Genomic DNA, 55912 nt, shown 5'->3' on the forward strand with positions numbered 1-55912 from the left:
TGTGGTCGGATTGGGGCCGCGAGGATTTCATCAAGGCGCTCCAACAACAGATGCGCGACGGCTTCCTCGCTCTGGCGCCCGCAAGCGCGCCTCAGAACGGCGCTTCCACGTCACCCATGCGTACAAAAACCGATTTCAACTGCGAGAAATGGTTGATCGCCGCCTTGGAATTTTCGCGCCCGACGCCGGACATCTTCATGCCGCCAAAGGGCAGTTCCACCGGCGCGTCATTGTACGAGTTGATAAAGCACGACCCAGCGTCCAAGGCCCCGATCACCCGGTGCGCCCGCGCCAGATCCCGGGTAAACACCCCGGCGGACAGGCCCATGGTGGTGTCATTGGCCCGTGCGATCACCTCGTCCTCGGTTTCGAAATCCAGCACCGACATCACCGGGCCAAAGATCTCTTCGCGGCAGATTGTCATGTCGTCGGTCACATCGGCAAAGACCGTCGGTGCGATGTAGAACCCGGGTCGCTCCAGCGCCGCGCCGCCACAGACCAGACGTGCGCCTTCGGCAATGCCTTTCTCGATATAGCCCAGCACGATCTCGCGCTGCCGCTGGCTGACCATTGGGCCAAAGGTCGTGGCCTCGTCCATCGGGTCACCGATCACCGCGCCTTGCAAGCGCGCCGCCATACGGTCGAGGAAGGCCTCCTTGATCCCTTTCTGCACAAAAACCCGCGTGCCGTTGGAACAGACCTGCCCCGAGGAATAGAAATTCCCTAGGATCGCCCCGCCCACGGCGTTTTCCAGATCCGCATCGCCAAAGATCACCAGCGGGGATTTCCCGCCCAACTCCATCGTCACATGTTTCATGCCATCGGCGGCGGCCGCATAGACCTTGCGCCCTGTCGGCACCGATCCGGTGAGCGAGACCTTGTCGACGCGCGGATCCCCCACCAGCGCCGCACCCACGGCGCCCATGCCCTGCACAACGTTGTACAGTCCGGCAGGCGCGCCCGCCTCCATCAGGATCTCAGCCACCTTGAGCGCACACAGCGGGGTCACTTCCGACGGCTTGAAGATCATCGCATTGCCGCAGGCCAGCGCAGGCGCGCCTTTCCAGCAGCTGATCTGCGTCGGGTAGTTCCACGCCCCGATCCCCACGCAAAGCCCCAGCGGTTCGCGCACGGTATAGCCCCAGTTGCCATCGGGCAGCTGCACATGTTCGCCGGTCAGGCTGCCTGCCAGACCGCCGAAATATTCCAGCGCATCCGCCGCGCTGGTCGCATCGACATAGAGCGTTTCGGACAGCGGTTTGCCGGTATCATAGCTTTCCAGCTCGGAAAGCTCCCGGTTGCGTTCGCGCATGATGTCGGCGGCGCGGCGCAGCACCCGTCCGCGCTCGGTGCCGCTCAGCTTGCCCCATTCGGCTTGCGCGCGACGGCCGCTTTCGATCGCGCGCTCGATCACGGCGGGCGTGGCGGCATGGACCTTGGCGATGACGTCGCCCGTGGCCGGATAGACCACCTCGATCACCTCGCCTGCACTGTCCTCAAGATATTGCCCGTCGACGAAATGCGACGCCTTGGGTTGCGTGTCGTAGCTCATCTCTTTGCTCCTCGGCCGGGTCAGCCCGGCGATGTCTGGTGCCGACCCGCCGGTTTTCCGGACGGGGGTGGGCGGGTGGGCCGTCCGGAAAACCGGCGGCCCGCTGTCATTCTCCGCGCGGAAAGCGTTGGTTTTCCTCGACCACGTTCAGGTCCATGTGATTGCGCATGTAGCGTTCGCTGGCCTTTTGCAGCGGTTGGAAATCCCATGGGAAATAGCCGCCCTGCCGCAGGGCCTCGTAAACCACCCAGCGCCGCGCCTGACTTTGCCGCACCTCGGCGTCGAACCGTTCAAGATCCCAGCGCGCCGCCGCCTTGATGCGAAACCGTTCCAATACCTCGGCGTGGCCCGGATCCTCGGCAAGGTTGGTCAGCTCATGCGGATCCGCCTCCAGATCGAAAAGCTGTTCCGGGTCCAGCGCGCAATTGGTGTATTTCCACCGGCCCTCGCGCAGGCAGACCAGCGGCGCATATGACGCCTCGGCCGCGTATTCCATTGCCACCGGCGCCACGCGTGGCCCGCCCCGCATTACGGGCGCCAGGCTTTCGCCCTCTGTCCAGGGCATGACCTCGGACATGTCCACGCCCGCCAGATCGCACAGCGTCGGGCACAGGTCGATGGTCGACACGGGCGCGTTGACCCGCCCACCGTCTTGCCCGGGGACAGAGATCATCAGCGGCACCCGCGCCGAGCCTTCGTAGAAGTTCATTTTGAACCACAGGCCACGTTCGCCCAGCATGTCGCCGTGATCGCTGACAAAAACCACCACGGCCTCTTGCCGGGTGTCGTCCAGCACCTTCAGCAACTGGCCGATCTTTTCGTCGAGATATGAGATATTGGCGAAATAGGCCCGGCGAGAACGGCGAATATCCTCTTCGGTGATATCGAATTTCCGCCAGTCGTTCGCATCGAAAATCCGCTGCGCGTGCGGGTCGTGATCCTCATAGGCCATGGCCGGGACTTCGGGCAGCAGATGCTCGCAATCCTCGTAAAGATCCCAGAACCGCTTGCGCGCCACGTAAGGATCATGCGGATGGGTGAAGCTGACGGTCAGGCACCATGGCCGGTCGTCATGGCCCCGGGCAAGGTCATATAGCTTGCGCTCGGCGTGATAGGCGACCTCGTCATCGTATTCCATCTGGTTGGAGATCTCGGCCACGCCCGCGCCGGTGACAGAGCCCATGTTGTGATACCACCAGTCGATGCGCTCGCCGGGCTTGCGGTAATCCGGGGTCCAACCGAAGTCGGCAGGGTAGATATCCGTGGTCAGCCGTTCCTCGAACCCATGCATCTGGTCGGGGCCGACAAAATGCATCTTTCCGCTGAGGCAGGTCTGGTAGCCCGCGCGGCGCAGGTGATGCGCATAGGTGGGAATGTCGCTCGCGAATTCGGCGGCATTGTCATAGACGCGCGTCATGCTGGGCAGTTGGCCGGACATGAAACTGGCCCGCCCCGGCGCGCAAAGCGGCGAGGCAGTATAGCTGTTGGCAAAGCGTGTCGACCGTTCGGCCAGTGCCCGCAGGTTGGGCACATGCAGCCAGTCCACAGGGCCATCCGGGAACAGCGTGCCGTTCAACTGGTCCACCATCAGGATCAGGATATTGGGCTGGGTCATGGCGTCCTCATCAGGGCATGGGCGGCTTGGGTGACCTGCGCAGCGGCGCCTGCGACACCGCCGCCGGACAGGGCTGCGCGCAGGTAAACCCCGTCGATCAGCGCGGCGATGGTTGTGGCCACCGCCTGCGGATCCTCGGCCCTGCCCCGCAGCGCGTGGACAAGGTTCGACTGCAACCGCCGCTGATAGATGTGCAACAGCCGCGCCGCCTCCGGTTCACGCCGCGCAAGAACATAGAAATTCAGCCACGCGGACACGGTTTCGGGTTGGAAACAGCTGTCGGCGAAATTTGCGGCGATCACCGCCTCCAACCGCCGATCGTTCGGTGCCTCGGCCAGCGCAGCGCGCACTTCGGCCCCGTATTCGCTGAGGATGTGGCGCATGGCGGCAAGAAAGATCTGCGACTTGCCGCCGTAGTAATGATGCGCCAGCGCGCTGGACATGCCGGCACGTTTGGCGATGCGCGACACGGTTACGTCGAGGCTCCCGACCTCGCCGATTTCGGCCACCGTAGCCTCCATGAGCGCCGCACGCCTGATGGGTTCCTGTCCGATCTTGGGCATGATCGCAGGATGGTTTTTATTGACTGGCGAGTCAATCAAGAAAAACACGCCAGTCCAGAACAGTCTGCCAAGGGCCTCGCCTTGGCGCAGGGTCAGTCTATGCGGCGATAGGTCAGGAAATTGCCGCGTCCGGGATTGATCAATTCCAGCCGGTCAGCGGTGATCTCGCCCAAATGCACGCAAAAGCTGTCCTGCGTTTCCAGTTCAGTCCGGGTCAGTCCGATGCCCTCGAACGGGGCGTCGGGACAGGTCTCGCCCAGTGTCATCCATTGGTGTCCGATGAACTCTCCGTCATAGTAATCATAGACATCGGCCCCCTGGATCGTCATCCGCGAGGCAGGATCGTCGACAGATTGCCAACTGCCCTGCAACAGCTGCCGTTCTTCGGAAAAGAAATCGCCGTCAAAGACTTCGGTCACGCGCGACAGGACCACCTCGACGGTGATGTCGCCGTAGTTCACCATGTCGCCTTCGATCTCGACGGCCAGCGGCATCGGCCAGTATTGCAGATCATCCAGCAAGGTATCGTCGCCACCGCCGCCGTAATATGCGTGATAGCGCCAGCCCTCGATCTCGAAACTGCAATAGTCCAGCCCGTCGATCAGTTCGCAGCCGGTAAAAATCCCCTGTTGGGTGAAGGGTTCGCCCAGACTGCCGCGTGCAAAAGGATAGGAAATCTCCAGCGGTCCGGCCTCGTCTCCATGGTCCGGATCGATTGGATCGGGCGCGCCGCCATCGGCCACCAAGGTCAGGGTGAAATCGGCGGCATTCCCGGTGTCCACCTTGCGAAACCGCGTGCTGTCATAGCCGCGCTCAGCGCAATCCGCATCGCCTTGAATTGTAAAGGCGTCCCCTGTGCTGCAAAATGAGAAAGGCCCATCAAAAGAGCCACCCTTCACCGTGGCGCGGTAGTAAAAATATCTCCGACCAAGCTCGCGCCCCATGACGATTTTGCATTCGCCCGGGTCCAGCCCCCACCAGCCTTCAGAGGTCCAGATCCCTCCGGGGGCCTCATAACCGATGGCCACGCTTTGGCGCAGATCCGTGTCGTTACAAACGCTCAGGCCCGCCACCGCGGCCACTGGCAGCATGCCCAGCGCAAGGCTCGCTGCTGCAGTCATCAATCCTGTCATGCCGATCCTCCCTTTGTCGGGGAACATCAGACACATCGGCCCGACGCGCTGTCGAGCCTTTTTGGCAAATTGTCAGACCTCGATCGTGCCAAGCACCGTATTCTGAGGCAAGCGCGCCACTTCGACGCCACGATCCGTCCGCCGCAGGTTGTATCCATAGCCGCGCATACGGAACCGCCATTCCGCCTCGGACAGGACCTTGCTGCGCTCACTCAACAAGAAGTCCTGAATCTCATCCATATTCTCGGTCAATTTTCCCTCCGCAAACATCCTTTCACTCCTCAAATGCTGCCGACGATAGCTTGCAGCATCGTTAAAAAATGGGGCGCAATCGCGCCCACGGCAGGGAAACTCTAAGAATTGTGAACAATCAGGAGGGCAGTCAGCCCTTTGTTTCCGGCACCAAGGGGGTAATGCGCCGCTTCAACACCGCCTCACGCCAGGTGATAAAGACGACCGCCGCCAGAATCAGTGACCCGCCTCCGACAACCCAGGGATCGACCGGTTCGCCAAAGGCCAGTGCGCCCAGCGACACGGCCCAGACCAGTTGCAGGAAGGTAACCGGCTGCGTCACGGTGACGGGGGCCGCGGCAAAGGCCAGCGTCATCGTATAATGACCCGCCGTGGCAAACAGTGCGACCCCCATCAGGATCGCCAGTTCGCCCCATGTCGGCCAGACCCAGACGGCAATGGCCAGCGGTGCCAGCCCGATGGTCACCCCCACCGACAACAGCGCCACGACCAGCGCCGCGCTGACCTCGCCCGACAGGATCTTGGCCAGCAGGTAGGACCCCGCAAACAACAGCGCAGTCGCCAGCATGGCGAAATGCCCGGGATCAAGCTCGCGGAACCCGGGTCGCAGGATCATGAAAGCGCCTACCAGCGCCGCGACGATGGCCATGACCCGGCGAAAGGCCAGTCTCTCGCCAAGGAAAAACACCGCCAGAACGGTGACGTAAACCGGGTTGAGGTAATTCATCGCCGTCACCTCGGCGAGCGGGATGCGCGTCATGGCAAAGAACCACAGCGCCACACCCACCGTGTGGAACACCGCACGCAACGAAAACAGCCCCCAAAGCCGCGGCGTCAGGCGCATCCGGACCAGTTTGGGAACCAGCGGAACAAAGAAGATGAGGCCAAGCACATAGCGGAGGAAGGCGGACTCGGCAGCGGGGATACGCGGCCCCAACATCTTGACCAAAGCTGTCACAGCGACAAAGCTAAGGCCTGTCACCACCATCCAGAATACGCCCCGCGCGGGGCTTTGCGCATGTTCCGCCATGGCACCGGCTTATCGGATTGACCGGCGGGCACAAGGCCCCGCCTACATCCAGATAAGCTTGGCCGCGATGGCCCACATGGTCAGGCCGACAAACAGATCCAGCACCTGCCATGCCCGGGGCCGCGCAAAAAGCGGAGCAAGTGCGCGCGCGCCGTAACCCAGCGAGAAGAAAAAGACGAAGGACGCAGTCATGGCGCCAACGGCAAAGGCCACACGGGCATCATATTGCGCCGAGATCGCCCCCAGCAGAACAACCGTATCAAGGTAGACATGCGGGTTGAGCCACGTCAGCGCAAGGCAAGTCAGCAGCGCCGCCCGCAGGTCCTGCGCCTCGGCCCCGGCTTGCAGCGCTTCGCCGCCTTTCCATGCCGAATACAAGGTCTTGGCCCCGTACCACAGAAGGAAAGCAGCGCCAAAGATGCGCATCCCCCATTCGAGCCCGGGGATTGCCGTCGCCAAGACCCCGAACCCGGCCACGCCGGCGGCGATCAACGCCGCGTCGGACAGCGCGCAGACCAGAACAACGGGCAGCACGTGCATTCGGCGCAACCCCTGACGCAAGACAAAGGCGTTCTGAGCCCCAATCGCAAGGATCAGGCTGAACCCAAGCGCAAACCCCGCCACCAAGGCTTCGAACATCTCCCTTACCTCCGACCGGAAAACCACCCGCAGCAACTGGCAAAGCTCTGCAACAGAGGCAAGGCAAAACCGATCAGGAGACATTGACCCGGAAGCGGAAATCCCGCCACTGTGGCCACAAGGAGCAAGTGCATGTGCTGGAATGAAACCGTCACCTATTCCATGGCCGGTCTGGGCGCCGCCGCAACCTTTGTGGCATGGCGGCGTGGCGAGCCAGCCGGAATCTGGGGCACAATCGGCTATTTCACCGCGATGGAAGGGTTGCAAGCCTGGGGTTACAACGTGGTGGACCAATGCGGTTCGCCCGGCAATCAGGCGGTAACGCTGCTGTCCTACTTGCACATCACGCTGCAACCCATCGTGGTGAACCTCTTTTGCATGGCGCTGGTCGGTTCTGCCATCACCCCGCGCATCAGGCGGCGGGTTCTCGCCATTTCGGCGCTGGCCTCGGCCATGTTGATGGCGCGCCTGATCCCCCTGCCCCAGTTCGGCATCTGCCCACCCGGAACACCGCTATGCGGCATCGGCCTGTGCACGATTTCCGGCAATTGGCACATCGGCTGGACAATCCCATTGAATGACCTTTTCAGCCTTGCACGGTGGGTCGGTCCCATCGGCCAGTTCCCCGATTACATGCTGGCCTGTCTGATCCTGCCCTGCTTTTACGGGGCGTGGCGCTTTGCCCTGCTCAATGCCTGCGCCGGGCCCATGCTGGCTTCGGTCCTGACCAAGAACCCCAGCGAAATGCCCGCCGTCTGGTGCCTGTTGTCGGTGGCGCTGGTTCTGATCGGCCTCAGCCCGTTCTTCCGGCGTCAGGTCTTTCCCCCCGGCGCACCGGCTTAGCGCGGGGTTCGTCCCGGCGGATGAAACAGGTATTCCGCCAACAGGCCAAGCTTGAACGGCAAGCGTCCCTTGCGCTCGACCAGTTGTTTCAACGTCATGCGCCGCCGCCGAACGATCTGGCGGGCGATGCGAAATTCCGTCCGACGTTTCCACTCCAGAAAACGCTCGGGCAGGAAACGGCGAATGAACTTCCACAGCCAGGCCAGTTGAAGAAAGGCCACCGCCTTGAAAACCATCTTTTCCAGGCTCTTCGAGGTCATCTTGATCGTCGCGCTGAGCGCCGCCACCAGCCACAACGGCAATTGCACCGAAAACAAAACCAGCCACAGGCCAAGCGATGTGACCGACAGTGCCAGTGTCGCAAAGAGGATCACCAACCAGGCCACCGCGCGTTCCATCCGGCTTAGCCCGTTGAACCATGCCATCAGCCGCGCATAGTGCCGCTGGATGATCGCCAGATACCCTTTCACCAACAACTGGATGCGGCGCAGGATGGCCTTTCCCAACATGATCGGCACCACCGTGGTGGTGATCCATTTCTTGATGATCTCGACGCGAAAGAACATCGCGCCCTGCGTCTTGAGCCACAGCAACACCGCGCCCAGTTCCACGCCGGCCAGCTTTTTCAACAGAATCTTGGCCTGCGTCAGGATCAGCCCCAGCGCGATCAGCACTTCGTGGCCAAAGTACCATGTCGCCGCGCCGGACAGCGCCACGAAAACCAACAGCAAGATAAGCGCCCGGATCAGCATGTACCCGGCTTAGGCGGTTTTGCAGGCATCCCGCAAGACTGGCCCGTCGTCCGCGATCCGGCGCAGGCTCGACAAGACCGGGGGCGCCTGTCACACTCTGCCTTGTCCCCGCGCGCTGTGGCGGGGGCCGACAGGATGGTACGGACCGATGGCAAACCTGCTTTGGATCGTCCTCCTTTGCCTGTCGCTGGGCTCTGCCTCTGCCGTCATGGCCGACGCCGAGATCCATGTTATCGCGGTCGGCAAAGGCCATGAAACGGACGACTATTACGCCCTGCCCGAAGCCCGTGTTCTTGTGGACCGGCCCGGACAGGAGGTCAGCCTTGTGCTGCTGGACGGCGGCGACCTGCGATGGAAGGTCGAGGCAACCCAAGGTACGTTCATCACGCAGATCCTGCTGGGTGGCCCCCGACCACAGGACAGCAAGGTCATGCTGTTCGGCACTCCGATGATGGGGGCTCAGACCGCCGGTCTGCCGCTTGTCTACCACCCGCATGGTCAAGAATTTCGCGCCTTGGTCAAGGACCTGACCGACCGGCTGTCCGCGCCGCGCCTGCACAGTTTTCAGGCCACCCACAAGGCCCGCGATGTGCCGCTGCGGATTGATGCCGTGGACACCATCACCCCACAACTTGCCCGCAATTATCTGTCGGACCTGCTACATGATTCTGGCGATCTGCCTTCCGCATTGCGGCGATGGATCAGCACCGGGGGCGCGTTTCAGACCCATTCCGTGCTGTTCGACGAAAGCGGTTTTACCCTGATCGGCCCAAACGAACGGCGGCATTTCCCCCGCCCGCCCGAAATGCCTGCGATCCTCTTGCCAGTGGGCGGGCTCTATTCCCCCGACCACCAGGAACTCTATGGCCTGAGTTATGGCGCCGAAGGCTATGTTTATGCGGTCGATACAGCAAGCGGGGCATGGCGCGTCATCACCAGCCTGCATGGCTATGACGCGGCGGCGATGCACTTTGATGCGGACAGCCGACAGGTGATCCTGACCGGCGCGTTTTCCCGTCCGGGGGATGTCAGGATCATCGGGCTGGACGGTTCGATCCATGCGTCCTTTGTCCCGGCCACCGGATTTCCCGGGCTTTCCGACCTTTCCGATTTTGGCAATGAACATGGGCCGCCGCTGGTCCCGCGGGCTTATTCCGAAGGATGGCTGTTGTTATCAGCCGAAGGTCAGGGCAATGCCCACCGGCTTTATGCGTTGAAACCGAAGACCGGCGAGGTCCGGCTGCTGCGCTATCACGACGACTGAGCCGGAACCGTCTGGCAAAGAAAAACCCCCGCCGAGGCGGGGGCGATCCTTGTCAAAGCGCATTGCGGGTCAGGCGTTTTCCAGCTGCGCCATGACCTCGTCGGAGGCTTCGAAATTGGTGGTGACGCGCTGTACATCGTCGTCATCCTCCAGCGCCTCGACCAGACGCATCAGCGACTGCATTCCGTCAAGGTCCAGTTCGGTCGTGGTGGTCGGCTTCCACACCAGCTTGGTCGATTCCGACTCGCCCAGTTCGGCCTCCAGCGCGGTCGACACCTCGTTCAGGTCAGTATCGGCGCAATAGATGATGTGACCGTCTTCCGAGCTTTCCACGTCTTCGGCCCCCGCCTCGATCGCGGCCATCATGACGTCATCCGCATCGCCCACCGACGCGCCGTAAACGATTTCGCCCTTACGTTCGAACATGAACCCGACAGAGCCGGTTTCACCAAGGTTGCCGCCGTTCTTGGTAAAGGTCGACCGCACGGTCGAGGCCGTCCGGTTGCGGTTGTCGGTCATCGCCTCGACGATCACAGCGACACCATTGGGGCCATAGCCCTCATAGCGGATTTCTTCGTAATCCTCGGCGTCGCCGCCAACCGCTTTCTTGATGGCGCGTTCGATATTGTCCTTGGGCATTGACTGGCCCTTGGCTTCCTTCACCGCCAAGCGCAGGCGCGGGTTCTTGTCAGGGTCGGGATCGCCCATCTTGGCGGCGATGGTGATTTCCTTCGACAGCTTGGAAAAGATCTTGGCCCGGATCTTGTCCTGACGGCCCTTGCGGTGCTGGATGTTTGCCCATTTGGAATGGCCGGCCATGGTCGGTGTGCCTCTTTATCGGGTGTCCTTGATATCCGCGCCTCTATATTCCAGCGCCGCCCCTCTTGCCAAGTCCGCGCGCGTGTCGCGTTGCGCGGCGGCTTTCCTTGCGCTAGCGCTGAAACATGAGCCGATTCCTCCTGCTTCAATTGCGCCCGGAAACCGAGGCCAGCGATTCCGAATTTCGCGCCGTGCTGGACAAGTCCGGGCTGGACGCATCGCGCCTGCACCGGATGCGCCTTGACCGTGAGGATCTGCCGCGCGACCTCGACCCGGGCGACTACGCCGGGGTGATCGTCGGCGGCGGGCCGGGATGTGTCAGCGACAAACCCGCCGAGAAGGACCCGGTCGAACGGCGCATCGAAGAGGCGATCCTGCGCCTGATGCCCCGGATCACCGCAGAGGACATCCCCTTCATGGGGTGCTGTTACGGCATCGGCATTCTTGCCCACCACCTTGGCGCCGAAGTGTCGAAAACCCGGTTTGGCGAACCGGTGGGGGCGGTGACCTGCTATATGACGGACGAGGGCGAAAAAGACCCGCTGACAGCCGGTCTGCCGCGCAGTTTCGACGCCTTTGTCGGCCACAAGGAGGCCGTGCAGCACCTGCCCAAGGGTGCCGTTCATCTGGTGTCATCGGGCCCCTGCCCTTACCAGATGATCCGCTATGGCCAGAACGTCTATGCCACGCAGTTCCACCCCGAGGCGGACGCGGCCGAGTTCGAGACAAGGATTCACATCTATCGCCATCGCGGCTATTTCGCCCCCGAAGAGGCCGACACGCTGATCCAGATGTGCCGCGCCGCAGATGTGACCGAACCGGCGCGCATCCTCGAAGGATTCGTGGAACGGTACGGCTAGGATTCAGGCCTTTGCAAGACTGCCACCCCGCCCAAGGGCCGAGGCAAACAGCGCAATCAGCAAGGCAATCCCGCCGACCATGAGGAAGGACATCCGCAGCGAGGTCGCCTCGGCGATGAACCCGATGGCCGGCGGCCCCAGCAGCATCGCGCCATAGCCCAGCGTCGCGACCGAGGCGATGGCCTGCCCGGCGGGCACCTCCGGGTCATGCGCCGCGCGGGAAAAGGCCATCGGGATCACGGCGGCATAGCCCATGCCCATCAGAACGAACCCGACCAGCGCAATCGCCAGCACATCGGTGCCGACACACAGGAAATAACCGCCCGCCGCCAGCACGCCCGCCACCCGGGCGACCATTTGCGGGCCGAAACGGGTGATGATCCGGTCGACGCTCAGACGCATGATGACCATGGTGATGGAAAAGGCAGCATAGCCCAGCGTGGCCTGCGATTCGGGCGCGCCCAGCACGTCGCGCAGGTAGACCGCGCTCCAATCGACCGCCGCCCCTTCGCCCAGCCCCGCACCCAACGCGATGACGCCGACAAGGATCAACGGTCCGCGCGGGAAGGCGAACATCGGCGCTTTGCCCGGCGACAGGCGTATGCGCGAGGTCCAGGGCGCCCGCAGGAACGGCCAGGCCAATAGGCCCGAGATCACCGCCGCCGCAAGGAAATGCATGCCGGTGCCCGCGCCCATGCTGGTGGCAAGGAACCCGCCCGCCGCGCCAAGCCCGGCGCCAAGGCTCCACATCGCGTGGAAGGAGGACATGACCGACCGGCCCATGTGCTCTTCGACCTCGGTTGCCCAGCTGTTCATGGCCACGTCCATCGACCCGTGACACATGCCAAAGGCGAACAGCGCAAGTCCCAGCAGCGCCACGCTGCCCGCAAACCCCACACCGACAATCGACAACAGGTAGACCACCGCGATCCATCGCGTCACCCGCACGGCACCGTGGCGATCCGACAGGCTGCCGGCCAGCGGAAAAGAAATCAGCGCCCCGATTCCCATCAACAGCAACAGCACGCCCAGCGTGCTTTCCGACAGGTCGAGCGTGTCGACATAGGTGGGCACGCGCGAGGCCCAGCAGCCCAGCAGGACGCCGTTCAGGGCAAAGCCCGCAGCGACGCTGCGCCATGGGGTCAGGATCTTGGACATCGCACTTCTCCCTGCCGCTGCCGGGTCCCGGCACACCACCCGGACCCGCGCCAGTAATCAGGAGAAGCCTCGACACACAAGGCGTGTCGGGCGAACGCGCCGGAAAATGCCGGACATCGCAGCCCGGCCCCATCACCTCAGATGAACTGCGCGCGCTCTTCCGGCACCGGCTTGACGATCTCCAGCGCCTGTTCAAGGTCGATGCTTTTGTCGAACAGCGCCCGGCCCACGACGGCGCCCGCCAGGTGCGGCACGTATTTCATGCGCGACAGGTCATCCAGCGACCGGGTCAGCCCCCGGGCAATTACCGGGGTGCGGGTTTCCGACGACAGTTGCGTAACCAGTGCAAGGCTATCCTCGGCCTCATCCAGATCGGCGTCGATGTCGGTCACGATAAAGGCCGCCAGCGGGCTGTCCGCAAAAGCCTTGAGCACAGCAGAGGGCACCATGGCGCTTTGCTCGCGCCAGCCCTCGCCTGCGACGTGGCCTTTGTAAACATCGACCGACACGACGATCTGTTCGGGAAAGGCGCGCGCGGCCTCTTTCACAAGGTCCGGCTGCTGCACGGCCAGTGTACCAACGACGATGCGCCCCGCCCCGGCCTCGATCCATTCCTCGATCCGCTTGAGCGACCGGAACCCGCCGCCCAGCTGGACGGAGGCACCGGCGGTGCGGATGATCTCACGCACGGTGTCGGCATTGCGCTCGTCGCCCTGCAACGCGTCGAAATCGGTGATGTGAATCCATCCGGCCCCGGCCTTGGCAAATTCCGCCGCCTTGGCAACCGGGTCCACATGCCAGATCTGCGGTTCTTCCATGCGCCCACGGAACAGGCTGACACAGCGGCCTTCCAGAAGCTCGATCAGGGGGTAAAGGATCATGCGGGTCTCCCTTCCGGCACAAAGCTCTTTGCACCCTGTGGTAGGAGGATTCGCCCGCTGCCGCAGTACCGGTTACGACACTTCGCGGTCCGGCCAAGACAAGGCCGCACCACCCAAGGTTACAGGGGCCAAAACAGCGGAATCAACAGCGCGGCGACTGCCCCGATGCTAAGGTTCAGCGGCAGGCCCACCTTGAAGAAATCCGAGAACTTGTAACCGCCCGGCCCGTAGACCAGCGTATTGGTCTGATAGCCGATGGGCGTGGCAAAGCTGCACGAGGCGGCCACCATGACCGCCACCACCAGCGGGCGGGGATCGACACCAATGGCCGCCGCAAGGCTGATGGCAATGGGTGTGACGACCACGGCAACCGCGTTGTTGGACACGGTTTCTGTCAGAATGCTGGTCAGCAGGTAGACCGCCCAGATCATCAGCGGCGCGGGCAGTTGCGCCATGATCGGGGCAATGGCGCTGACGATCATCTCTACCGCGCCCGAGGCCTGCAAGGCCGCGCCGATGGCCAGCATGGCAAAGATCAGCGCCAGCAACTGCCCTTCGACAAAGGAAAACGCCTCATCGGCGTCGATGCAGCGGGTCAGCAGGACAAGGGCCACGGCGACCACCGCCAGCGACAGGATCGGCGCGATCCCCAGCGCCGACAGCACGACGATGCCCGCCAGCGCGCCCAGCGCCAGCGGCGCATGGCCGCGGCGGAAGGCCCGCGCCGAGGGACGCGCAACATCGACAAGGTCCATCTCGTCGGCCAGCCGCTTGATGTCTTCGGCATTGCCTTCCAGCAGCAGCGTGTCCCCAACGCGTACCACCAGGTCATCCAGCTGCCGCCCGATGTTCTGGTTCCGCCGATGCACCGCCAGCGGGTAGACCCCGAACCGCCGCCGCAGACGCAGCGCGCCAAGGCTGCGGCCCACCATCTTGCACCCGGGGGTAATCAGCACCTCGACCGTGGTGGTTTCCTTGGCCGAAACCTGATCGACACGCTTGAGTTCCTTGTTGGTCTGCAACGACAGCAACTCGGTCATCTGCGTCCGCAGAACCACCCGGTCGCCCACCTGCAATTCGACCCCTTGCAGGTTGCGCCGCAGCGATTCATCGCCTCGGATCACGTCGATCAAACGCACGCCGTCGCGTTTGAACAACTGCACGCCCAGCACCTCGCGCCCGATCAGGTTCGACTCAGGCGGGATCACCGCCTCGGTAAAGAACTTCATCCGCGAACGGTCAGACAGCATTCCCGCCATCGAGGTCCGGTCCGGCAAAAGGAAACGCCCGACAAGGAACAGGTAGGCCATGCCAAAGGCCACAAGGATCACCGCCAGCGGCGTCACCTCGAAAATGGTGAACGGTTCCAAGCCCTGCGTGCGCGCCACGCCATCGACCAGCAGGTTTGTCGAGGTACCGATCAACGTCAGAGTGCCGCCAAGGATTGCCGCGTAGCTCAGCGGGATCAAAAGCTTGGACGGTGCAATTCCCAGCGTCTTGGCGATCTGCACAAAGATCGGCAGCATCACCACCACAACCGGTGTATTGTTCATGAAAGCCGAGGCAACGACCACCACCAGCAGGATCCCGGCGATCGCCTGTTTTGGCCTTCGCACCACCTGATCCTGCGCAAATCCGGTGAAGGCATCCAGCGCCCCGGTGCGCACCAAGGCTCCCATCACCACGAACATCGCCGCGATGGTCCAGGGCGCGGGATTGGACAGCACGTCCAGCGCCGCCTCATAGGGCAGCACCCCCAGCAGCAGCAGAACCGCCACACCACCGATGGCCGTGACCTCTGTAGGATAGGTTTCGCGCACGAAGAGCACGAACATCGCCGCCACCACGGCGAGCGTCACCATCGCCTGTCCGGTCTGGCCCAGTTCGATCCCGATCATATTCCGTTCAGCTCACCGCCTGCTCTCAACCGGCCGCATTCTGACCTGCCACAGGGGCGGGCACAAGCGGTTTACGCTGCGGCTGCACAAGGATCATACCCGCCAACATCAGAGCCAGCGCCGTCCAGACCCATCCTGCATAGCTTTCCGACAGAAAGATCATGGCCCATGTGACCCCGAAAAGCGTCACCAGATAGCTCACCTGTGCAGCAAAAACGGCGCCCGTGCGCCCGACCAGCCAGACATAGGCGGCATAGGAAAAGGCGTGCAGACCGGCGCTGGCGATCACCGCCTTGTCCGGCGCGGTCAGCGGCAGCTTGGGCACGATGAACTGCCCGCTGGCCAGCGCCAGAGGCAGGCTTGTCAACGCGCCCACGACAGAGGCCCCCGCCAGAACCTGCACCGCGTCCAGCCCGCCGGTGCCCCATTTGCCCACCACATTGCCCTCGACCGCGTAGCAGGCCGACGCCAGAAGCGCGATCCCGATCCACACGACCTCGGTGCCTTGCGGCAGGCTGGTTTCGGGCAGCACCAACAGCGCCACGCCGCCAAGGCCCAGCATCAGCCCCAAAACCCGCCCCGGCGCAAGACGATCGGTGCCCAGAGCCAGCGCGATGGGCAGCGAAAACATGGGCACCGAACTCAGCAGGATCGACAAAACGCCCGACGGCAGATGCACCGCCGCCTGGTAGGACGCGATGCCCGGCGCAACCGTGCCCACAATCGCGATAAAGAGATAAAGCCGCAGTGCCCTCGGGTGGCAGGGCAGCCGTTTTCCCTTGAGCACCGTCAGCGCCCCCAGCAGAAGGCCCACCAGAACCGTCTGCCAGAAGATCAGCCCGAAATGCCGATAGCCTTCGGATACGGCGATCTTGGTCAGGGGCTGTGTCGCGCCCCAGGCGGCCCCCGTCACCACCAGGATGACAAAGGGCAAAAGCCGCGTCATGCGGGCCCGGATTGCGCCAGACGCCCGCCTTGCCGGACCATCTGCACGTTCACGGCCTTGCCGGTCAGATCGTCGGTTTCGACATAGACACCCGACAGCGTGGCCTCGCCCAGCGCCGGGCTGAACCGGCCCTTCGCCATGCCGTTGACAAAGCGGCGCAGCGGCTCCGCCGGCTCCATCCCGATGACCGAGTTGTAATCCCCGCACATGCCCGCGTCCGACTGGAACGCGGTGCCGCCCGGCAGGATCTGCGTGTCCGAGGTCGGCACATGGGTATGCGTGCCCACCACGAGGCTGGCCCGCCCGTCGCAGAAATGGCCCATACCCATCTTTTCCGAAGTTGCCTCGCAATGCATGTCCACCACGATGGCCTGCGCCTGCCCGCCCAGCGGGTGCCGTTTCAACACCTCGTCGATGGCCACGAAGGGGCTGTCATAGTTGCGGCTCATAAAAACCTGGCCCAGTGCCTGCGCCACCATCACCTTGCGCCCGCGCGCGTCCTTGTACAGGCCCACGCCGCGCCCCGGCGCCTGCCGGGCAAAGTTCAAGGGCCGCACGATGCGCGGCTCGGACTCGATGTGGGTCAGCATCTCTTTCTGGTCGAAAGCGTGATCGCCCAGCGTAATGACATCCGCCCCCGCATCAAAGATCGCCTTGGCATGATCCGCAGACAATCCGTGCCCGTTGGTCGCGTTTTCCGCGTTCACGATCACGAAATCCAACCGCCAGTCCTTGCGCAGCCCCGGCAGCCGGTCGGTTATTCCCTGCCGCCCCGCGCGGCCCATCACATCGCCAAAAAAAAGTATCTTCATGACCGATACGCCTACTGCGCCACCGTCGCCTTTGAAAGCCCCAATCGTCCCGGCCTGACACCCGGGCGCGTCTTCCCTCGCCCAATGTCGCCGGTCAGTCGCAGGCCAGCAGGGCTTCCGCCATCTCGGGGCTGTAAGGATCGCTGGCCCAACGCTCCAGCTTGCCGTCAAAGCGAACGATCATCAGGTGGCGCCAGTCGCCCGAGGGCAGGACCATTTCCGGCCCCTCGCCGCAGTCGCGCAGACCGCCGACGATATAGTCCCAGCCGATGCGGTGATTGGAAAACCCGGCAAGCGCCGCCACTTCGCTCAGGCCGCCGTCGCGATAGCGCCAGACGCGCAGCGTCTTGGCCAGATGCGGACGGTCGACATAGGCGATTTCAACATGCCCGTCGCCGTCCAGATCCGCCGCTCCGATCGGTGCGAGCCAGCGAAACCGCTGGCCAATAAACGGCGTTGCCGCCAGCGGCCGCAAATCTCCGTTCTCGACGGTCCAGATCGCCAACCGCGCGCCGCGCGCCTCGTGGCTTTCGACCGTCACGACCTCGGGACGCCCGTCGCCCGTCACGTCCCAAAGACGCGGCGCGATATCTTCAAAGACCAGCGGCGTCTCCCAGCGGCGGCGCAGGATGCGTCCGTCCGACAGGGTCACCGCCAGCGTGTCATATTCGATCTCGTCGCCCAGCACGCCATGCGGATAGCGCGTGGTTTCGCCCTCGTAGCGGGCGTCGACCGCCTGTTGCGCCGACGTCAGCGACGCCGGCAACAGGCACACCGTAACCAGTGCGCCGCGCAAAAGACGGCGCAAGGGGCACCACGGCAGACGCGGCGCCCGATCCGGCATCAGATCTGCTTCTCGGGCATCTGGACAATCAGCCCGTCCAGCGCGTCGCTGACCCGCAACTGGCAGGTCAGGCGCGAGCGCTTGGCGTCGGGCTCATAGGCAAAGTCCAGCATGTCCTCTTCCATGTCTTCCTTGGCGGGCAGCTTTTCGACCCAATCCTCGGCCACGTAGACATGGCAGGTCGAACAGGCGCAGGCGCCGCCGCAATCCGCCTCGATTCCGGGAATGTTATTGTCGCGTGCGCCTTCCATCACGGTCAGCCCATTTGCAACTTCGACGACATGCTCCGTGCCGTTGTGCTCGATATAGGTGATCTTTGCCATTTTCACCGCTCCAAACTTGATCCGACACCCTACCTAGAGGGGCTGCCCCCCGCCCGCCAGCCCCATTTGCGTCCCCACGGGAATTGATCTGCCGTTTTTGGTCTCTCGCACCGCGCCGGAACGGGGCCATGACGCGCTGTCGCTCCCAACGATTCGCAGATCGGACTTGGACTTTCGCCACAAATGTTCCATATTTGTTCGAATGAACTGGCCCCATCCTCCGTCCTGTCTGCCCGCCAACCGGCTGGCCGAACCGCCTAACGGCGCGCGCATCACCGTGGCCGGGCTGGTGATCCTGCGCCAGCGCCCCGGCACCGCCAAGGGCGTGATCTTCATCACACTGGAGGATGAGACCGGCGTGGTGAACGTGATCGTCTGGCGCAAGCTCTACGAAACCTACCGCCGTGCGGTGATCGCCGGACGGATGCTGCGCGTCACCGGGCGCGTCCAGCGCGAAAACGGCGTGACCCATGTGATCTCGGAACATATCGAGGATATCTCGCCCCTGCTCGACCGGCTGCTTGACACCCCCTGAGAGGATTGCGGCGGCGGAGTGCCGCCGCCCGTTCCGCCGCCCTAGGCAGCACAGGCCAAACCCGCTATCTTGCCCGCAAGAAAAGGCACATCAGAGGCCCGAGCAGAATGCCCATTTTCCTCCGGTTCCAGGCCATGCCCCTTGCCGCGCTGACCCTTCTGACCGCCTGCGGCACGCCGCAGACCGTTGCGCGTGACGTGCAGGACACCGCCCCGCCGCCGCAGGCAGAACACACAAAAGACGGCACCTGCCGGGCCCGCGACGTACGCCCGGCCGTCTACGAACATGTCATGGGCGAGGTGCAGGTCGTTCAGGCCGAAATCGCCGAGGATGGCACGATGATCCGCCCGCCCATCTATCGCAAGGCACCGGTGCCACGGGTTGTCCGCGAACGCGCCGAGATCACGTTCGAGGCGCCCTGCCCCGAAGAGATGACCGTGGAATTCATCTCCTCGGTTCAGCGGGCGCTGGCCGCGCGCGGCTATTTCAAGGCCGATGTCACCGGCAGGCTGGATGCCCCCACCTCTGACGCGATCCGCACCTATCAATCCGAACGCGGCTTGCAGAGTGCGCAGCTTTCGCTGGAAACCGCGCGCGCCTTGGGCTTGATTGCGGTAGAACGACCCGACGGCTGAGGCCGCAGGGAATTTGCCAAGCAATAGGGAGGCACGGGATGAGCACTGTCGGCATCATCGGAGGCTCGGGCATGTTGGGACGCGCCATCGCGCAGGCCTGGCTGGACAGCGGCACGGTCGCGGCGGGCGATCTGTGGATTGCCAATCGCAGCGGCGACCAAGGCGATTTCCCCCAAGCCGTGACAGTGACCGCTGATCCCGCAGCGCTTGTCGCCGCCTGTGACTCGATCCTGATCTGCATTCCCCCGGCACAGGTTCCCGCCCTGCGTCTGGATGCGCGGGACAAGCTGATCCTTTCGGTCATGGCGGCTGTGACCATCGACGACCTGTCGCAACTTAGCGGCAGCGCCCGGGTGATCCGCGCCATGTCCAGCCCCGCCGCCGCGCGCCGGCTGGCTTATTCGCCATGGGTCGCCGCCCCCGCCGCCACCGAGACCGACCGGGCCGAGGCCCGCCGCCTGCTGGGGGCCTGCGGCCAGGAAGACGCCCTGGAAGATGAGGCGCTGCTGGACCATTTCACCGCCCTGACAGGCCCGGTTCCGGGGTTCGTCGCATGGTTGGCCGCCGCAATGGCAGATCATGCCACGGCTCAGGGCGTTCCGGCCGAAATTGCTGACCGTGCCGTCCGTCAGTTGTTGCTGGCCAGCGGCGAGATGCTGGCCAAGGACCAGATGACGCCACAGGAGCATGTTCGCCAGATGATCGATTACGCGGGCACCACAGCCGCCGGATTGGTTCTGCTGGAACAAGGACCGGCGCGCAAACTGGTGTCCGAGGCGCTGAGTGCCTCGGCGCAGAAGGCGCGCGACATGCGTCCCTGACCTTTTCGCACCAAGAACGCAAAAGGGCGGCCCCGGGGCCGCCCTTTGTTGTTTCAGGGATGCGTCGTCGGGCCTCCGTCAGATCATTCTGCCGGCAGCGTCAGCGCGACAAACCGCGGGTCGCCATTGCTGCGCACCAACAGCAGGATCGACTTGCGGCCCTCGTCACGCGCCTCGGCGATGCGGGCATCCAGATCGTCCGTGCTGGTGATTGCCTGCTGGCTGGCCTCGGTCAGAACATCACCGGCACGCAGGCCCTTTTCATAGGCCTCCGACGTCGGATCCACATCCATGATCGCCAGACCGGTCATGCCTGCGGGCAGGTCCAGTTCCGAACGGATGTCGTCGGTCAGCGGGCTAAGCGTCAGTCCAAGCGTTTCCACCTCTGCCGGACCGGCGTCGGGCGTGCCCGGCGCAGCGGCCGGAACGGCACCGCGTGCCTCTTCGCGGCGGCCGAGGGTGACTTTCAGCGTCTGGGTTTCACCGTCACGGTTGACCACGACACGCACGGTCTTGCCCACCGGCGTATTGGCCACGACACGCACCAACTGGCGGGTATCGACCACCTCGACGCCGTCGAATGTCACGATCACGTCGCCCGCTTCCATGCCAGCTTCCTGGGCCGGACCCTCGGGCACGTCGGAAACCAGCGCGCCCTTGGCCTGTGCCAGACCCAGCGCATCGGCCACGTCGTCGCTGACATCCTGAATACGCACGCCCAGCCAGCCGCGCCGGGTTTCACCGAATTCCTTCAGTTGGTCGACCACGTTGACCACGACATTCGATGCCATCGAGAAACCGATGCCGATCGACCCACCGTTCGGTGACAGGATCGCCGTGTTCACACCGATCACCTCGCCGTTCATGTTAAACAGCGGGCCGCCCGAGTTGCCCCGGTTGATGGCTGCGTCGGTCTGGATGTAATCGTCATAGGTGCCGCTCAGGGCGCGATTGCGGGCCGAAACGATCCCGGCAGACACTGAGAAGCCCTGCCCCAGCGGGTTGCCCATCGCCATGACCCAGTCGCCCACACGCGCCGTGTTGCTGTCGCCGAAATTGACGAAGGTCAGCGGGCGTTCGGCATCAACCTTGAGCAGCGCGATATCGGTATTCGGATCCGTGCCAACCAGTTCGGCGGGCAGTTCGAACCCTTCGAAAAATTCGATGGTGATTTCATCGGCACCTTCGATCACGTGATTGTTGGTCACGATATATCCGTCGTCGGAGATAACGAAACCAGAGCCAAGGGCCGAAGACCGGCGCGGACGATCCGGACCGCCACGGTCCTGAAAGTCACGAAAGAAATCCTCAAAAGGCGACCCTTCGGGAACGATGCCGCGCGGACCGGACCGCCCCGCAACAGTGGTCGAGGTCGTAATATTGACCACGGCCGGGCTGATGCGTTCAGCAAGGTCGGCAAAGCTTTCGGGCGCGCCACGCGCCGAAGCCATCAGGGATTGCGATACAATAAGGAACATCGACAACGTCGCCAGCCAGAATAGCCTCAGCGGTGTCTTGTTTTCCTGCGTCAGAGCGAGGGATTGCGGTTTCAATGGGGTCTCCTTGTCTCTGCCAGTCAGCAGGCGCAAAAGCCTACGCACCGCCGCCTGCCTCCTATCTGTCAGTGTGACAAACATAGGTGCGCGCGCGCAACACCAAAGGGCAGAATCGCATGCTCACCGGGTTGTGAGGATGACCACACGGGCCGGATCGGCGTTTTTTCGCTCTCCGGCCATGTGGCCATCCCTTTTCCACAAGACGCAAGACCCGTGTCAGCCCCCAGATCGTCGGGTGCCCGCCATTGTTGGCGCGTCAGGCTCTCATCGGGGGAAGACCGGCAAGCCGCCGCCCCTCGTCGGACTTCAACGAAAAGTCAGTGCCCAGATAGGCGTCTGCCGCTGTTGTCGTCAGCCATTCTATGGCCTGCGCCACCCAGTCCGGCGGGATATGCGCTGACCAATCCAACTGACTGACCGGGTTAATTCCAGAAAAGCGGATCTGTTCCTGCATACGCGTCGCCACCGTTCCGGGACTCAGGCCGATGACGCGAACCCCGGTGCCGCGGTACTCCTTGTCTGCCACCCGGGTCAGCGACAGCACTGCCGCCTTGGTAGAACAATAGTGGCTCCACCCCTCCAAAGCCGAGGTCGCCGCGCCAGAGGATATGTTCACCACGGTGCCGCCACCCTGCGCGACCATCTCGGGAATGGCGTACCGCAGCCCGTGATAGACCCCTTTGAGGTTTACATCGACGACTTGCCCCCAGGCTTCCGGATCGCTTTCGCCCAAAGGCGCAATCGGATCGATCATCCCTGCATTGTTCACCAGCAGGTCAATCCGCCCGGTTTCGTCCACGGTCGCGTCGATCAGGGATTTTACCTGCGACGCGCTGGCAACATCCGTTTGCCATGCACAGGCTGACAGCCCCTTTGCGGTCAACTCCTCTGCGATGGCGGCGATCCGGCGGGCGTCGCGCGCCGCCAGAACCACATGGGCGCCAAGCGCCGCGAAATGGCGCGCTGTCGCTTCGCCGATGCCCCGACTGGCGCCGGTCACGACGACGGTTTTGCCTTTGAAGATCATGGGGCGCATCCCAGAAAAAACCTTTGCATCAAGGGCGTTCCGGCACTGGCGGTGTCGGACATGGGCACGTCGTCCGACACAGCAAGGGCGTCGTGGATCGACGGGATCGTCATCGCGATGAACCTAGACCCATCAGGCAAATTGGCCTTTCTGGGGTCCGGCGATCCGTCCCGGGCGGTTTCAGGGATGAGCAGTTGAATTTCGGGCATACGAAGCTCCTTGGTGAGAATTTCCGATGCAATCCGGTTTATCGCCTACAAATTTCGCGATAAATTTCGACATGGTCCCAACTCTCATGCAGAAAGCGCACGAATGAACATCAACGACCTTGCGCTGATCCAAGAAATTGCCCGGCTTGGCAGTTTTGCCGCCGTCGCCCGGCAGCGCGGCGTCGACCCGTCCTCGATCGGGCGGGGTGTTGCCGGGATCGAAGCGGAACTTGGCCTGCGGCTGTTCGCGCGCACGACGCGGCGCATGGAGTTGACAGAGGCCGGGGCGCTGTATCTAGCGCGGATTGCCCCGCTGACCGAAGAGTTGGATCGGGCGCGGGAAGAGGCGCGCGCAATCCAATCGGAACCGCGCGGCACGCTCCGCCTATCGGCCTCTGCCACCTTTGGTCAGAACTTTATCGTCCCGCGCCTTGCCGATTTCCGGGCGGCCAACCCCAACGTGGCCGTCGAAGGGCTGTTTTCGGACACCAATATCGATCTGGTGGCCGACCGGATCGACCTTGCCATCCGTCTGGCCCCCGAGGTCGAAGGCGACTATGTGGTCAGCAAGCTCATGGACACGCGCTATCACGTGGTGGCCGCGCCCGGCTATTTGGCCAAGGCCCCGCCGCTGCACAGCCCCGCGGACATGGCAAACCACCGTGCCATCCTCTTTGCCCTGCGCGATTTCCGGTCCCGGTGGATCTTTCGGAATCCTATGGGGGACGTGATCGAACAACCGGTCTCCGGCGATGTCCTCCTGTCCCCGGCTGGGGCGGTCCGCGACGCCGCGCTGGCGGGGCTTGGTCCGGCCATGTTGCCCGACTGGCTGATCCGGGAAGATCTTGAAACCGGTCGTCTTGTCACCTGCATCGCCGGTTGGGACGTGACGGCCACAACCTTTGACACGGCCGCATGGCTTGTCTTCCCAAGCCGAAGCTTCGTCCCCGGCAAGGTCCGTGCCATGATTGATTTCCTGAGAGGCGAAGGCACGCCCGCGCGCCCGTAGCAGGATCGGCCCGCTTGTCATCACCTGGCAGGTTGATCTTGTCCGCCAGATGCGATCATGGCTGGCAAATACCGCAGCGCAGGACCTGCCCTGCTGGGTCTGCGCGGCACCTTTCACATGTAATGCTTGTATCCATGCACGCGTGCGCAAGCTGCGAGGGGCAAGCGAAACAAAGGGGCACAGGACCGCCCAATCCATCAAGCCGTTCCGGATAGGCGATCACACCGGTCAGCCCGACCAAGAGCGCCTTAAAACAGCCCGCCCTTGGCCAGCCACAGCACGATCAGCCCGGTAACAAGGGTCAGTGCGCCCAGCAGGCGGCGTTGGTCGAGGGGGATTTGGCGCAGCGCCTCTAGCAGGCGCTCGACAAGATGAGGGGCCAGTACATAGACCAGCCCCTCGATCACGAGGACCATCCCGATCCCCAAGAGTATGTCGGACCCGCTCAATTGTCGGCGGGAGCCGTGTCGGCCTCTGGCGCCGCAGGCGCGGGGGCCGGATCCGCAGGGGCCGGTGCCGGGGTCGTCGGAGCCGGACCTTCGGGCGCGGGATCCTCAGCCGTCTCGGGAGCCGGCGCGTCCGGTGCCTTGGCACTGGCCGTTGGCGCGGGCAGCGTCAGCGTGCCCCCATCGGCCAGTTCGTTCTTGAAGTAGTTGAAGAACTGGCTGTCCGGCGTCATGACCATGGTCGAGTTTTCGCCCCGCAGCGCCGCGTCATAGGCCTGAAGCGAACGATAGAAGGCAAAGAACTCGGGGTCGGCGCCATAGGCATCGGCAAAGATCCGGTTGCGTTCGGCGTCAGCCTCACCACGGATCACGTTGGCGTCCCGGTCGGCTTCGGACAGGGTTTCCACGACGGTACGATCCGCAAGTGCGCGCACGCGCTGCGCCGCTTCGTTACCGCGTGCCCTTTCGTCGGCGGCTTCACGTTCCCGCTCGGCCCGCATCCGGTCAAAGGTCGCGTCAAGGTTCTGTGCCGGCAGGTTGGTCTGCTTCAGTCGCACGTCAACCACGTCAAGCCCCAGCGAGCGCGCCTCTTCGCGGGCTGCGTCACGAATCCGCACCATCAGCTCGCGCCGGTCTTCGGACAGGATCCGGTCCGAGGTGACAAGATCGGCACCCAGCACTTCGCGGATCTGCGCGTTCAGGATGCCGGAAAGGCGATCCTCGGCCACGCGGATTCCGCCGATCCCAACCGCCTGCCGGAATTGCACCACATTGGCGATCCGGTAACGGGCAAAGGCGTCGACCACCAGTCGGCGGTCATCCGAGGGGGTAACTTCGATGGTCTGCGTGTCCAGCGACAAGATGCGGTCGTCGTATTTTACCACTTCCTGAATCAACGGGATCTTGAAGGCCAGGCCCGGCTCTTCCTTGACGGCCTTGATCTGACCGAATTGAAGCACCAGCGCCTTTTCCCGCTCGTCCACAACAAAGATCGACGACAGGAAGACCACGATGGCGATCACGAGGACCGGCAAAAGATAGGTTGTCTTGCGCATCACTGGTCACCTCCGCTGCGGCGAAGTTCATTGAGCGGCAGGTAAGGAACGACACCGCCCCCGCCCGCGCCGCCACCGGCAACCGAATTGTCGAGGATCATCTTGTCGACATCGCCCAGCACGCGTTCCATCGTTTCGATGTACAGACGGCGACGGGTCACTTCGGGCGCCAGCGCGTATTCCTCCTGAACGCTGGTAAAGCGAGCCGCCTCACCCAGCGCCTGGTTGACGACCTGCGCGCGATAACCTTCGGCTTCTTCGCGGATCTGCGCCGCCTTGCCTCGGGCCTCGGCCACCACGCGGTTGGCATAGGCATCCGCCTGACGCTCCAGCCGGTCACGTTCCTGTTCCGCGGCCTGAACGGCGCGGAAGGCGTCGATCACCTCGCGTGGCGGGTCCGCGTTGTCGAGGTTGACCCGGACAATGCTGATGCCGCTGTCATATTCGTCCAGTGTCGCCTGAATCTGTTCACGCGCGCCGTCCGCGATCACACCACGGTCACGGTTGAGGATCGGTGCCAGGTTCGAGGCCGCGATGATCTCGCGCATCACCGATTCAGACACGGCCTGAACGGTCAACTGCGGGTCGCGGATATTGAACAGCAGTTTCGCCGGATCCGAGATGTTCCAGACCACCTGAAAGTCGATGTCGACGATATTCGCATCGGTGGTCAGCATCAGGCCGTCATTGCCACCACGGCCGCCGCCAATTGTCTCGGTCCGTTCCGAGGTCACATTGACGACCTCGTAGGTCACAAGCGGCCAGGGCGCAAAGTTCAGACCCGGATCGCCGGTGTCCGAATAACTGCCAAGGAAGAGTTCCACGGACTGCTCTTCGGGGCGCACGGTGTAGAAACTGCCAAACAGCCAGAGGCCGAACAGCACGACAACCCCCAGAGCCACGGTGCCCCGTGTCAGGCCGGGTCCGCCGGCACCGCCGCCGCCGCCCCCCGAACCATTGTTGCCAGAGCCATCACCGCGACCGCCCATCAGAACGCGCAGCCGCTCCTGCCCCTTCTTCATCAGTTCGTCGATTTCGGGCATCTGGTTGTCATCGGGGCGTCGGCCGCCGCCACCGCCGCCGCTGGGCGGACGATGACCGTTGCCGCCACCGCCTTGGTTGCCACCGCCGCCCCCCCAGGGGCCGCCGCTGTTGCCTGCCATGAACTTCGGTCCTTTTCGTCTCTCGTCTCGGGGTTCAAACTGGGCGCATCGTCGGCAAATTCAAGCCGTCCGGATCGGATTGCGCATGGTCACGATCTCTTCCGACATGGTCGGATGTACCGCAACCGTCCGGTCAAAGTCTTCCTTGGTCGCGCCCATCTTGATGGCGATGCCCGCCAACTGGATCATTTCGCCCGCGCCGGGTGCCACGATGTGACAACCCAGAACCTTGCGGGTCGCCTTGGACACGATCAGCTTCATCATCACACGATCCGGCTTGTCGGCAAAGGCCGTCTGCATCGGGCGGAAAGAGGTACAGTAAACTTCGATTTCTTCCTGATCGCGGGCCGCCTCTTCGCTGAGGCCGACAGTGCCCATTTCAGGCTGGGTAAACACGGCCGAGGGGATCAATTCGTGATCCACCGGGGTTGGGTTGCCCTTAAAGACCGTTTCGACAAAGGCCATGCCTTCGCGGATCGCGACGGGCGTCAGGTTCACCCGGTCGGTGACATCGCCAATGGCATAGACCGAGGGCACCTTGGTCTGGCTGTAGTCGTCCACCTGGATTGCGCCATTGCGGCCAAGCTCGATTCCCAGATCCTCTAGCCCCATGTCGTCGGTATTGGGTTTGCGGCCGGTTGCGAACAGCACGGCGTCGAAATCGCGGATCTTGCCATTGGTGGCCTTGACGCGGATCGGGCCCGACCCGGCGCTGTCTTCCTGCGCGGCGCCGAATTGCGTCGCTTCGACCGGGGCGGTGCCCATGCCCTCGGCCTCGGGGCTGTCAGCGCGGTGCATCTCGACGATGTTGGTGCCGGTGTGCAGCTCGATTCCGCGCTCTTTCATGGCGTCCGCGATCAGGCCGCGCGCCTCTTCGTCAAAGCCGCGCAGGATCTGCGCGCCGCGGTAATATTGCGTCACCTCGACACCCAGACCATGCAGGATGCAGGCAAATTCACAAGCGATATAGCCCCCGCCAACGATGAGGATGGATTTCGGCAGTTGGTCCATATGGAACAGGTCGTCCGACACCATCCCCAGATGCGCATTCGGCATCTCCGGGCGCACGGGACGCCCACCGGTGGCCACGAGGATATGCTTGGCCGTCTTGGTCTCGCCTGTCGACAATTCGACCGTATGCGCATCCTTCAGACGGGCACGCGCGTCAAAGGTTTCAACGCCCGACCCGGACAACAGTTTGCGATAGACGTTTTCAAGGCGATCAAGCTCGGTCTTGAGCTGGCCGTGAAAACGGGACCATTCAAAGGTGCCATCGGCCATGTCCCAGCCGTAGGCCCGCGCCTCGGCAGGCATACCGGCGTATTCGCTGGCAAAGACCATCAGTTTTTTGGGGACACAGCCCCGGATGACACAGGTGCCGCCATAACGGTCCTCTTCGGCAAGGGCCACCTTGGCCCCCGTTTCACCGGCCGCCACGCGCGCGGCCCGCACGCCACCAGAGCCGCCACCAATGACAAAAAGGTCGTAATCAAAGTCCATGAGATCTCATCCGGCGTTGTTTGAAGGAGGTATTTCACAACGCAAATAGGATTGCCAGTGCGGGCACCAAAGCCCCTGCCCCGCCGGAATGCCGCAGTTTCGCCAAGGGTCAACCGATCGTGAAGCCCGCGAGCCCCCGATCTCAGAGGTCCCGAAAGATGTTGTCGTCCTCGACGAAATCCAGCTGCGTTTCGCTGACGGTGCCGTCATTGATGTCGCGGATCTCGACCCGCCCATCGCCGTGGCCGATCAGCACCTTGTCGCAAATGTCGATGAACAGCCCGTTCTCGACCACGCCGGGGATCTGGTTTAGCACCATCGCCAGTTGCCGGGCATTGCCGATCCGGCCAAGGTGCAGATCGAGGATATGGTTGCCTTCATCCGTAAAGAAAGGCTGATCGCCGTTCATCCGCAGGGTCGTCTTGCGCCCCATCACGTCCATCGAGACCAGCGTTTCCTCGATCAGCGCCTGACTGGTCTGCCAGCCGAAGGGAATGACCTCGACGGGCAAGGGAAAGTTGCCCAGCCATTCCACCTCTTTGGCGGCATCGGCAATGACCACCATCTGATCGCTGGCCGTGGCGACGATCTTTTCCTGCAACAGGGCGCCACCGCCGCCCTTGATAAGGTTCAGGTCACCGTCAAATTCGTCCGCACCGTCGATGGTGATGTCCAGCCAACGCGCCTCGTCAAGCGAGATCACCTCGATGCCAACATCCCGCGCCAGCGCGGCGGTCCGACTGGAGGTTGGCACACCGCGAAAACGCAGCCCCTCTTCGCGCACCAGCTCGCCAAGACAGCGCACAAGCCAAGCGGCAGTCGAACCCGTACCCAGACCGACACGCATCCCCGACTCGACAAAGGACGCCGCCTGTTTGGCTGCCGCGAACTTGGCCTTGTCGATGGGAGACAGCTCTCCGGTCATGGTGGGTTCCTCGCGTGTTGGACGCTCCTGACAGCGAAATTATAGGCGCAGACGCCGACAGGAGCGAGGCCAAACTGGATACAGATCTATCAGAGCCGGACACGCACCGGGTCAAAACCCAGCAAGAACCGCTGTCCCGCCCCCGGATTGCGGCTCATCGGTTTGCAGCGCGCCTTGGCCTGACCAAGGTCGCTCTTGCGCGGAGCGCGGTTGAAAAAACTGAGATTGGTCATGACCTTTTTTTCACCAACCTTGACCCATCCCTTGCGGAAGGCCTTGCGAGTGTTGCTATGCGCAAAACTGGTAGAGGCGCTGGTCGCGCCACAAACATGCGTGACGCCGTTGATGTCCAGCACGGCCCAGACAAATTCAATCTGCCCCAGTGCAGTGTCCCAATTGATTTCTCCCTTGGCGAAGGCCTGGTTTACGGGGACCTCCAGCAGGGTCGCCTGCTGGGCGTTGGCCGCGAAGGCCGACAAACTCAATGCGGCGGCAAGAAATGACGACTTGACGGAAGGGAACATCCCGACCTCCTTGAAAACTAAGACAAGGCAAGGTGTTACGGAGGCAACCCAGGCTCCGCAAGTCCGCGCCGGAGTTGACGCCGAATTGCGTCACACGGGCGCAACAGGCCACGAATAGTTACTGCTGAGCCAGCACACCTTCGGCGCGTTGCGGTCCTGTTGGCACACCATCGGGCGCCCCGCCCAGAGGTTCTTCCGACACCATCAATCGCCCACCTTCGATCTGCCCCGCCAGCGCAGGCGGCAGGGCAACAAGCGTTTCCGTCCCACGCAAAAGCGCAAGCGAAACCGGTGTCCCGTCGTCAGGCATCAGCCACAGTTCCAGAACGCGCCCTTCGGCCACTGCCCCGTCGGTTCGGGCGACGGTCAGCACGGCAGAGGCCGGATCGAAACGCATGGACAAGCTCAGACCATCCTCCGCGCCGGTCATATCCCCACCGAGTGCGGGCCGCTGAGGCTCCAGAAACCCCGAGGCCAGAACCGCCCAAGCGACAAAGGCCCCCGTGACCGCCCCCACCAGATACGGCAAAAGCTGTTTCCGGATCGAGCGCCGCTCTGTCACGCCAAAGACCTGCGTTTCCACCCGCCGCAACAACTGTGGCGGCGGCGTTTCAGCCGGAATCAGATCGGTGAAACTGGCGAAATACTCGGTCCAGGCCGCGACATCCTGTTGCAGATCCCGGTCTGTGGCCAGCCGGTTTTCGAATTCAGCGATCTCACCCTTGGGCATCAGCCCCAGCGAATATTCTGCCGCGCCGGCCTCGTCTCCGCCGGGCAGATCGGGATTCAGTGGCGCGTTCATCGGCTGAGACACTCGCGCACCTGTACAAGATCGCCCCGCAAGGTCGCCCGAAGCGCCTCTTTGGACATGCCCGCGCCTTCGGCCAGATCGGCATAAGTCGCGCCATAGAGATAAGCATGGCGCAACATGTCGGCCCGTGCGCGCGGCAGTTCGCGCAGACAGATTTCCAATGCCCGCGCCTCTTCGCGCATGGATTCGATCACATCCGTGTCAGGCCTTGAGGCATAAAGGCGCTCGGTGATTTCCAGCGGGCCGGCCACCCGTCCCTCGGCGCGTTCGACGCCAAGCCGGGCAATGGAAGCGTCGCGGGTGATTGTTACCAACCACGTCACGGGCGAGGCAAAATCCCCGCGATATTGCGCCGCACTGTCCCAAAGACCGACGAAAACCTCTTCGATCACGTCTTGCGCCAACATCTCGTCGCGCAGAATTCGCAGGGCCAAACCATATAGCCGCGGCGCCGTCGCCGCATAGAGTTTGCGAAAGGCCGCGCGGTCGCCGCTGGCCACTTGTCCCAGCAGGGATTCGATTTCATCCAGCGGTGTCATGTGAAACGTCTCGCCACTTCCCCTTGCCCCTCCCAAAGATATGTTGCACGTAACGCGGAGCAAAGAGCTTCCGGGCATTGACAGAAGGACGCGGGCACCATGGCCGACGGCATGATCGATATCAACGCGAAACCGACCGAGGAAATCTCTGTTCGCGAGGTCTTTGGTATCGATACGGACATGATCGTACATGGTTTTCCCGATCGGACCGACCGTGTGCCGGATCTGGACTCAACCTACAAATTCGATCCGGACACGACGCTGGCGATCCTCGCGGGCTTCCGCAACAACCGCCGCGTGATGATCCAGGGCTACCACGGCACCGGCAAATCGACTCACATCGAACAGGTCGCGGCGCGCCTGAACTGGCCCGCCGTGCGTGTGAACCTTGACAGCCACATCAGCCGGATCGACCTGATCGGTAAGGATGCGATCAAACTGGTGGACGGCAAGCAGGTCACCCAGTTCCAGGAAGGAATCCTGCCCTGGGCGCTGCGCAACCCGACCGCCATCGTCTTTGACGAATACGACGCCGGCCGCGCCGACGTGATGTTCGTGATCCAGCGCGTGCTGGAAACCGACGGCAAGCTGACCCTTCTGGACCAGAACGAGGTCATCACCCCGCACAAGTATTTCCGCATCTTCGCGACCTCGAACACCGTGGGCCTTGGCGACACCACCGGCCTGTATCACGGCACCCAGCAGATCAACCAGGGCCAGATGGACCGCTGGTCACTGGTGGCCACGCTGAATTATCTGTCGATCGACGCGGAAACGAACATCGTTCTGTCCAAGGCACCCCACTACAACACGGAAAAGGGCCGCAAGACGATCCGCCAGATGGTCACCGTGGCGGATTTCACCCGCCGCGCGTTTATGAACGGCGAACTGTCCACCGTCATGTCGCCGCGGACCGTGATCGCATGGGCCACCAACGCCGAGATCTTCCGCAACGTGGGCTATGCCTTCCGCCTGTCCTTCCTCAACAAATGCGACGAACTGGAGCGCCAGACCGTGGCAGAGTTCTACCAGCGTTGCTTTGACGAGGAACTGCCGGAAAGCGCGGCAAGCCTAAGCCTCGTCTGACACGCATCTTTCGGGATCACAGCAAACGCCGCCCTGATGGGCGGCGTTTTCGTTTGGCAGATCCGGCTTGTGCCCCCTGTCGATGCGGGGAACACTGGCCGCAGTCCACTTGGGAGTGCAGCCATGCATCTTGGCCTGATCGGTGGCATCGGCGTTGCCGCAACCGTTGTCTACTACCAGCGTCTGACCGCCGCAGTTGGCGGCCCGTTTGATCTGACCATCGAACATGCCGATGTGCAGGCACTGATCCGAAACAACCTCGCCGATGACCGTAATACGCAGGCGCGCATCTATGCCCGCCACATCGACAGGTTGGCCCGGGCGGGCTGCGATGCCGTGGCGATCACCTCGCTGGGTGGTCATTTCTGCTTTGACGAGACCGAGGCGCTGTCTCCGGTGCCACTGATCTCTGCGGTGGAACCTTTGGATGCGTTTTTTGCGGCGCAGGGAATTGGCTGTGTCGGCCTGCTGGGAACGCGGGTCGTGATGCACACGCGACTTTATGGTCAGCTGACCCGCACGGGTTCCGTCGTTCTGGATGATGAGGCCGACCACCTTGGCCAGACCTATCAGAACATGGCCGTCGCAGGCCATTGCACAACGGATCAACGGGCGCTGTTCATAGACGCGGGTCGGCGGATGGTCCACGACCTTGGGGCCGAGGCGATCGTACTTGCCGGGACGGACCTGAACCTTGCCTTTGACGGGCAGGACCCCGGTTACCCGGTGATCGACGCATTGGACGTACACGTTGCCGAACTGGCCCGCCTGATCAAGGCGTGATCCACCGCATCCGCCATCCCGAACGCCGGCCCAAGCGGTTGTTAACCAATTTGGCCTAGCGTTCGACGGATGAACGGTTTGCGAAGAACTCTCGCAACGCTCCTCCTGACCTTCGGATCAGCGTCGCAGGCAGCGGATCCTGCCTCTCCCTCGGACGAGGTGCTGATGCTTGCGGCCTGCCAGGCGCGCTATACCGCGGTGCTTGAACACGCTTGGTTGATGCAGGGCGATACTGAGGCCGCCGCCATGCGGCGTGATTTCTTTGCCGCGATGCAATCCGCGCTGACCCGGAACATACCACATCGCCACGACATCGAGCGCCAGCTCCTGACCTTTCGGATCGCTCAGAAACATGCGGCAAGCGATTTGCTGACGACCGCCCGCTTTGGCAGTGATGCCCGCCGTGCCCGGATTGCGCTGTCGCTTGTGTCGCGCCAACTGGCAGAATGTGACCGGCTGGTGATCGGAGACATGCCGCCCGATGCCTGATCGCGCGGCCACGCCATCTCAAAAGTTTTCATATCGCCCTATTTTTTAGCGGATTTTTGGCGCAAAATCTGAAAACATGGGCGTTATGAAAACAATTCTGACTGTTTTCGCCCTTTGCACGGGCTTGGCCACTCCGGCGGTGGCGCTGACCGAAGGGCCCCGCGAGCGGGCGCAGGTCTTTGCCACATGCCTTGGGCGCGCTTCGGCAGAGATGGAGCATCGCTGGCTGATGGGCGGCGGGGCCGAAACTGAACAGCGACGCCGCGCCTTGTTCGAGGATCTGCTGACCGCCATTGCCCCGGCTTCGGGCCTGCCCGGTCGCGATATCCTTGACCTGCGCATACGCGCCAAGATGGCCCAGGCACAGCTTTTGCAGATCGCCACCTTTCACACGGACCCGGACAGGAAACGGCGCGCGACGGCAGCCGCCCGCAACGCCATGCGGCCCTGTGACTTGCTGGTGATTTCCTGAATCCGGCGCGTCAGAAGTAATCCGGGCACAGCCTGTCCGCCCCATCGGCCACACGCCGAAGCAATCCGGCCTGCGGACCATCGCGGGTCAGCGCGGTATAGTCCTCGATCCATGCCATCATCTCGGACCGCAAGCGGGCACGTTCATCGGCGTCTGTCGTGGCTGTCAAGGCGTTGGCCATCCCTGTTCTTGCCACGCCCATGCCAATCAATTGGCGCACAAAAGAATCCAGCTCGGCCCGACCGTCGGGTGCGATGACCTCGAATAAAGGGCCGGTCCCTTCGGTCAGCTGGTGGGCGAGGCAATCGAAATTGCGGCCCTGGCTGAGTTCAAAGACCGTGACGATGCCCAGCGCCAGTTCTGCCGCATCGGCATCCACGCGTGTATAGCTTGTCCGGGTATCAAAGAGGTCGCGCGTGACGGGATTGCGCTGTTGGCCGCGCAGGACCAGCACACCCTCGTGCAATGACAACAAGACGGGTAGTTCGAAATGGTTGATCTTTGATTTGACATGCAGATCGTATGAGCGTTCGAACTCCAGTTGCCGTGCGCCGTAGAGCACCGTTTCGCCCGCGTAGGGCGGACTGAACTTGCCGCCGCCGCGGGCTTCCAGTGTCAGTTCCGCCACCACGCCCAGGTATTCCCCCTGCTCGGACCACAGCGGCCGTGCCGGTTCGGGGGCCGCGGCCTTTATCCAGTATTGCGTGACTTTCACGGTGTCCGGCGTGCCGCCAGCCTCGATCAAAAGCAGCTCTTGCCCCGGAACCGTCACCCCCAGCAGGAAGGACAGCATGTCATCTCCCAGCCAAGCCCCGTGCAGCCGGGCCGGGTCGGTCACGGGCACCGCCACCTCTGCCGCGATCTGGTTGAACTGGAACAGTTGCAAGGCCGCCTGCGTACACCCCAGCGGGCCATCGGGATCCTCGGACGCCCCGGCGGGGGCTGGCACATGCAGCGCCGCCTGCATCTCGGCACAGGTCACATCGGCCCGGCACAGCGCCGGAACAAGGGTCAGCAAGACCGCAAGAATCAAGCGTGGCACGAAAAATTCCTTTCGGGACAAACACTCTTTGACACTGGGCCAAGCCTATCCCACGATCCCCCATGATCCAAGCCCGCGACCCCTTGCGGGCGCCTCTCAAAGGGCGGATAAAAGCGCCATGAGCAAGCCCAGCGATAACCCCGCCGATCCGTTCAAGAAGGCTCTGGCCGAGGCCACCAAGGTCATGGCAGACGATCCGGATCTGTCCGTAAGCTATTCGGTCGATCCGGCCGGGATCTCGGGCGAATCCATGCGCCTGCCGCAGGTCAGCCGCCGCATGACCCGGGACGAGGTGCTGCTGGCGCGCGGCACGGCCGACGCGCTGGCGCTGTACCACCGGTATCACGACGCGGGCACGCATTCGAAATACCTGCCGCAGGGCGATATGGCGCGCGAGCTTTACGAGGCGATGGAAACCGCCCGCTGCGAGGCGATGGGCGCCCGTGACATGCCCGGCACCGCCGGAAACATCGACGCCAAGATCGCTGCCGAGGCGACCCGCCGTGGCTATGGCCAGATCCGACAGGCGTCCGAGGCCCCGCTGCCGCAGGCCGCGAACTACCTGATCCGCCATCTTGCCACCGGACGTGACCTGCCTGCCGATGCCGCAAATGTCATGGAACTGTGGCGTGGCTTCATGGAGGATCACGCGGGCGAAACGCTGGACCGGCTGGACGACACGCTTGCCGATCAGGCCGCTTTTGCCAAATTCGCGCGCCAGATGATCACCGACCTTGGCTATGGCGACCAACTGGGCGACGACCCGGACAGTCTCGACGACGAGAACGAGGAAGACAGCGCCGAGGAAGGCCAAGAGGATCAGGAACCCGATTCCACCGGCAATGACGATGATCAGGGCGAAGAGGCCGAAGCCTCGCCCGAACAGTCGCAGGAAGAAACGCAGGATCCGTCGCAGGCACAGGTCACCATGGATGACATGGCCGACCAGGAGCTTGGCGAAGAGGCCGAAATGCCCGAAGGCGAAGCCCCGCTGGAGCCGCCTGCCCCGCAGCCGATTTCCGAGGCCGACCCCGATTACAAGGTCTATAGCACCGACCACGACGAAGAGATTTCAGCCGAGGAACTGGCCGAACCCGTCGAACTGGAACGCCTGCGCGCCTATCTGGACCAGCAGCTTGAACCGCTCAAGGGCGCGGTCTCGCGTCTGGCCAACAAGCTGCAACGCCGCCTTCAGGCGCAACAGAACCGCAGTTGGGAGTTCGACCGCGAGGAAGGAATCCTTGATGCGGGGCGGTTGGCCCGCGTGGTGGCCAACCCGACAACGCCGCTGTCGTTCAAGGTCGAAAAGGACATGGAGTTCCGCGACACGGTGGTGACCCTGCTGCTGGACAACTCTGGTTCGATGCGCGGGCGGCCGATCTCGATCGCCGCGATCTGTGCCGATGTTCTGGCGCGGACGCTGGAACGCTGCTCGGTCAAGGTGGAAATCCTCGGCTTTACCACCCGGGCGTGGAAAGGAGGCCTTGCACGTGAGGATTGGCTGAACGCGGGCCGTGAACAGCAACCCGGCCGCCTGAACGACCTGCGCCACATCATCTACAAACACGCCGACGCCCCTTGGCGGCGCACCCGCGACAACCTTGGCCTGATGATGAAAGAGGGCCTGCTGAAGGAAAACATCGATGGTGAGGCGCTGGAATGGGCGCACCGCCGGATGGCCGGTCGCCCCGAGGCGCGTAAGATCCTGATGGTGATCTCGGACGGTGCGCCGGTAGATGACTCCACTCTGTCGGTGAACCCGGCCAACTATCTTGAGAAACACCTGCGCGACGTGATCGCTATGGTTGAGCGCAAGAAGATGGTGGAACTGTTGGCCATCGGCATCGGCCACGACGTGACACGGTACTATGAACGCGCGGTGACGATCACCGACGTGGAACAGCTGGCGGGCGCCATGACCGAACAGCTTGCCGCGCTCTTTGACAGCGACCCGCGCGCACGCGCGCGGTTTGCCGGGATCAAGCGCGCGGGCTGATCGATTTGGGCACCGTGCGCTGGTGCGGCGCTGCCAAAAAGACCTGCGCCACAACGGCGCGCCATACGGCGCGCCGCCTTGCACACAACTGGTGGTTCGCGGTGCGGGTGGCTTGCCCGGCAGGCACGTGCCGGTTGGCGCGGTGGTACAGATGGGACGTGTCGAAAGGTGTGAACATGGGGCGCTCCGCTGGGTGAAACCCTGTCATCACGCCGCCCCTGCGACGGCGCGATAAGGTTGCATTTACCTAGCCGTCCCGTCCCCGCAGTTGCGATCCGAAGCCTGCGCAATGCGTGGCGGGATACGCTGTCCCGATGGCGGACCTTCCCTGCTTAGTTACCGTCGTATTTGCGCATCGCAGAGTTCAGAGGGTTGCGTCCGTCCACCGTGAATTGGGCAAAATGCACCTTCCAGCAATCCGGATGCCGATGCAGGACCGAAAATGCCTGATGCGGCTTGTCCGACAACTGCGTGCCATGATGAATATAGCGCGTCTCATGCGTGGCCCAGATCGTGTCTGTATCGCGAAACTCGGCATGGGTCACGCGGCGCACCATGTGGGTGATGCTTTGCTCATGCTGCCGGGCCATGATCGTCTCGAACAAGGCGCGCGTCTCGGCCTCGGTCTTCAGGACAAGTCTGCCTTCGAAGCTTTCGACCGTGTTGGGGATCGTGAACCAGCACAGCACGTTTTCCATGTCGCCGGCCAGCATGGCAGCGCCGCACCGATCCAGCATATCCTGAAAAATCTTCCTTGCCTGCGGGTCGTCGCGCACAGGGCCCGTCCTTTCGTTGCCATGGCAACCGTTTTATCATCTGACACACATGAAAAACCGGGAAAATTTGCCTTCCAAACACCCTGATCAGGCGGGCGGCCGCCGCAATCGGCGCAAGGTCGTATTGGCCGGGCTTTCCCCGGTGACGGCAAACTGCATCGAACTGATCCGCCAGCGATCTGGCCCGCGCCGCAGGACAACATATCCAGGATAGGGATCCTCGGCCCGCAGGTTCCCCTTGCGGACATAGCGTGTTTCATAGGTGGCACAGATGGTGTTCGCATCCTCGAACTCGGCCTCAAGGCAGCGGCGCACCATATGGGTGATCTGACCGTTCTTCAGATCCTCGACGAAGGCGACACAGATGGCGCGCATGCCTTCCGTTGTTGTGACCACGGTCCGCCCCCGCATGGTTTCCAGCGTCATCGGCAGATCGCACCACGCCAGAGTTTCATCAACATCCCCGGCCACGGTCGCATCGCCCTGCCGATCAAGGAAATCCTGCGCAATCCTGCGCGCGTCACCTGTTGTCACCGTTGCCCCGGCCCAAAAGATTCACTGACATTCATGAATCGGTATACATGCCAGAAATGTGTTCAGGCAATCCTAACGGCCCTGCCCCTTGCCACGCGCCCGGCAATGGATAGGCTGCGCCGACAAAGGAGACCCCGATGTTCCAGAGCTTTACCGAGACCGCTTCGCCCGATCAGGGGCCGCCGCGACTAGCCGCGCTGCGCGGACATCTGACCGCGCATGAACTGGATGGCTTTATCGTGCCGCGTGCCGATGCGCATCAGGGCGAATACGTGGCCCCCCGGGACGACCGGCTGGCATGGCTGACCGGGTTCACCGGTTCGGCCGGCTGGTGCGTGGCGCTCAGGGAACGGGCCGCGGTATTTGTCGACGGGCGTTATCGGGTGCAGGTCAAGGCACAGGTGGACGCCATCTTTGAAAAGGTCGACTGGCCGGAAAACTCGCTGGCGGACTGGATAGGTGCGGCGCTGCCTGCGGGCAGGATCGGGTTCGACCCGTGGCTGCTCAGCGTCGATCAGGAACGTGCCCTGTCGGACAAGTTGCCCGGCGTGACCCTGACGGCCAGCGACAATCTTGTCGATGCCATCTGGCCCGATCAGCCTGCGCCACCTCAGGGCAAGGTTTTTGCCCAGCCGCTGGAACTGGCAGGCGAAGCGCATGGGGACAAGATCGCGCGGCTGGCGAAAACGCTTAGGGCAGAGGCCGCCGTCATCACCCTGCCCGACAGCATTGCGTGGCTTCTGAACATCCGTGGCAGCGACATTCCCCGCAACCCGGTGCCGCATGGCTTTGCCGTCCTGCATGCGGATGCGCGTGTGACGCTCTACATGGACGCGGCCAAACTGACCGATCTGGGCGATCATCTTGGCCCGCAGGTCGAACAGCGGGCACCCGAGGATTTCCTGCCAGACCTGTCCGCGCTGGAAGGCCCCGTCCAGATCGATCCGGCCACCTGCCCCGTTGCCGTCTTCAAGGCGCTGCGAGACCCGCAAGAGGCCCCCGATCCCTGCCTGCTGCCCAAGGCCCGCAAGAACGCCGCCGAACTGGACGGAACCCGCGCCGCCCATCTGCGAGATGCACAGGCCATGGTGCGCTTTCTTGCATGGCTGGACGCCCAGCCGCATGGCAGCCTGACCGAGATCGCAGTGGTCAAGCAACTCGAAGAGGAACGCCGCGCGACCAATGCACTGCGCGATATTTCTTTCGAAACGATCTCGGGGGCCGGACCGAACGGCGCAATCGTCCACTACCGCGTGACAGAGGCCACAAACCGACCGGTGAATGCGGGCGAGTTGCTGTTGGTGGATTCGGGCGGGCAATATGTCGATGGCACCACCGACATCACGCGTACCATCGCCATCGGCGACCCCGGTGCCGAAGAGGTCGAGGCCTTTACCCGCGTGCTAAAGGGCATGATTGCCGTGTCACGGCTGCGCTTTCCCAAGGGGTTGGCGGGCCGGGATATCGATCCCTTTGCGCGCGCCGCGCTTTGGGAAGCGGGGCTGGACTATGGGCATGGCACCGGCCACGGCGTCGGCGCCTATCTTTCGGTTCACGAAGGTCCGCAACGCATTGCCCGCACCGGCACCGTACCGCTGGAACCGGGCATGATCCTGTCGAACGAGCCCGGCTTTTACCGCGAAGGCGCCTATGGCATCCGGATCGAGAACCTGATAGCCGTCGAGGAAGCGCCGAAACTCTATGGCCAGACCGTGGCCGAGATGTTGCAGTTCGAAACCCTGACATGGGTTCCCATCGACAGGCGGCTGATCGACGCCAACCTGCTGACGGACGCCGAACGCAACTGGCTGAACGACTATCATCGCCGGGTGCATGACATGCTGGCCCCGCATCTTGATGCGGCAACGGGTCAGTGGCTCTCGAACGCTTGTTCTGGCATCTGACATGACAACGTTACAAAGCCCGTGTCTGTGATACGGGGAAAAGACATGGGGGAAATCACATGAGCAAGATCACCATCACGCCGGCCGCCGGCACCTGGGTCGTGCGCGCCGGTGGCGCGGTCCTTGGCGAATCCGCCAATGCGCTGTCGCTGCAAGAGGACGGTTACGCCCCGGTTATCTATTTCCCGCGCGGCGACATTGCCATGGCTTTCCTCGACCGTACGGACCACAGCACCACCTGCCCGCACAAGGGGCAGGCCACCTATTTCTCGATCATGTCGAAATCCACGACCTATGAAAACGCAGCGTGGTCTTACGAAGACCCCAAGGCCGATGTCGCGCAGATCAAGGATCACCTTGCGTTTTACGGTCAGGACGGCGTGACCGTAGAACATCTCTGACAGATCTCACTGGCGGCGGGCGCTTGCCCGCCCCCGGTCACACGGACCTTTGCGGCCGCGCCGGTCCACGGCCCCCTCCAGACAATCGAGAGAAGACTTGCAGGGCTTGCCGCTGGCGCGTCAGCCCAACAATAATGCCTGTCCGCGGGGGATGTTGGTGCTGTATCCCGTGCATTGGTGGCTTTGACCGGGGTCGCAAAGGCATTTTCAGCGGTCCGGGGCAACAGGCCGACACCCACCATAAGCCATTGATAAATATATATGCTATCCACTATCAGCCCTCCGATATTGCCCCTCCGGGGGGAAATGGCCCAAGTCTGACCCATCGCTTCCGACAACAAAGGACGAACCCATGCTCAGATTGCTAACCTTTCTTTCGGCCCTTTTCCTCGCCACTGCGGCGGCGGCCTCGACCCTGTGGGTCGACGCGCCCCGCGATGGCTATCTCAACCTGCGCAGCGGTCCCTCGACCCAGCATCACGTGATTTCCAGAATGCCCCACGGCAGCAAGGTCGAACTGCTGCGCGCGCCCGGCAAATGGGTCAAGGTGCGGGATCGCTCTGGCTCGGTCGGCTGGGCGCACAGCCGCTTTCTTTCCAATCAGAAACCCAAGAAAGGCCATGGTGGACACGCGGATGACCAGCGCAAAGGCACCCTCTACTGGGTCGACGCGCCCCGTCGCGGCTATGCCTACCTGCGCAACGGCCCGTCCCGGAATGACCGCGTGATCGACACAATGAACCACGGCGACAAACTGCGCGTCTACGCTCAGGAGGGCGACTGGTATCGCGTCACCTATCGCGGAAAACATGGCTGGGTGAACAATCGCGTTCTGTCGCGCAACCAGGTCAACAAGGGCTACGGTCACGACCGCACACCGGATTATGGCGACAAACACGCGGGCACGACCTATTGGGTGCACGCGCCCGGCTATGGCGGGCTGAACATGCGCAGCGGCCCGGGTACATCCTACCCTGTCGTCATGACGATGAAACAGCGCGACAAGGTGACCGAGCTTGGCCGCAAGGGCAAATGGATCCTGCTGCGCCACGGTTCGGGCCATACGGGTTGGGCACATGGCGACTATCTGACCACGCGCAAGCCCGCTCCGGTTTCGCACAATGGCACGGACTACTCGGATGACCGGGACCATTGGCGCGACCGCGACGGCGACCGTCGCCGGGACCACCACCGTGAGCCGACGTATAATTCCTTTGGCGATGCAATTGCGGCCTGTGCCGGCCGCAGCGGGCAGGATCTTCAGTTCTGCGTCCTGAACAACCTGTCGCGGCTCAAGTAAGGCGCGCCGCAGGCAAGACCGGGAAAACACACGGGCGGTGCCTTTGGGCCCGCCCGTTTTGGTGCCGGTCTGGACGGTGGTGCGGGCCTTCTGGAATCACTGACCTGCCGCGACCTGCCAATTTGGCTATGTTGGGCACGTTCCGGAACTTTCGGGGGGCATGATGACCTTGACGACCCAATCGACCCGCATCGCCGTGCTGGCCCTTTTGGCCGGGCTATCCGGCAACGTGCCCGTACAGGCCGAAACCAAAGCCACGGCAATCGACCTTTGCCACCAGTTGGCAGCGAGCGACCTTGATACCGGTCTGCCCGCGCCCTTTCAGGGTGTGCCATTTGACCGGATCGACACCGAGGCCGCCATTCCTGCCTGTCGGCAAGCTGTGGCGGAACAACCGGACAACCCGCGGCTGGTCTATCAACTCGCCCGCGCGTTGGATCAGGCCAACAGGGATCTGCCCGAAGCGGCCGACCTATATGCCCGCGCAGGCAGGCTTGGGTCTCCGCTTGCGCTTAATAACCTTGCCGCGTTCTATGCAGAAGGCCGGGGCGTTCCAAAGGACAAAAGCCACGCCGTTGCCCTGTTTCAGCAGGCCGCCCAAACCGGCCTGCCGATGGCGCTGACCAACCTGGGGTTCCACCACTGGGACGGTGAGGGAGTGGCGCAGGACCGGACCCAGGCTGTCGCCCTTTTCCGCCAAGCTGCCAAGGCCGGCGATGCGCAGGCCATGTACTGGCTGGCACATGCGCTGGAAACCGGGCAAGGCACAGCCACCGACACCTCTGCTGCGCTGGACTGGTACAAGGCCGCAGCATTGGCCGGGGATCTGGACAGCGCGCTGGACGCTGCCCGCCTGCACCTGCGCGAGGATGCCAAACACAGCCCGGATTTCGAGGCCGCCGCCATACAATACCGCCTTGCCGCGAATGGCGGGCACCCCGGGGCCGCCGCATGGCTGGCCAAAGACATTCTGGCCGGCAAGGTCGCCCCCTTGGACCCGGACGAGCTGTTGCGGTTGCTGAGGCTGGCGGCCAGCACGGGCGAGGTGCAGGCGCTGCTGAACCTCTGGCAGGCCCAGCACAAGGCGGAACGTTACAGCGCTGCGCTGGTCACCGCCTATGACGCCTATGATCGCGCCCTTGCGGCATCGCTGAATGAGGGCAATGGATGGCCGGTCTATGCGCTGACAACCGCAAGGTCAGTCCAGCGCAGCCTGCAGGCATCGGAACTGCCCCCCCGCTCGGCCGACGAGTTGCGCATGTTTCAAGCCGATTTCCCGATCTCTTCGCTGCGCCAGTTTTCGCTGAACTTCGACTGCGGGGCGGATCAGACGAGCTATGACCTTTACCTGTGGGACTGGACGCGCGAGCATGACATGGTCACATCCCAGTTGGACTGGATCGAAACCGCCAAAGGCTGCGTCGTTCCGCCTGACATCCGCGCGGCCTTTACCGATGTCTGGACGCTCGCCAAGGCAACCGGGGCCAGCTATCCCGACCTGGCCGGGCAGGAAATTGACGACGACGGACGACGCTACGCCGCCCCGTGACCGTCGTCAGCTGTGTTCCTCTTCCGCCGTGGCGGCAAGCGCACGGTTATACGCCTTGAGCGCATCGACATGGAACAGCGCTCCCTGAAGGATCGGTTGATCTTCCTGCATCGTCACCACGGGCAGGAAGGCCACCCCGGACTTGTCGAACCGGGGCAAAGCGGTCTCCAGCGTCGCGCTGGCCTGCACGTACAACCCCTGTTCGATCATCCTCAGGCAGGCTTCTTCGTCGGCGGCATTCTCATCCGTGGGTTTGCGCATGACGCCCTGCACCCGGAACATGGCCAGAAGATAGGCCTGCGGCCCGGCGGCCAGACTGACATTACGCCGTTCCAGTTGCGTCAGGAAGAACGACCGGTCCACCAATCGGCTGGCCACCGCGGTCGACATGGAAATCGAAACCATCACCGCAAGCCCGGTCTGCCAGTCCCCGGTCAGTTCAAAGACGATCAGCGTCGTCGAGATCGGCGCGCCCAGAACCGCCGCCGCCACCGCCCCCATTCCCGCCAGCGCATATAGTGTAAAGGCCGAAGACACCTCGGGAAAGATGCCGGTGGCGATGTGGCCAAAGGTCAGCCCGGTCAACGCCCCCACCATCAACGAAGGGGAAAAGACACCGCCCCCCATCCGGCCCGCCATGGTGATCGACACGGCCACAACCTTGAGGACGGCAAAGACAAACGCCTCATGCAGAAGCAGCCCACCGGTAAGCGCGCGACTGGTCGTTTCATATCCGACGCCGATGATGTGCGGAAAGAAAATCGCGATTCCGCCCAGCAACAGCCCGGCCACAGCTGGGCGCATCCAGTGCGGCAATCCCAGCTTGCGCTGCAAACGGGTTTCCATGTCGTCGGCAAGAAAGATTGATTGCATCATGATGACGGCAACCAACCCGCAAACAAGCCCGAGAATAAAAAACGCGGGCAATTCGAGATAGAATTCCACCGTGGTCGTGCCCGGCAGTACGAATTCCGTGACATCGCCATAGACCAGCCGGTTGATCACCGTGCCCGCCGCGCTGGCCACCACGATGGGGGCAAAGGCATGCAGCGCAAAATGGCGCAGGATCACCTCGAGCGCGAACAAGGCCCCGGCAATCGGCGCGTTAAAGCTGGCCGACACCGCCGCGGCAACGGCACAGCCCAGCAGGTCGCGCCCGGTGATCCCGTCGACCTTCAGCGTATTGGCCACCCAGCTGGAACACATGGCCGCAATATGCACCACCGGCCCTTCCCGGCCCGTGCTGCCCCCGGTCGACAGGGTGATCCACGAACACAGCGCCGATGCGATCCCGGCCTTCTTTTCAACGCGCCCGTCGTTCAGCGCGGCTCCTTCGATCACATCCGCAACTGACCGCACCCGCCCGTCAGGGGTGGCCAGATGCAGGACGATTCCCACGACGATTCCTCCCAGTGCCGGCACCAGCAGCACCCAGAGCCAAGGGAGACGTTCCGCGAAGGAATGCAACGATTGCAAGTCCGGCGTTCCGTAGACAAGCGTTTGCAGGGATTCGATGGCAAACCGAAAGGCGATGGCGGCCAAACCCGAGGCAAGTCCAAGCCCCAGCGCGATGAACCAGAACTGAACCTGACCGGGACCGCGATGTCGCAGCATGTCCCAGCCCCGGCCACATCCGGCCTGAAACCTGTTGAGGTGATCGTGCAGCAGGTTCAGCAATCCGGCCTCCCTTGATCCGGTGACTTTCCCACGCCGCAGGCAAGGGTTAGTGTGGCCCGGTAAATGTGCCGGAGTATCCCATGCCCATCGCCCAGGCGATCGAAGAACTGACTACCCTCCTAGGCGAACGCGTCAGCCTGTCCAAGTCCGATCTCGAAGCGCATGGCGCCTCGGAGTCCTATTTTCCAAATACACCGCCACAGGCGGTCGCCTATCCGCGCCGGACCGAGGAGGTCCGCGATATTGTCAACATCTGCGCCCGCCACGGCGTGCCGGTGATTGGCTGGGGGGCCGGCACCTCGCTCGAAGGCCATGGTCAGGCTTTGCGCGGCGGCGTCACCGTGGATTTCCGGCTGATGAACAAGGTGCTGGAGATCCGCCCCGCCGACATGGACGTCACCGTGCAACCCGGCGTCACGCGTGAGGCCCTGAACGAGGAATTGCGCGCCACGGGGCTGTTTTTCCCGGTGGATCCCGGTGCCAATGCCTCGATCGGCGGGATGGCGATGACGCGCGCCTCGGGCACTACGACGGTGCGCTATGGGTCGATGCGCGACAATGTTCTGGGGACAGAGGTTGTGCTGGCCGATGGCCGTGTGGTGCGGACCGGGACCCGCGCGCGCAAATCCGCCGCGGGCTATGACCTGACCGCGCTTATGGTCGGGTCCGAAGGGACGCTGGGGCTTGTGACCGAACTGACCCTGCGCCTGCATGGTATCCCCGAAGCGGTCAGTGCCGGGATCTGTGCCTTTCCGGACATGCGCGCGGCCACCGCCTGCGTGATGGAAACCATCCAGATGGGCATCCCGATGGCCCGGATCGAATTTGCCTGTGCGCAGACCGCTCAGGCCTTCAATGCCTATGCGGGCATGGACATGATCGAGGCGCCGCACCTGATGGTGGAATTCCACGGCAGCCCGGACAGCACCGCCCAAGACGCCGAACGCTTTGCCGAGATTGTCGCCGATCACGGCGGCAGCGCCTTTCGCTGGTCCGCCCGCGAAGAGGAACGGCGCGCGCTCTGGGCGCTGCGCCACAACGGCTATTACGCCATTCTCGCCTCGCGTCCCGGTGCGCGCGCCGTGGTGACTGACATTTGCGTGCCGATCTCGCGTCTTGCCGAGGCGGTGGAAGCCACGCAAGAGGACATCGCCCAGAGCGGCATACCCGGCCCGATCCTCGGACATGTGGGGGATGGGAATTTCCATGCCATCCTGTTGATCGACCCCGATCAACCGGCGGAATTGCAAATCGCCAAGGATCTGGCCGCCCGCATGGCCCGTCGTGCGCAGGGGCTGGGCGGCACCTGCACCGGGGAACATGGCGTGGGCTATGGCAAACTGCCCTTCATGCAGGCCGAACATGGCGAAGGCTGGCAGATCATGGGAGCGATAAAGCGCGCACTGGATCCGCAGAACATCATGAACCCGGGCAAGCTGGTTCCGGGCAACTGACGCCGGGCTGCGGCTGGAGGGTGGGCCGCTGACGGGCGCAGCCCCGTCAGTCGGGGCGCCCGGAGGCCCGGCCCGTCACATGGGGGCAGAGTGTCCTGCCCGTGCCCTGTCGCGCATATCCCGCCGCGCCACCGCTTGATCCCGGCCGCCAATTCCGTCTCACGCCTGCAAGGCGTGCACTCCCCGTGCCGCGCGCGCCACCCGCGCCGCGCGGGCCTCTGGCCCGGGCGGCGCCATGGCCCCCGTGACCAACCGCAGTTGCCAATCGCCCACCAGCAGGTCTACCCATAAGGCCGCTGCCTCCTCTGCCGGTCCCTGCACCGTTCCCTCGGCCACGAGCCGGTCAAAAACCGTCCGCAGCCGCGGAAAGACCGTGCCGCGCCCGGCCTCGGCCAGCACCGCGCCCAAAGCATTGCTGGGTTCTGCCGCCGCCGCACGGTTCAGCGCCACCGCGCGCGGGCTCAGCAGCATGTCCAGCAGCGCCGCGCCAAGGCTCTCCAGCACCTCGTCCTGCGCATCGGGCAAATCCTCCAATCGCGCCGTGACCTGCGCCGCATTCCGCAGGATCAGCGCCCGGAACAGGCCGGTCTTGTCGCCGTACCAGCGATAGAGCGTTTCGTTCGAGGCTTTGGCCCGCTTGGCCACTGCCAGCATCGACAGGCCGGCAAAGCCCTTCTCCGCCAAAATCGCATAAGCCGCTTCGGCAATCTGCGCCTCGCGCGCTTCCCGTGCCTCAGGTGTCATTCCCCGCCTTTCGACAAACCTCTTGACGAAAAGCGTACATATGATTACGCCAAAGAGCAACCGTACACATAGTTACGCCTTTGGCGCAGAATATCCACGCAGGACCATAAGGAAAGGACATCCCATGCAATCCCCCACCCCGCGCCGCGCGGCACTGATGACCCTGTTCATTCTTCAGGCCGTGATGCTCGGCGCGCTCTACGCCGGCGTTGCCCCGCATCCGCCGCAGGCCATCCCGCTCTTTGCCATGGCGCCTTTCCTCGGCGCTGCGCTGGCCATTTGCGCCGCCGGTTTCATGCTTGCCGATCATCCACTTGCGGGTCCGGCGCTGGCCCTGCTCGCCGCGCTGACGGCTCTGGTCTCCTTCGGTCCGCAGAAATACCTCGATCCGGCCTTCCCGCAAATCTGGCCTGCGGTGCTGACCGCCCAGACCGCTTGCCTGACGCTCCTCGCAGGGCTGTTGCCCCGCCGCCGCGCGCACCCTTCGACACAGGCGGCCTGAGCGGGTTGCCCACGGTCCCCGTCGTCCAACGGGTCCTTCGCCCTCGGAAACAGGGGCCAAGGATCAGCGAAGGCAAGAGCCCTCTCTGCAAGTCTTTGACAAAAGGGTGAGCTTTGGCTGTCCGCACGGGGACAGCCAAGGCACGGTTCAGGCCTTCAACAGCGCCCGTGCCGCCGCGCGGGCCTCTTTCGTGACCGTATCGCCCGACAGCATCCGGGCAATTTCATCTTCGCGTTCATTCGCAGCAAGGGGCACCACTTCGGACAGCGTCATATCCCCGGCCACGCGCTTGGCCACCCGCCAGTGATGCCCGCCCAGCGCCGCTACCTGCGGCGAATGCGTCACCACCAGCACCTGCCCCCCTTCGGACAAGGCCTTGAGCCGGCGCCCGACGGCATCCGCCGTCGCCCCGCCGACGCCTCGGTCGATCTCGTCAAAGATCATCGTGGCACCCCGCCCCTGCGCCTGCGCCAGGCAAACCTTCAGCGCCAGCAGGAACCGCGACAGTTCCCCGCCCGAGGCGATCTTGTTCAGGGGGCCCGCCGGGGCGCCGGGGTTGGTCGCCACGGTAAAGGCCACCGCGTCGCGCCCCTCCGGCCCAGCGGGTGCCTCGGTGACAGCGGTGTGAAAAACCGCCCGCTCCATTTTCAGCGGCGCCAGTTCGCCCGCCACGGCCGCGTCCAGCTTTTCCGCCGCCGCGCGCCGCAATGCGCTTAGCGCCGTCGCCGCCCGGTCGTATTCCGCCTCGGCCGCGCGCACCGCCTTTTCAAGCCCGCCGATCCGGGCCTCGCCTGCATCCAGCGCCGCAAGTTTCTCCGCCAGTTCGGTGGCCAGCCCTGCCAATTCATCCGGTGCCACGTGATGCTTGCGCGCAAGCCCACGGATCGCAAACAACCGCTCTTCCGCCTCTTCCAGCTCCAGCGGATTGAACTCCAGCGCCTCAAGGCAATCGGCCACGCCGCGCGCCGCTTCGTCCAGTTCCGCCATGGCACGCGCCAGTGCCGCAATCGGCGCCTCCAACCGTCCTTCGGCCTTGTCCGAAGCCCCCTCTAGCCAGCGCAACGCGTTAGACATCGCCCCTTCGGCCCCGTCGTACCCCAAGGCGCTTGAAGCCTGCGCAATGTCGTCGCGAATCTTTTCCGCCGATTGCATCATCCGACGCCGCGCATCCAGTTCGGATTCCTCGCCCGGTTGCGGATCGAGCTTTTCCAGCTCCTCGACCGCATGGCGCAGGAATTCCTCTTCGGCCTTGACCGCCTCCAGCGCCGCCCGGGCGGCATCCAGTTCCTTGCGGGCCGCCCCCACGCCGCGCCAGCAGCGTCGCACTTCGCTCAGGGCCTCACCTGCCCCGGCATGCAGGTCCAGAATCGCGCGGTGCCCCTTGGGGTCCAGCAGGCCACGGTCATCATGCTGGCCGTGCAGTTCAACCAGCGTCTCGGACAGTCGCCGCAGAACCTCGCCCGATACGCGCCGGTCATTGACCCAGCCGGTCTTGCGTCCGTCCTTGCTGTTCACCCGCCGCAGGATCAATTCGTCCGAAACCGGCAACCCGGCCTCTTCAAGCACGGCCCGGGCCTCGTGGTCCTCCGGCAGATCGAACTCGGCCACCACCTCGCCCTGTTCGGCGCCGGCGCGGACCAATTCGGCACGCCCGCGCCACCCCAGCACAAAACCCAACGAATCCAGCAGGATCGACTTGCCCGCCCCGGTCTCGCCGGTCAACACGTTCAGACCCGGCTGGAACTCAAGCTCCAGCCGTTCAATGATCAACATGTCCCTGATTTCAAGCGCGCGCAGCATCGCTAGCCACCAATCCTGGCGTCTTTACAGCCACTCACCCTTGATCATCTGGCGATAGATCGCGGAGAGCCAGTTGTCGCCAAGCGCCGTCGGCTTCAGCCCCTGCTTTTGCAAAAGCTTGTAACCATCCTCGTACCAATCGGTCGACTGGTAGTTATAGCCAAGGATCGCCCCCGCCGTCTGCGCCTCGTTCAAAAGCCCAAGCGACAGGTAAGCCTCTATCAGGCGGAACAGCGCCTCAGGCGTGTGCGTCGTGGTCTGGAAATCTTCAACCACCACGCGGAACCGGCTGATCGCCGCGCCGTAATGCTGGCGCTTGAGGTAGTAGCGCCCAACTTCCATTTCCTTGGCCGCCAGATGGTCAAAGGCCAGGTCGAACTTCAGCACCGACGAACGCGCATATTCGCTATCGGGATAGCGTTCGATCACCGTCCGCAGCGCTTGCAGCGCCTGAAAAGTCAGCCCTTGGTCACGCCCCACCAGTTCGATCTGGTCGTAATAGGACAGCGCCAAAAGATACTGCGCATAGGCCGCGTCATCATCCGCCGGGTAGAAATCAATGAACCGCTGCGCGGCCGAGCGCGCGTTCTCATAGTCCTTGTTCTCATGATAGGCGTAGGCCTGCATGATCAGCGCACGCTTGGACCAGTCCGAATAAGGATAAAGCCGCTCGACCTCACCAAAGTAGAAGGCGGCGTCTTTCGGGTCATTCCGCGAAAGTTCGTATTCGCCCCGTTCAAAGATCTGCTTGGCCGTATAGGACTCCAGCGGAACGTTGCCCGGGCCCACCTCGCGCTTGCGAAGCGAATCACAGCCGGTGAGTACCAGCGAGGCAGCCAAAGCCACGATTACCAGTTTACGCGAACCGCCCCCAGACATGCCCGATCGTCCTCTGCTTTGTTCGGTGCCCCCTTTGAGGGCGACCCATTGCGAGGGGTCTAGCACAGAAAATTCCGGTGCAAAACGTCTTGAAGACGGATTAATGCCGACCTTGCCGCCCATGCAACAGGGCTCAGGCAACAGCCGGAATCTCATGCCTCTCGACCCCGGCGCCAGGAAGGCGTGCGGCCTGCGCGGGATCGCACAACACGACGCGATAGGCATCAGGTGTATCGAACAACTGCCGCAACAGGGCATTGGTCATGGCGTGCCCCGCCTTGTGGCCTTCGTAGTGACCAAGGATCGGCGCCCCGGCCAGCGCCAGATCGCCCAATGCGTCCAGCATCTTGTGGCGCACGGCCTCGTCCGAGTGGCGCAGACCGCCCGGGCTAAGCACCTTGTCGCCATCCACCACAACGGCGTTTTCATATGTCCCGCCCAGCGCCTTGCCCGCCGCGCGCATGGCTTCGACATCCGAGGCCCGGCAGAAGGTGCGGCTGTCACAAAGCTCGCGCACAAAGGCCCCATTGGCCAGGTTCAGCGTCTTGCTCTGCTCACCGATGGCAGCGTCGGAAAAGGCGATGTGGAACTGCATGGTCAGCCCCTGCCCCGGTTGGCCCGGCGAGAGGCGCGCCCAGCCCATGTCGGTACGGGCCTCGACCGGTGCCAAGATTTCGATGGCGCGGATCGGCGCAGACAGTTCACGCAACCCGCGAGAGAGGATGCCACGCACGAACGGAACCGAAGACCCGTCGAGGATTGGGGCCTCGGGTCCGTCGATTTCGATCAAGGCGTTGTGCACACCACATCCCGCCAGCGCCGCCATCACATGTTCCACCGTGGACACGGAGGCCCCGGCACGGTTGACGATCTGCGTACAAAGCGGTGAAGCCTCGACAGCATCCCAACGCGCCGGGATCATGGTGTCCCCAAGGCGGATGTCCGTCCGTTTGAACCAGATGCCGTAATCGGCGCTGGCGGGACGGATGGTCAGCCGAGCGGGACGGCCCGAATGAAGGCCAACACCGGAGAAACTGATCGAAGAGCGTAGCGTGGTTTGCACGAGGAGACCTCTGGGTTGCACACGTCCCCCCAACCCGGACGCGGCTTTGGGCATGGAGGTAACCAACCGGGGGCCACGTCTCAAATCAAAGATTGTAACCGTGTGAAACATGCTGCGGACCGGGTCGGCAAAACCCCGCCAACCGGATGAAACCCGACCAACAAGCATCTGAAAAGGCATAAAAATCACCACCGAAAAACACGACGCAAAAGGGCGGTCAATTGCCGCCTGCTTCAAGGGTTTTGGCCCAAGTGTTGCGGTTTGTGAACAGTTTATTACCGCCCGTTACAACGCAAAATCGCCCCCGGCGCAGGCCGGGGGCGATCTGTGAAACGGAACCCGCCGGGGCGGAAACCCGCCGCCCCCGCATTGTGCCGGACGCTTAGTTTGCCTGACGACGCAGGAAGGCAGGGATCTCGATGCGGTCGTCTTCCGCCTCGGGTTCCTGATCGTGAATCGGGGCCGGGCGGTGCGCCTGAACCGGCGGTTGCGCGCGGCGCGGCTGTTGCTGGGCGGCCGGTTCACTGTGGCCGGTCATGCGGCCGATCAGCGAATTGACGCTGAACCGCGACTTTTCCTCGGCCGGGGCAGGCTGCGGCGCAGGTGCCGGGCGGGGTTGTTCGTCACGGGTCTTGGCGGCGGCCGCCTTCAGGCGATCCATGGTTGCCGGGCTGGGTGTGCCGGGCGCCGCCGGACGCGGTGCCACGAAATCCTGCGGATCGGCTTCGATGGTGTCCGGCGCGGGGCGGAACTCTGCCACCTGCGGACGATAGGCCGGCGGAGGCAGGCCGTCATCGCCCTGCGCCTCTTCGATCACTTCGTCATAGTCGCGCGACAGAACCGGTTCGGACTGTTCCGGCTCATCCATCTGACCAAAGAGCGTGGGCTCCGGCTCGCGCTCGGCCACAACCGGCTGCGGCTGCTGCACTTCCGGCGCAGGGGCCGCAGCGGCTGCGGTGTTGCCCAGCGGTTTGGACAGCGGGCGGCGCGGCACCGGAATGTCGTGGACGTTTTCGGTGGCGTCGATGCCGGTGGCGACCACCGACACACGCATCAGGCCACCCATGCTTTCGTCCATGGTCGAACCGACGATGATGTTGGCATCTGCGTCCACTTCCTCGCGGATGCGGTTTGCCGCTTCGTCCAGTTCGAACAGCGTCAGATCGTTGCCGCCGGTGATGTTGATCAGGACACCTTTCGCGCCCTTGAGGCTGATCTCGTCCAGCAGCGGGTTGGCGATGGCCTTCTCGGCCGCCTGAATCGCGCGATCTTCGCCCTCACCTTCGCCGGTGCCCATCATGGCCTTGCCCATCTCGTCCATCACGGCGCGCACATCGGCAAAGTCGAGGTTGATCAGACCCGGACGAACCATCAGGTCGGTCACGCCCTTGACGCCTTGGTACAGGACATCGTCGGCCATCGAAAACGCCTCGGTAAAGGTCGTCTTTTCGTTGGCAAGGCGGAAAAGGTTCTGGTTCGGAATGATGATCAGCGTATCGACCACCTTTTGCAGGCTTTCGACGCCGGCCTCGGCCTGGCGCATCCGCTTGGCACCTTCGAACTGGAACGGTTTGGTCACGACACCGACGGTCAGAACCCCAAGTTCACGCGCGGCCTGTGCGATGATCGGTGCGGCCCCTGTCCCGGTCCCCCCGCCCATGCCCGCGGTGATGAAACACATATGTGCGCCGGCCAAATGGTCGACGATCTGCTCGATGCTTTCCTCGGCAGCGGCTGCGCCGACAGAGGCGCGCGCCCCGGCGCCCAGCCCTTCGGTCACCTTGACACCCAATTGAACGCGGCTTTGCGACATGCTTTGTGCCAGCGCCTGCGCATCGGTGTTGGCAACGACAAAGTCGACGCCTTCGAGCTGTTTCTCGATCATGTTGTTGACGGCGTTGCCGCCTGCCCCGCCGACGCCAAAGACCGTAATACGGGGCTTCAGTTCGTCCTGCCCGGGCATCGAAAGGTTCAGTGCCATGAGTGTGTCCGCCTGTCTTTTTATTCCGGTTTCAGGCCTATGCGCAGCCTGTTCCCTTGAATCCTACCGTTTGAGGCCCGGCACGTCACGCGAAAAACGCAAAAATGCCACCAAATATGGGCAAAAACATGACGTATTTCCGCCGATATCGAAGATATCCACATATCTGGTAGGGAGAGGAAAATTCGGCACAAGCAGCCGCTTTGCGCGCAGCGGCCCAAGCCACGCGAGACATTGAAATTCCAGAGCTGAACGGAAAGCCTGCCCGACCCTCCTGATGCCTCTTATCCACGGGCACCTGTGCATAATCTAAACCGACGCGCGGCCGCTGTCACCCGCGAAAACGCGCGCAAACGGGGCTGCGCGCGTCTTTTTTCCTATCCCCGAGGCGGCCCCCTCAGGGGGTCAGGTCCAACGCCTCGACCACCCGGTCATAGGGAAGCCCCGCCGCATCGTTCACCGCGCGCACATCCTCGGCCGAGCCGCCTTCGAAGAGGCACATGCAGCGCCCGTCCCCGGGGGCGAATGTGGTGCGGATATAGCGGACGCCTTCGGTCTGCGCCGATGTCGAGATTGCCGCCTTTTGCGCCGCGCCAAGATCCTCCATGCTGATCCCTTTCAGCGACCGTTCCACCATGAATACCGCCATCGTCCGTCTCCTTTGATCAATCTGCGCTCATATTGCAGCGCATTTCCGGCGGTTTCGGAAATGGCGGTTGATTATGCTTTCATAACCCACGGTTTCGGTTTCCCGCGCTATGATGCGACCAGGATCTGGAGGGACCGGCGATGGAAATGTCGCAGATACGTTATGTCCTTGCCGCGGCACGGCACCTGAATTTCACCAAGGCTGCGGGCGATTGCCATGTGTCGCAACCGGCGCTGACCAAGGGCATCAAGGTGCTCGAAGAAGAACTTGGCGCGCAATTGTTCCACCGCGAAGGTCGCCGTATTGTGCTCAGCGATTTCGGTCGGTCCATGTTGCCTCATCTTCAGCACATCCTTGACGAAGCGCTGGCCGCGCAGACGCTGGCACAGAATTTTCGCTTGCTGGAAAAGACACCGATCCGCCTTGGCGTGATGTCCACCATTGGTCACCTGCGCCTTGCCCGCTTCCTCGCGCATTTCGAAAAGACCCATCAGGGCATGGAGCTTTCGGTCCGCGAAGCACCACTGGACGATTTGCAGCAGCTTCTGGATCAGGATGAAATCGATCTTGCCGTTATGACCGGCATGGGCGACATCGGCGATCGCTTTCGCACGCTGCCGCTTTACTCCGAACGTTATGTCGTTGTCTTTCCGCCCGAACACCGGCTGGGCCGCATGAACGCGATCCGCCTGTCGGACCTGTCCGGCGAAAACTACGTCGACCGGCTGGCCTGTGAAATGCGCGAAACCGTCATGGGGATCTGCGAAACCGAAGGGATCTCGCTCTATGCCCGGTTTCGTTCGGAACGAGAGGACTGGGTGCAGGCCATGGTTCTGGCCGGGATCGGGTTTGCTTTCATGCCGGAATATTCCGTCACCCTGCCGGGCCTGATGCAACGCCCGCTGATCGACCCCGAGGTCGCGCGCGAGATCATGGCCGTCACCGTTCCCGGTCGCCGTCAACCGCCGGGGGTACAGTCGCTGATGCGCGCCGTTCAGGGCTTTGCCTGGCCCGGTTGACAATGGGCCAAGGGCCCCTTTCCTGCCGCCGGATGCGAAAAACGGCGCCAAAGGCGCCGCTTGACGGGACGGTGGGCGGGGCGATCCGTGGGCCGAAGGACCGCGGGAGCGCCGTCCCCGGCCCTACCAGTTGTCGCGGAACCACTGCACGGCCCGTTTCAAAGACCGTGCCGGAAGGCGATCCACCGGGATCTCGAAATCCCACCATTCGTCCTGCGGATGCGCCGCGAACAGGCACAGGCCAACGGCACTGGCAAATCCCGGCCCCGTCGCGGCCTGAGGCAGGCCATGTACACGCAGCGGACGCCCCAGCCGAACCTGTTGGCCAAGGATCTTGGACGCCAGCCCGTCAAGCCCCGGGATCTGGCTTGCCGCACCGGTCAGGACGATCTGCTGCGACGGCAGATGGTCGAACCCGGCCGCATCCAGCCGAATGCGCACCTCTTCGAGGATCTCTTCGACACGTGGCCGCATGATGCCGATCAATTCGGCCCGGCTGACAGTGCGCCGGTCATGTTCCCAATCGCCGGTGTCCCCGCCGATTTCGATCATCTCGCGGTCATCCATGCCTGTGGCCACCAGACCGCCGTAAAAGGTCTTGATCCGTTCCGCCGTGGCCATCGGGACTTTCAGCCCCTTCGAGATGTCGCGGGTTACGTGATCGCCGCCCATACGCACGCTGTCGGCATAGATCATGTGTTTCTTGATAAAGATCGACACGCCAGTGGCCCCGCCGCCCATGTCGATACAGGCCGCGCCCAGTTCCTGTTCGTCCTCGACCAGAGCAGAAATCCCGCTGACATAGGCCGATGATGCAAGCCCGGCCAGTTCCAGATCACAACGTTTGACGCAATGTGCGAGGTTCTGGATCGC

The 55912-nt window shown here is 63.3% G+C and carries 57 protein-coding genes (1 of these 57 cut by a window edge); 19 read left to right on the plus strand and 38 right to left on the minus strand.

All coding sequences use genetic code 11. From position 1 onward, the window contains the following. Positions 1-91: 91 nt before the first annotated feature. The 7 genes from betB to KJP30_RS22400 form a co-directional block, all read right to left on the minus strand. Positions 92-1552 carry a betaine-aldehyde dehydrogenase gene (gene betB / locus KJP30_RS22370; RefSeq protein ID WP_218451669.1) on the minus strand — a complete coding sequence of 487 codons (1461 nt, stop codon included), beginning with the start codon at positions 1550-1552 and terminating at the stop codon, positions 92-94. Positions 1553-1658: 106 nt separating this feature from the next. After that, entirely contained in the window at positions 1659-3167 is a 1509-nt protein-coding gene (gene betC / locus KJP30_RS22375) for a choline-sulfatase (protein ID WP_218451671.1), read from the minus strand. Beyond that, complete coding sequence (gene betI, locus KJP30_RS22380; protein WP_218451681.1) at positions 3164-3730, minus strand: choline-binding transcriptional repressor BetI; 567 nt, start codon at positions 3728-3730, stop codon at positions 3164-3166. Before betI ends, betC begins: the two co-directional genes overlap by 4 nt. Before the next feature lie 92 nt (positions 3731-3822). Beyond that, positions 3823-4851: a DUF1036 domain-containing protein gene (locus KJP30_RS22385; RefSeq protein ID WP_218451685.1), complete on the minus strand. Its 1029-nt coding sequence runs from the start codon at positions 4849-4851 to the stop codon at positions 3823-3825. An 84-nt stretch (positions 4852-4935) separates the two neighbouring features. After that, positions 4936-5103, minus strand: coding sequence for a hypothetical protein (locus KJP30_RS22390; RefSeq protein WP_246594707.1), 168 nt, complete (start codon positions 5101-5103; stop codon positions 4936-4938). 142 nt (positions 5104-5245) lie between these two features. Beyond that, entirely contained in the window at positions 5246-6145 is a 900-nt protein-coding gene (locus KJP30_RS22395) for a DMT family transporter (RefSeq protein WP_224874475.1), read from the minus strand. Positions 6146-6187: 42 nt separating this feature from the next. Then, positions 6188-6784 (minus strand): LysE/ArgO family amino acid transporter, encoded by a 597-nt coding sequence (locus KJP30_RS22400; protein WP_218451696.1) that lies wholly within the window; start codon positions 6782-6784, stop codon positions 6188-6190. A 132-nt stretch (positions 6785-6916) separates the two neighbouring features. Between KJP30_RS22400 and KJP30_RS22405 the strand changes: the two genes are divergently transcribed. Beyond that, positions 6917-7627, plus strand: a complete 711-nt coding sequence (locus KJP30_RS22405; RefSeq protein ID WP_218451697.1) for a DUF5765 domain-containing protein — start codon at positions 6917-6919, stop codon at positions 7625-7627. Here KJP30_RS22405 and KJP30_RS22410 read toward each other — a convergent pair. Continuing rightward, on the minus strand, positions 7624-8379 hold the full coding sequence (locus tag KJP30_RS22410) for a hypothetical protein (protein ID WP_218451699.1): 756 nt from the start codon (positions 8377-8379) through the stop codon (positions 7624-7626). The two genes, KJP30_RS22405 and KJP30_RS22410, sit on opposite strands and share 4 nt — an antisense overlap. A gap of 148 nt (positions 8380-8527) precedes the next feature. Here KJP30_RS22410 and KJP30_RS22415 point away from each other — a divergent pair, with 148 nt between their 5' ends. Beyond that, positions 8528-9643: a hypothetical protein gene (locus tag KJP30_RS22415; protein WP_246594708.1), complete on the plus strand. Its 1116-nt coding sequence runs from the start codon at positions 8528-8530 to the stop codon at positions 9641-9643. Positions 9644-9712: 69 nt separating this feature from the next. Here the strand turns inward: KJP30_RS22415 and KJP30_RS22420 are convergent, their stop codons facing one another. Further along, the gene (locus tag KJP30_RS22420) at positions 9713-10462 is read right to left on the minus strand and encodes a YebC/PmpR family DNA-binding transcriptional regulator (protein ID WP_218451701.1); all 750 of its coding nucleotides are present in this window, start codon (positions 10460-10462) and stop codon (positions 9713-9715) included. Between the two features lie 125 nt (positions 10463-10587). On the opposite strand from KJP30_RS22420, the gene KJP30_RS22425 reads away from it, so the two are divergent. Beyond that, positions 10588-11322, plus strand: coding sequence for a glutamine amidotransferase (locus KJP30_RS22425; RefSeq protein ID WP_218451703.1), 735 nt, complete (start codon positions 10588-10590; stop codon positions 11320-11322). A 3-nt stretch (positions 11323-11325) separates the two neighbouring features. On the opposite strand, the gene KJP30_RS22430 is transcribed toward KJP30_RS22425, so the two are convergent. From KJP30_RS22430 to KJP30_RS22460, 7 genes are all read right to left on the minus strand, one after another. Continuing rightward, positions 11326-12480: an MFS transporter gene (locus KJP30_RS22430; RefSeq protein WP_218451704.1), complete on the minus strand. Its 1155-nt coding sequence runs from the start codon at positions 12478-12480 to the stop codon at positions 11326-11328. A gap of 137 nt (positions 12481-12617) precedes the next feature. Continuing rightward, entirely contained in the window at positions 12618-13361 is a 744-nt protein-coding gene (locus tag KJP30_RS22435; protein ID WP_218451715.1) for a 1-(5-phosphoribosyl)-5-[(5-phosphoribosylamino)methylideneamino]imidazole-4-carboxamide isomerase, read from the minus strand. Between the two features lie 119 nt (positions 13362-13480). Further along, positions 13481-15259 (minus strand): SLC13 family permease, encoded by a 1779-nt coding sequence (locus KJP30_RS22440; protein WP_218451716.1) that lies wholly within the window; start codon positions 15257-15259, stop codon positions 13481-13483. A gap of 25 nt (positions 15260-15284) precedes the next feature. Beyond that, positions 15285-16205: a DMT family transporter gene (locus KJP30_RS22445; protein ID WP_218451719.1), complete on the minus strand. Its 921-nt coding sequence runs from the start codon at positions 16203-16205 to the stop codon at positions 15285-15287. Continuing rightward, positions 16202-17017, minus strand: coding sequence for a TIGR00282 family metallophosphoesterase (locus tag KJP30_RS22450; RefSeq protein WP_218451721.1), 816 nt, complete (start codon positions 17015-17017; stop codon positions 16202-16204). The genes KJP30_RS22445 and KJP30_RS22450 overlap by 4 nt, the downstream gene beginning before the upstream one ends. Before the next feature lie 94 nt (positions 17018-17111). After that, positions 17112-17861 (minus strand): FG-GAP repeat domain-containing protein, encoded by a 750-nt coding sequence (locus tag KJP30_RS22455; RefSeq protein WP_218451723.1) that lies wholly within the window; start codon positions 17859-17861, stop codon positions 17112-17114. Next, on the minus strand, positions 17861-18184 hold the full coding sequence (locus KJP30_RS22460) for a 2Fe-2S iron-sulfur cluster-binding protein (RefSeq protein ID WP_218451725.1): 324 nt from the start codon (positions 18182-18184) through the stop codon (positions 17861-17863). Before KJP30_RS22460 ends, KJP30_RS22455 begins: the two co-directional genes overlap by 1 nt. 202 nt (positions 18185-18386) lie before the next feature. Here KJP30_RS22460 and KJP30_RS22465 point away from each other — a divergent pair, with 202 nt between their 5' ends. From KJP30_RS22465 to KJP30_RS22475, 3 genes are all read left to right on the plus strand, one after another. After that, positions 18387-18719 carry an OB-fold nucleic acid binding domain-containing protein gene (locus KJP30_RS22465; protein WP_218451727.1) on the plus strand — a complete coding sequence of 111 codons (333 nt, stop codon included), beginning with the start codon at positions 18387-18389 and terminating at the stop codon, positions 18717-18719. Between the two features lie 107 nt (positions 18720-18826). Then, positions 18827-19354, plus strand: a complete 528-nt coding sequence (locus KJP30_RS22470) for a peptidoglycan-binding domain-containing protein (RefSeq protein WP_246594709.1) — start codon at positions 18827-18829, stop codon at positions 19352-19354. Positions 19355-19392: 38 nt separating this feature from the next. Beyond that, entirely contained in the window at positions 19393-20175 is a 783-nt protein-coding gene (locus KJP30_RS22475; RefSeq protein ID WP_218451728.1) for a pyrroline-5-carboxylate reductase family protein, read from the plus strand. Between the two features lie 83 nt (positions 20176-20258). Here the strand turns inward: KJP30_RS22475 and KJP30_RS22480 are convergent, their stop codons facing one another. Further along, positions 20259-21653 carry a DegQ family serine endoprotease gene (locus KJP30_RS22480; protein WP_425515729.1) on the minus strand — a complete coding sequence of 465 codons (1395 nt, stop codon included), beginning with the start codon at positions 21651-21653 and terminating at the stop codon, positions 20259-20261. Between the two features lie 334 nt (positions 21654-21987). After that, entirely contained in the window at positions 21988-22758 is a 771-nt protein-coding gene (locus KJP30_RS22485) for an SDR family oxidoreductase (protein WP_218451731.1), read from the minus strand. Positions 22759-23070: 312 nt separating this feature from the next. Here KJP30_RS22485 and KJP30_RS22490 point away from each other — a divergent pair, with 312 nt between their 5' ends. Next, on the plus strand, positions 23071-23976 hold the full coding sequence (locus tag KJP30_RS22490) for a LysR family transcriptional regulator (RefSeq protein ID WP_218451740.1): 906 nt from the start codon (positions 23071-23073) through the stop codon (positions 23974-23976). 248 nt (positions 23977-24224) lie between these two features. On the opposite strand, the gene KJP30_RS22495 is transcribed toward KJP30_RS22490, so the two are convergent. From KJP30_RS22495 to KJP30_RS22530, 8 genes are all read right to left on the minus strand, one after another. Next, positions 24225-24425: a DUF2065 domain-containing protein gene (locus KJP30_RS22495; protein WP_218451742.1), complete on the minus strand. Its 201-nt coding sequence runs from the start codon at positions 24423-24425 to the stop codon at positions 24225-24227. Next, positions 24422-25477 carry a protease modulator HflC gene (gene hflC / locus KJP30_RS22500; protein ID WP_218451751.1) on the minus strand — a complete coding sequence of 352 codons (1056 nt, stop codon included), beginning with the start codon at positions 25475-25477 and terminating at the stop codon, positions 24422-24424. Before hflC ends, KJP30_RS22495 begins: the two co-directional genes overlap by 4 nt. Next, complete coding sequence (gene hflK / locus KJP30_RS22505; RefSeq protein ID WP_218451761.1) at positions 25477-26640, minus strand: FtsH protease activity modulator HflK; 1164 nt, start codon at positions 26638-26640, stop codon at positions 25477-25479. Before hflK ends, hflC begins: the two co-directional genes overlap by 1 nt. A gap of 60 nt (positions 26641-26700) precedes the next feature. After that, entirely contained in the window at positions 26701-28140 is a 1440-nt protein-coding gene (locus KJP30_RS22510) for an FAD-dependent oxidoreductase (RefSeq protein ID WP_218451763.1), read from the minus strand. 142 nt (positions 28141-28282) lie between these two features. Beyond that, the gene (rpiA, locus tag KJP30_RS22515; protein WP_218451766.1) at positions 28283-29065 is read right to left on the minus strand and encodes a ribose-5-phosphate isomerase RpiA; all 783 of its coding nucleotides are present in this window, start codon (positions 29063-29065) and stop codon (positions 28283-28285) included. Positions 29066-29154: 89 nt separating this feature from the next. Next, positions 29155-29589, minus strand: coding sequence for a hypothetical protein (locus KJP30_RS22520; RefSeq protein WP_218451771.1), 435 nt, complete (start codon positions 29587-29589; stop codon positions 29155-29157). Positions 29590-29707: 118 nt separating this feature from the next. Beyond that, positions 29708-30391 (minus strand): anti-sigma factor, encoded by a 684-nt coding sequence (locus KJP30_RS22525; RefSeq protein WP_218451785.1) that lies wholly within the window; start codon positions 30389-30391, stop codon positions 29708-29710. Beyond that, a complete protein-coding gene (locus KJP30_RS22530) occupies positions 30388-30939 on the minus strand; it encodes a sigma-70 family RNA polymerase sigma factor (RefSeq protein ID WP_218451787.1) in 552 nt (183 codons plus the stop codon). Before KJP30_RS22530 ends, KJP30_RS22525 begins: the two co-directional genes overlap by 4 nt. 99 nt (positions 30940-31038) lie before the next feature. Between KJP30_RS22530 and cobS the strand changes: the two genes are divergently transcribed. From cobS to KJP30_RS22550, 4 genes are all read left to right on the plus strand, one after another. Continuing rightward, positions 31039-32025: a cobaltochelatase subunit CobS gene (gene cobS, locus KJP30_RS22535; RefSeq protein ID WP_218451792.1), complete on the plus strand. Its 987-nt coding sequence runs from the start codon at positions 31039-31041 to the stop codon at positions 32023-32025. A 123-nt stretch (positions 32026-32148) separates the two neighbouring features. Continuing rightward, positions 32149-32808: an aspartate/glutamate racemase family protein gene (locus KJP30_RS22540; protein WP_218451793.1), complete on the plus strand. Its 660-nt coding sequence runs from the start codon at positions 32149-32151 to the stop codon at positions 32806-32808. A gap of 165 nt (positions 32809-32973) precedes the next feature. Then, a complete protein-coding gene (locus KJP30_RS22545; protein WP_218451794.1) occupies positions 32974-33297 on the plus strand; it encodes a hypothetical protein in 324 nt (107 codons plus the stop codon). Positions 33298-33382: 85 nt separating this feature from the next. After that, positions 33383-33769 (plus strand): hypothetical protein, encoded by a 387-nt coding sequence (locus KJP30_RS22550; protein WP_218451795.1) that lies wholly within the window; start codon positions 33383-33385, stop codon positions 33767-33769. Between the two features lie 10 nt (positions 33770-33779). Here the strand turns inward: KJP30_RS22550 and KJP30_RS22555 are convergent, their stop codons facing one another. After that, positions 33780-34811, minus strand: coding sequence for a hypothetical protein (locus KJP30_RS22555; RefSeq protein WP_218451796.1), 1032 nt, complete (start codon positions 34809-34811; stop codon positions 33780-33782). A gap of 118 nt (positions 34812-34929) precedes the next feature. Here KJP30_RS22555 and cobT point away from each other — a divergent pair, with 118 nt between their 5' ends. Beyond that, positions 34930-36807, plus strand: a complete 1878-nt coding sequence (gene cobT, locus KJP30_RS22560; RefSeq protein WP_218451797.1) for a cobaltochelatase subunit CobT — start codon at positions 34930-34932, stop codon at positions 36805-36807. Here the strand turns inward: cobT and KJP30_RS22565 are convergent. The 3 genes from KJP30_RS22565 to KJP30_RS22575 all read right to left on the minus strand — a co-directional run bounded on the left by KJP30_RS22565 (position 36791) and on the right by KJP30_RS22575 (position 38117). Continuing rightward, the gene (locus KJP30_RS22565) at positions 36791-36985 is read right to left on the minus strand and encodes a hypothetical protein (protein ID WP_218451798.1); all 195 of its coding nucleotides are present in this window, start codon (positions 36983-36985) and stop codon (positions 36791-36793) included. The genes cobT and KJP30_RS22565 overlap by 17 nt on opposite strands. 154 nt (positions 36986-37139) lie before the next feature. Further along, a complete protein-coding gene (locus KJP30_RS22570; RefSeq protein WP_218451799.1) occupies positions 37140-37544 on the minus strand; it encodes a hypothetical protein in 405 nt (134 codons plus the stop codon). Between the two features lie 126 nt (positions 37545-37670). Beyond that, the gene (locus KJP30_RS22575; RefSeq protein ID WP_218451800.1) at positions 37671-38117 is read right to left on the minus strand and encodes a hypothetical protein; all 447 of its coding nucleotides are present in this window, start codon (positions 38115-38117) and stop codon (positions 37671-37673) included. 137 nt (positions 38118-38254) lie between these two features. Here KJP30_RS22575 and KJP30_RS22580 point away from each other — a divergent pair, with 137 nt between their 5' ends. The 4 genes from KJP30_RS22580 (at position 38255) to KJP30_RS22595 (ending at position 43271) form a co-directional block, all read left to right on the plus strand. Beyond that, positions 38255-40021, plus strand: coding sequence for an aminopeptidase P family protein (locus tag KJP30_RS22580; RefSeq protein WP_218451801.1), 1767 nt, complete (start codon positions 38255-38257; stop codon positions 40019-40021). A gap of 59 nt (positions 40022-40080) precedes the next feature. Continuing rightward, positions 40081-40422: a DUF427 domain-containing protein gene (locus tag KJP30_RS22585; RefSeq protein ID WP_218451802.1), complete on the plus strand. Its 342-nt coding sequence runs from the start codon at positions 40081-40083 to the stop codon at positions 40420-40422. 352 nt (positions 40423-40774) lie between these two features. Then, positions 40775-41722 carry an SH3 domain-containing protein gene (locus tag KJP30_RS22590; RefSeq protein WP_218451803.1) on the plus strand — a complete coding sequence of 316 codons (948 nt, stop codon included), beginning with the start codon at positions 40775-40777 and terminating at the stop codon, positions 41720-41722. A 163-nt stretch (positions 41723-41885) separates the two neighbouring features. Beyond that, positions 41886-43271, plus strand: a complete 1386-nt coding sequence (locus KJP30_RS22595; protein ID WP_218451804.1) for a DUF2610 domain-containing protein — start codon at positions 41886-41888, stop codon at positions 43269-43271. Positions 43272-43277: 6 nt separating this feature from the next. On the opposite strand, the gene KJP30_RS22600 is transcribed toward KJP30_RS22595, so the two are convergent. Further along, positions 43278-44885, minus strand: a complete 1608-nt coding sequence (locus tag KJP30_RS22600) for a chloride channel protein (protein ID WP_218451893.1) — start codon at positions 44883-44885, stop codon at positions 43278-43280. 143 nt (positions 44886-45028) lie between these two features. On the opposite strand from KJP30_RS22600, the gene KJP30_RS22605 reads away from it, so the two are divergent. Further along, positions 45029-46402, plus strand: a complete 1374-nt coding sequence (locus KJP30_RS22605) for an FAD-binding oxidoreductase (protein ID WP_218451805.1) — start codon at positions 45029-45031, stop codon at positions 46400-46402. A gap of 159 nt (positions 46403-46561) precedes the next feature. Here KJP30_RS22605 and KJP30_RS22610 read toward each other — a convergent pair whose 3' ends face one another. Beyond that, positions 46562-47146, minus strand: a complete 585-nt coding sequence (locus tag KJP30_RS22610; protein ID WP_218451806.1) for a TetR/AcrR family transcriptional regulator — start codon at positions 47144-47146, stop codon at positions 46562-46564. A 124-nt stretch (positions 47147-47270) separates the two neighbouring features. Here KJP30_RS22610 and KJP30_RS22615 point away from each other — a divergent pair, with 124 nt between their 5' ends. Beyond that, positions 47271-47648: a hypothetical protein gene (locus tag KJP30_RS22615; protein ID WP_218451807.1), complete on the plus strand. Its 378-nt coding sequence runs from the start codon at positions 47271-47273 to the stop codon at positions 47646-47648. 147 nt (positions 47649-47795) lie between these two features. Here the strand turns inward: KJP30_RS22615 and recN are convergent, their stop codons facing one another. The 5 genes from recN to KJP30_RS22640 all read right to left on the minus strand — a co-directional run bounded on the left by recN (position 47796) and on the right by KJP30_RS22640 (position 54020). Further along, positions 47796-49448, minus strand: a complete 1653-nt coding sequence (gene recN, locus KJP30_RS22620) for a DNA repair protein RecN (RefSeq protein WP_218451808.1) — start codon at positions 49446-49448, stop codon at positions 47796-47798. 24 nt (positions 49449-49472) lie between these two features. Next, positions 49473-50327 (minus strand): outer membrane protein assembly factor BamD, encoded by an 855-nt coding sequence (locus tag KJP30_RS22625; protein ID WP_218451809.1) that lies wholly within the window; start codon positions 50325-50327, stop codon positions 49473-49475. A 133-nt stretch (positions 50328-50460) separates the two neighbouring features. Beyond that, complete coding sequence (lpxC, locus tag KJP30_RS22630) at positions 50461-51390, minus strand: UDP-3-O-acyl-N-acetylglucosamine deacetylase (RefSeq protein WP_218451810.1); 930 nt, start codon at positions 51388-51390, stop codon at positions 50461-50463. Between the two features lie 382 nt (positions 51391-51772). Next, positions 51773-53371, minus strand: a complete 1599-nt coding sequence (ftsZ, locus tag KJP30_RS22635; RefSeq protein WP_218451811.1) for a cell division protein FtsZ — start codon at positions 53369-53371, stop codon at positions 51773-51775. Positions 53372-53768: 397 nt separating this feature from the next. Then, complete coding sequence (locus KJP30_RS22640; RefSeq protein WP_218451812.1) at positions 53769-54020, minus strand: DUF4242 domain-containing protein; 252 nt, start codon at positions 54018-54020, stop codon at positions 53769-53771. A 146-nt stretch (positions 54021-54166) separates the two neighbouring features. Between KJP30_RS22640 and KJP30_RS22645 the strand changes: the two genes are divergently transcribed. Further along, positions 54167-55039 (plus strand): LysR family transcriptional regulator, encoded by an 873-nt coding sequence (locus tag KJP30_RS22645; RefSeq protein ID WP_218451813.1) that lies wholly within the window; start codon positions 54167-54169, stop codon positions 55037-55039. A gap of 123 nt (positions 55040-55162) precedes the next feature. Here KJP30_RS22645 and ftsA read toward each other — a convergent pair whose 3' ends face one another. Next, positions 55163-55912, minus strand: partial view of a cell division protein FtsA gene (gene ftsA, locus KJP30_RS22650; RefSeq protein WP_218451814.1) — the 3' portion only. The gene runs 579 nt beyond the window's last position; the window shows 750 of its 1329 coding nt (coding positions 580-1329); its start codon lies off the right edge, out of view; the stop codon is at positions 55163-55165.

Source organism: Antarctobacter sediminis, from assembly GCF_019218285.1.
GTDB classification, from domain to species: Bacteria; Pseudomonadota; Alphaproteobacteria; order Rhodobacterales; family Rhodobacteraceae; genus Antarctobacter; species Antarctobacter sediminis.

Coding starts and splice junctions, on each gene's coding strand:
- KJP30_RS22385 (WP_218451685.1), bottom strand. CDS start 4,851: ATGACTGCAGCAGCGAGCCTTGCGCTGGGCATGCTGCCAGTGGCCGCG.
- KJP30_RS22425 (WP_218451703.1), top strand. CDS start 10,588: ATGAGCCGATTCCTCCTGCTTCAATTGCGCCCGGAAACCGAGGCCAGC.
- hflC (WP_218451751.1), bottom strand. CDS start 25,477: ATGCGCAAGACAACCTATCTTTTGCCGGTCCTCGTGATCGCCATCGTG.
- KJP30_RS22550 (WP_218451795.1), top strand. CDS start 33,383: ATGAAAACAATTCTGACTGTTTTCGCCCTTTGCACGGGCTTGGCCACT.
- KJP30_RS22520 (WP_218451771.1), bottom strand. CDS start 29,589: ATGTTCCCTTCCGTCAAGTCGTCATTTCTTGCCGCCGCATTGAGTTTG.
- KJP30_RS22485 (WP_218451731.1), bottom strand. CDS start 22,758: ATGATCTTCAAAGGCAAAACCGTCGTCGTGACCGGCGCCAGTCGGGGC.
- KJP30_RS22590 (WP_218451803.1), top strand. CDS start 40,775: ATGCTCAGATTGCTAACCTTTCTTTCGGCCCTTTTCCTCGCCACTGCG.
- cobS (WP_218451792.1), top strand. CDS start 31,039: ATGGCCGACGGCATGATCGATATCAACGCGAAACCGACCGAGGAAATC.
- ftsZ (WP_218451811.1), bottom strand. CDS start 53,371: ATGGCACTGAACCTTTCGATGCCCGGGCAGGACGAACTGAAGCCCCGT.
- KJP30_RS22465 (WP_218451727.1), top strand. CDS start 18,387: ATGAACTGGCCCCATCCTCCGTCCTGTCTGCCCGCCAACCGGCTGGCC.
- KJP30_RS22480 (WP_425515729.1), bottom strand. CDS start 21,653: ATGTTCCTTATTGTATCGCAATCCCTGATGGCTTCGGCGCGTGGCGCG.
- KJP30_RS22545 (WP_218451794.1), top strand. CDS start 32,974: ATGCTTGCGGCCTGCCAGGCGCGCTATACCGCGGTGCTTGAACACGCT.
- KJP30_RS22580 (WP_218451801.1), top strand. CDS start 38,255: ATGTTCCAGAGCTTTACCGAGACCGCTTCGCCCGATCAGGGGCCGCCG.
- KJP30_RS22435 (WP_218451715.1), bottom strand. CDS start 13,361: ATGATCCTTTACCCCCTGATCGAGCTTCTGGAAGGCCGCTGTGTCAGC.
- betI (WP_218451681.1), bottom strand. CDS start 3,730: ATGCCCAAGATCGGACAGGAACCCATCAGGCGTGCGGCGCTCATGGAG.
- KJP30_RS22440 (WP_218451716.1), bottom strand. CDS start 15,259: ATGATCGGGATCGAACTGGGCCAGACCGGACAGGCGATGGTGACGCTC.
- KJP30_RS22645 (WP_218451813.1), top strand. CDS start 54,167: ATGTCGCAGATACGTTATGTCCTTGCCGCGGCACGGCACCTGAATTTC.
- KJP30_RS22605 (WP_218451805.1), top strand. CDS start 45,029: ATGCCCATCGCCCAGGCGATCGAAGAACTGACTACCCTCCTAGGCGAA.
- KJP30_RS22530 (WP_218451787.1), bottom strand. CDS start 30,939: ATGACACCGCTGGATGAAATCGAATCCCTGCTGGGACAAGTGGCCAGC.
- KJP30_RS22585 (WP_218451802.1), top strand. CDS start 40,081: ATGAGCAAGATCACCATCACGCCGGCCGCCGGCACCTGGGTCGTGCGC.
- KJP30_RS22445 (WP_218451719.1), bottom strand. CDS start 16,205: ATGACGCGGCTTTTGCCCTTTGTCATCCTGGTGGTGACGGGGGCCGCC.
- KJP30_RS22400 (WP_218451696.1), bottom strand. CDS start 6,784: ATGTTCGAAGCCTTGGTGGCGGGGTTTGCGCTTGGGTTCAGCCTGATC.
- KJP30_RS22420 (WP_218451701.1), bottom strand. CDS start 10,462: ATGGCCGGCCATTCCAAATGGGCAAACATCCAGCACCGCAAGGGCCGT.
- KJP30_RS22615 (WP_218451807.1), top strand. CDS start 47,271: ATGCAATCCCCCACCCCGCGCCGCGCGGCACTGATGACCCTGTTCATT.
- KJP30_RS22470 (WP_246594709.1), top strand. CDS start 18,827: ATGCCCATTTTCCTCCGGTTCCAGGCCATGCCCCTTGCCGCGCTGACC.
- KJP30_RS22595 (WP_218451804.1), top strand. CDS start 41,886: ATGACCTTGACGACCCAATCGACCCGCATCGCCGTGCTGGCCCTTTTG.
- KJP30_RS22570 (WP_218451799.1), bottom strand. CDS start 37,544: ATGCTGGATCGGTGCGGCGCTGCCATGCTGGCCGGCGACATGGAAAAC.
- KJP30_RS22395 (WP_224874475.1), bottom strand. CDS start 6,145: ATGGCGGAACATGCGCAAAGCCCCGCGCGGGGCGTATTCTGGATGGTG.
- KJP30_RS22490 (WP_218451740.1), top strand. CDS start 23,071: ATGAACATCAACGACCTTGCGCTGATCCAAGAAATTGCCCGGCTTGGC.
- KJP30_RS22390 (WP_246594707.1), bottom strand. CDS start 5,103: ATGGATGAGATTCAGGACTTCTTGTTGAGTGAGCGCAGCAAGGTCCTG.
- cobT (WP_218451797.1), top strand. CDS start 34,930: ATGAGCAAGCCCAGCGATAACCCCGCCGATCCGTTCAAGAAGGCTCTG.
- KJP30_RS22475 (WP_218451728.1), top strand. CDS start 19,393: ATGAGCACTGTCGGCATCATCGGAGGCTCGGGCATGTTGGGACGCGCC.
- KJP30_RS22430 (WP_218451704.1), bottom strand. CDS start 12,480: ATGTCCAAGATCCTGACCCCATGGCGCAGCGTCGCTGCGGGCTTTGCC.
- KJP30_RS22600 (WP_218451893.1), bottom strand. CDS start 44,885: ATGCTGCGACATCGCGGTCCCGGTCAGGTTCAGTTCTGGTTCATCGCG.
- KJP30_RS22625 (WP_218451809.1), bottom strand. CDS start 50,327: ATGTCTGGGGGCGGTTCGCGTAAACTGGTAATCGTGGCTTTGGCTGCC.
- KJP30_RS22405 (WP_218451697.1), top strand. CDS start 6,917: ATGTGCTGGAATGAAACCGTCACCTATTCCATGGCCGGTCTGGGCGCC.
- KJP30_RS22510 (WP_218451763.1), bottom strand. CDS start 28,140: ATGGACTTTGATTACGACCTTTTTGTCATTGGTGGCGGCTCTGGTGGC.
- betB (WP_218451669.1), bottom strand. CDS start 1,552: ATGAGCTACGACACGCAACCCAAGGCGTCGCATTTCGTCGACGGGCAA.
- KJP30_RS22610 (WP_218451806.1), bottom strand. CDS start 47,146: ATGACACCTGAGGCACGGGAAGCGCGCGAGGCGCAGATTGCCGAAGCG.
- KJP30_RS22410 (WP_218451699.1), bottom strand. CDS start 8,379: ATGCTGATCCGGGCGCTTATCTTGCTGTTGGTTTTCGTGGCGCTGTCC.
- KJP30_RS22525 (WP_218451785.1), bottom strand. CDS start 30,391: ATGAACGCGCCACTGAATCCCGATCTGCCCGGCGGAGACGAGGCCGGC.
- KJP30_RS22565 (WP_218451798.1), bottom strand. CDS start 36,985: ATGTTCACACCTTTCGACACGTCCCATCTGTACCACCGCGCCAACCGG.
- hflK (WP_218451761.1), bottom strand. CDS start 26,640: ATGGCAGGCAACAGCGGCGGCCCCTGGGGGGGCGGCGGTGGCAACCAA.
- KJP30_RS22460 (WP_218451725.1), bottom strand. CDS start 18,184: ATGGCAAAGATCACCTATATCGAGCACAACGGCACGGAGCATGTCGTC.
- KJP30_RS22415 (WP_246594708.1), top strand. CDS start 8,528: ATGGCAAACCTGCTTTGGATCGTCCTCCTTTGCCTGTCGCTGGGCTCT.
- betC (WP_218451671.1), bottom strand. CDS start 3,167: ATGACCCAGCCCAATATCCTGATCCTGATGGTGGACCAGTTGAACGGC.
- rpiA (WP_218451766.1), bottom strand. CDS start 29,065: ATGACCGGAGAGCTGTCTCCCATCGACAAGGCCAAGTTCGCGGCAGCC.
- KJP30_RS22455 (WP_218451723.1), bottom strand. CDS start 17,861: ATGCCGGATCGGGCGCCGCGTCTGCCGTGGTGCCCCTTGCGCCGTCTT.
- recN (WP_218451808.1), bottom strand. CDS start 49,448: ATGCTGCGCGCGCTTGAAATCAGGGACATGTTGATCATTGAACGGCTG.
- KJP30_RS22540 (WP_218451793.1), top strand. CDS start 32,149: ATGCATCTTGGCCTGATCGGTGGCATCGGCGTTGCCGCAACCGTTGTC.
- KJP30_RS22640 (WP_218451812.1), bottom strand. CDS start 54,020: ATGGCGGTATTCATGGTGGAACGGTCGCTGAAAGGGATCAGCATGGAG.
- KJP30_RS22450 (WP_218451721.1), bottom strand. CDS start 17,017: ATGAAGATACTTTTTTTTGGCGATGTGATGGGCCGCGCGGGGCGGCAG.